The sequence below is a fragment of the Sinanaerobacter chloroacetimidivorans genome (assembly GCF_018128545.1).
GTDB classification, from domain to species: domain Bacteria; phylum Bacillota; class Clostridia; order Peptostreptococcales; family Anaerovoracaceae; genus Sinanaerobacter; species Sinanaerobacter chloroacetimidivorans.
The window spans coordinates 1-56110 of the sequence record NZ_JAGSND010000020.1 but is presented as its reverse complement, the minus strand read 5'-3'; the positions used below and the strand labels follow the sequence as shown (position 1 = coordinate 56110).

Here is a 56110-nt window from a genome sequence, read left to right as displayed (position 1 = left end):
AGTCTGCTGTCAGTCCTGTGTGAATTCTGGAAGCTACTCTTGGTGCAAGGTCTCTTCCGATGGAAGTTGCTCCGAAGAGAACAATCTCAGGATCACATTCCTTGATTACTGCAGCCAGTGCTTTTGCATATGGCTCAGTAACATATTCTGCAAGCATTGGATCTTCAACGTATACAACTTCATCTGCACCGTATTCGATCAGGCTCTGTGTTTTTTCTTTGATTTTATCTCCCAGCAGGACACCAACGACCTTCTGGCCTAAATCAGCAGCAAGCTTTGTGGCTTCGCCAATCAGTTCCAAACCAACTTTAGCGACAAGGCCATCTCTTTGCTCAACTACTACATAAATATCTTTACTCATTTAAGGTTTCCTCCTAATATATTTTTATTAGCTTAGAAAAATTTGTTCACAGCTAGGCGCCCGACGAAGTGAGAGCGGAACGTACTTAATAGTACGTGAGCATCGATCGCATGAGGCGCAACAACGCTGTAGGCAAATTTAGCAAGCTTAGATGATATGTCTTTCTTCCATCTTATCAATAATAACTTTAACTGCTTCATCAACACTTAAATCTGCGTGAAGAGTTCCCTGACCTTTCGCCTGCTTTGTAAAGGATTTGAATACATTTGTTGGAGATCCTTTCAATCCGATATGTTCAGGATTTAAAGAATCTTTTAAATCATCAAAACCAAATACTTTGATTTCCTTTTCATAAGCATCAACAATTCCTCCGGCATGCATATATCTAGGTGCAGCCAGTTCCTGAAGAGCGGTCAGAAGACAAGGAGTCTTAACTTCAATGATGTGATATCTATCTTCATATTGTCTCTTAACGATAACTTTGTCGCCTTCAATATTTATTTCCTCCGCATAGGATATCTGTGGAACATGAAGGTTTTCTGCGATCTGCGGTCCAACCTGAGCAGTATCTCCATCGATTGCCTGACGGCCGGTGATAACCAGGTCATATCCAATTTTTTCAAGTGCAGCAGCAATAATAACTGCAGTAGCATAAGTATCGGATCCGCCGAATTCTCTTGCTGAAATCAGAAATGCTTCATCGCAACCCATAGCAAGAGCTTCCCTTAGTGCAACATCTGCCTGTGGAGGTCCCATACATACTACGGTTACTGTTCCGCCTACTTTTTCTTTCAGCTGAAGTGCTGCTTCAATTCCTGATTTGTCATCATGATTGATGATGCTTGGCACTCCTTCTCTGATCAGTGTATTTGTAACCGGATCGAGCTTAACTTCATTGGTATCAGGTACTTGTTTTATACATACAACGATTTTCATCTTATTTCTCCTTTCAATTTCACTGATTAGCTAATTTTCATAGAACCGGCAATAACCATCTTCATCGCTTCGGAAGTACCTTCATAGATTTCGGTAATCTTTGCGTCTCTCATCATTCTTTCTACCGGATATTCTCTGGAATAGCCATATCCACCCATGAGCTGTACGCAAGCTCTGGTTACATCATTACATATTTCAGATGCATACAATTTAGCCATAGCAGCCAAAGGTCCAAAGTTCTCGTGATTATCCTTAGATACTGCAGCTCGGTAGGTCATAAGTCTTGCAGCATCAATCTTAGTCTGCAGTTCTGCAATCTTGAACTGAGTATTCTGGAAGGAGGAAATTCTCTTTCCAAACTGCTTTCTTTCTTTTACATATTTCATTGCTTCATTCAATGCGCCCTGTGCAATTCCTGTTGCCTGTGCTGCAATTCCGATTCTTCCGCCGTCAAGAGCCTTCATAGCGATTTTGAATCCGTCTCCTTCTTTTCCGAGACGTTGGGATACAGGAATACGTACGTTTTCATATGCTACTTCACAGTTGGATGCTGCTCTGATACCCATTCTGTGAATGTTCTTTCCTACTGTAAGACCTGGGGTGTTTCTGTCCATTACAAATGCGGAAATACCCTTTGTGCCTTTGGATTTATCAGTCATTGCAAATACTACAAAAGTATCGGCAAAACCGGAGTTTGTGGTAAAGATCTTAGCTCCGTTGATGACATATTCATCACCGTCCAGAACTGCCTTTGTCTGCTGACCGGCTGCATCTGTTCCGGCATTTGGTTCGGTTAAACCAAAGCATCCAACTTTTGATCCGTCAACCATTGGTCTCAGCCATTTTTGTTTTTGCTCTTCTGTTCCAAAACCGTCAACACAAGAACAAGCAAGGGAAGTGTGTACAGAAATTGTGATACCTGTGCTGGCATCAATCTTTGAAATTTCTTCCATGCAAAGAGCATAGCCCAGATAATCTCCGCCTACTCCGCCGTAATCTCTTGAATATGGAATTCCCATCAATCCATATCTCAGGAGTTTTTTTACGAGATCCATATTGAATACTTCTGTTTCATCCATCTCTTCTGCAATCGGCTTTATTTCAGTTTCCGCAAATCTACGGAATAATTCCTGCTGAAGCAAATGTGTTTTTGATAGTTTGAAATCCATTTTAACCCTCCTCTAATTATGAAAATCGAATAAAAAGAGGATGCCTACATCAACTAAGCACCCTCCTAATGAATTTAGCTAGTTTCTTGGGGACTTTACGACTGCCGTAAAAGTACCACTGATGCAAAGAAGTGGCTCGTCCAAAACCTTATAACACTCTTCTGTATCTTTCGCTCTATCCCAATGATCAGCATGATAAGACACCAGCTTGTAAATAGCGATTCCGTTAAATCTCGACCTTGAGCCTTCCTGAATCGGCCAGCTGATGACTTCCAGAGTCTCGCCACCAAAAATACTCTGATGAAAATTAACATTGATGTTTGCCAGTTTGCTGCTGTCGTTGTCTCTTCTCAAGCTTAAGTCTGTAGCCATATCAGCAACAAACTTCATCAAGTCGGACCCTGCAAGCATATTTCTTGCATAACGTGCATCATTTGCAGCTACCTTACATCTGAAACGTGTTTCTTTAACATCGATACCTTTTGGGTTTTCAACAACGAACTTTTCCAGTCCTTCCGGTAAATTATCATAATTAGCCATAATAAATTTTCCTCCTTTAAAAATCTTTGTTAATATTTCAACCAAGTACGTACTATGGATATTGAAATCACTTTCCTTGCAAATTGTCGCAAGTAAGCAATTGTGATTTTTTTATTCTGTCCCTCTGGGCAATTATCACCAAAACGAATAATCCAATCCCGATAAAGCTATACAGGATATTAGGATGTATGCACATAAACGCTATAAAATAGCAAAGAATTGTTTCATAGAATTTATTATAATCTATGATATATCGGTACAAGGCACAGCTCAAAACAAGAACGCCGAATACACAAAAAGCGACGATTAATAGCAATTTCAATGTAAACGGTTGCTGTCCAACCAGCAATATCGGGTTGTACACGATGAAGAACGGAACGATGTAGGTAGGACAAGCCAGCTTCATCGCATTCAATCCTGTCTTCCAGAAATTAGCCTGCGCGATTCCCGCGCCTGCTAAGACCCCCAATGCAACTGGCGGCGTCAGGTCGGAAATGATTCCGTAGTAGAAGCAGAACAGATGCGCTGCCATAGCGGGTACACCCATCTGCAACACTGCCGGAACCGTGATCATGGACATCATGACATAATTTGCAGTCGTAGGTACGCCCATACCTAATATGATACAGCAGATGCCTGTCATTATCAGCGTCGGCAATAGATATCCGCCACCAATCGTTACGACGAGTGTCGCAAGCTTTACGCCAAGACCTGTCATGGTAAACGCACTGACAATGAAACCGACTGTAGCACAGGCAATCAGCACTTCAAGCGCATTAATAACGGCATTCACACTCGATTGAACAAGACGTTTCGGAGTCAGCCAAGATTCTCTTCTTATAAAACTGAGAGCCACACATGATAACGTAGCTGTAAACCCCGACATAGCAGGGGAAAAGCCTCCAAGAAGCATGCCTACGATAATGAAAAGCGGAAGTATTAGATAGCCTCTGGTTTTTAATACATGGCCAGCTTTCGGCAGTTGTTCTTTAGGAAGGCCTGATATGTTCTCCCTTACAGCTTCCTGATGTACGGCAAAATAAATTGATGTAAAATATAGAATTGCCGGCAAGGCTGCCGCAGCGCAGACCTTCAAATACGAAACTCCAAGATTTTCAGCTATAATAAACGCTGCAGCCCCCATTACAGGCGGCATTATTTGTCCGCCACAGGATGCCGTCGCTTCAATCGAACCAGCGAAATGCGGTTTATATCCAACTTTCTTCATCAGCGGAATAGTAAATGTACCTACCGTGACGATGTTGGCTACCGTTGAACCGCTGATCATGCCAAACAGCGCACTTGCTAATATTGCCGCCTTAGCTGGTCCGCCCTTATATTTGCCAAATACCGCCAGGGAAATATCCATTAGAAATTCCCCTGTACCCATAACGGTCATTAATGATCCCATCAGGATAAACAAGAAGATAAAATTGCATGAGACTCCCAATATGGTTCCATACACACCTTCAGTAGTAGTATACATATACCTGACCATACTCTCCAGCGAAGCTCCTCTATAAGCCATTGGGCCAGGAAAATAATTGCCAAACAGGACATAAATTATGAAAAATAATGCGATCGAAGTCAATACTTTTCCGACAACACGCCTTGCTGATTCCAACAAAAGCACGATAAGAATTATTCCCATAACTAGGTCTGTCGTCGTCATTGTGCCAGCTCTGATTGCAAGGTCTTCATTAAAAATCACCAAATACCCGTTCGCAGCCAAAGAAAGAATGACAAACAGCCAGTCGTAGATAGGTATCTTCACTTGCTTCGCTAGCTTTGCACTTACAGGGTACATCATAAATACGGCCGTCATGCCAAATCCGAGATGAATCGCTCTGGCCATAATTGCCAGTAAATCGCCGAAGCTTGCAATATATAGTTGATATAACACCATAGAGACACATACGAATTGGAGTATACGGTTTAATAGTCCGTTGAATTTACGCTTTGCATCCCGCAAGGATGCAATTTTTTCTAAATCACCGACTTCGATACGTTCAACATTCAACGCTTCCATTGCAACGTTGTTTGTTTCCTCAGTTTCAGTCTTTATCTGTGCTTTTATTTCTTTTTTCTCTTTATTTCCTACCATTACTGCCTCCTTTTTGATTGCACAGTAATATTACGGTCTGATAACAAGCAAATGGTTACATTTCGGCATAACCATCTGCCTCGTTACTTATACGTCTTTATTTGATAAGGCCTATTTCTTTATAATACTTTTCAGCGCCCGGATGCATTGGGAAATCCCCCATGGATTCAATTGAATATTCCGCAGAAAGTGATTCGAGAGCCGGATGTACAGTCTTTAAATAATCGGCGTCATCATACATCGCCTTTGTAATAGCATATACAACATTTTCATCAAGGTCTGCTGAGCAAAAGAGCAGAGTACCCATTCCTACAGTTTCAACATCTCCGGAAAGAAAATCATATGCGTCTGCGGGTATTTTCGTTGCATAATAACTTGAATACTGTTTTAAAATATTATCTCTTTCTTCGCCTGCAATTGGAATTAAAGCCACATCTGCTTGGGCTGCCGCATCAAGAATGCCAGATGTCGGAGGTGTTGTAATGATAAATATTGCATCGAGTTGTCTATCTTTGAATGCTGTAACCTGTTCTGTGAAAGAAATGAACTTTGCGTCACAATCATCATATGACATTCCGTTTGCAGTTAAGAATTCTCTTACGCATACTTCCTCTCCGCTCCCAGGCGCGCCAACGCCGACTTTTTTACCCTTTAAATCTTTAATGCAAGTAATCCCGGAATCAGCCCTTACAAGGAACTGAGCGGCCATAGGCATCATTACTGCAATTCCTCTAATATTGTCAAGCTTCTCCCCTTTAAAGGCCTCCTCACCTTTCAATGCATAATTGCCAAGGCTGTATAATGCCATACCAAGATCTCTTTCACCGTTTGCAACAGTTCTTATGTTTTCGACGCCGCCGGCAGAAGCCTGAACATTGACATTAATCCCACTGACCTTATTCATTGAAGAACAAATCGCACCGCCAACGGGGTACCATGTGCCTGATGTTCCGCCAGTACCCATAAGAAGTTGCACATTATTGAAGCTAGTGTTTTCATCATCACCCGCTTTGGTTTTTGAAGTGTCTCCACACGCAACAACTGAAAATGCAAGCAGCAAGACCAAAAGAACGCTAAGAATTTTTTTCAATCTCATGTTTTTCATAAACAATCCTCCTTAATAAAATCTTTAAAATATAGGTTTTAAAATATATCATATAAATAGATATTAAAGTATATTATATCAAGCCTATTTTCTTTGCTTCCTCGGTAAGTTCATCTCTAAACTTCGGATGTGCGATGCTGATTAGATTTTCAACCCTCTGGGGTAAAGTCTGTCCTAAAAGTTGAGCTATCCCGAACTCAGTAACAACATATTCCACATCATTCCTCGTGGTTGTTATGGGTGTCAGACGGTTTTCATAACACGGAACAATCTTCGAGTATTTGCCATTTTTAGTAGTTGAGGCAATTGCCATAATTGATTTGCCATCTGGAACAGAGCATGCAGCTTTTGCAAAATCACCCTGCCCTCCTATGCCTGAATATTGTTTTCCCTTAATAAATTCCCCATTTATCTGTCCCTGTAAATCGATCTGAGATGCAGTATTAATTGCAGTAAACTTGCTGTTTGCAGTCATCACGCTCATCTTCAAGACATACTCGCAAGGCATGAATCTGACCGCTCTGTTTTCATGAACAAATTCATAAAATTTTTTACTACCGGAACCCATTGTTGCTACGCTGAATCCTTTATTAATGGACTTGCGGGAATTATTTACAACACCCTTCTTCATAAGCTCCATCAATACATCTCCGAAATATTCAGTATGGATGCCCAGATCTTTTACACCTTCCATATTTAAAATGGCGTTGCCGTTCATTCCCCCAACTCCCAACTCAATTGTTGCGCCATCTTCGACCAACTCTGAGAGATATCCTCCCATTTGCTTGGCTTGTTCATCTTTCCAGTATTCCCCGACCTCATCTCTGATTAGGAAATTCCAGTTAGTTTTGCTTTCGACAATGCTGGTGAACCGGGAAACATGCATCACCGGACATCCATATGTAATTGGGACATTTTCGTTGACCTCTCCAATCACTACATCTGCTGTGTCCAATAGGGAAACAACATGTTCCGGATATGTGGACAATGTAACATACCCATTTTTGTCAGGAGGAGTTATCGTTAAGAGCAGTACATTACAATTTGTTACACTTTTGTTTATTTTAGCCCACGAAGAAAAGCTTGCAGGCATAAAATCGACCTTGCCGGCATCCTTTGCTTTTTGTAAATTCGGATGCGGATCAATAAATGGGGTAACCGCCCTGATGTCAGATTTTGTTTCATTCGCCACTTCACCAATCATTCCCTGGAGAGATTGTGCACAGAACAACATGACATTTTTCAAATCGTCCCGATTCTTTAATGCTCTTAACAACTCAACCGGTTCCATCATACCCGTTACTATAAAATCACCTGATTTTATATCTTTAACTGCTGTTTCAGCATCTTTTAACAAATCTCCATACTTACTATGCCAATCAAACACTTCAATTAATCCTCACTTTCATTTTCGCTATAGATATTATTGCAATGATTCCTTGTTATGAGCTAAGTCTTCTGCTTAGTTATCAAGGAGTTTAACCGATTATAACCCCGCTTTTCCTACTGACGAAGAAGTTTCAAGTCGATGGTTACCTTTCCAAATCGGATAAGGTACCATCATGGTCAACTGCCAGTCGATAGGAATTATTTGATATTTTTATTCTATAATAAATTTCAATTCAGTGAAGTTATGATTAGGCGCAATATTCTGTGATTTTATGTCGCGTTTTTTTTTTCAATTAAATATGCAGCGGAATCGTCATGCGTTAATAGCTTAATTGTCATGCCGATTAATAAAAAAGCTCTTACAGTAACAACACTGCAAAAGCTTTAATTTCTGAAATGCTCTATCGCTTATCAACATTAATTTTTTTTCCATTCAGAAATGATAAACATTACTGCACCGTTTATCGGTATTTCATCAAGTAGCGACAGCTCCGTTTTTCCGTTTGAAATGCCATAACTCGTTTTTATATTACATGTTTCATTCAAAATATCTTTCTCTTTTTTTGTGAGATATCTGGCTATTCTGACATCCTCAAGACGGTCATACACACTTCCATAATTTCTGTCAAACAGCAGCTTTTTAATGATGTAATGATTATTTGAAAGCCCTATAATATTAATTTTTACTTCGATGGGCTTCTCATTTTCAAATATTACATACCTATTATGTATATTTAGGTTCAGCTCCTCCAATGAAATAGAATCCAAACTGTGGGAATGGTTCCATAATAATATCTGATAATTATCCCGATTCTTGGTAGCAATAAAGCCGTCCCCCTGGTATAAAATCTCCTCACCAAGCAGTGAGAGTAAATAATGTGCCCAATATAAAGGTTTTTTCAATCCGTTTGAAACCAGCCCAGTATCTCCCATAAAGTTATTTTCTGAGTCATCGAACAGTTTATTGAACCGATGCCTATTTCCGATAAATCTGTTCTTCAGTGCACCATCGATAAATAGCGGAGCGATATATGCCGTATCAAACAGATAATTGTTTTTTATCTCGGCCTCCTCTTCATATTCAATCTTCATTTTGAATTCCATCAGAGTAGAGATCAAAGCTTTCTGGCCTGTAAGTCTTTTTGGAACAATGCATCGCCAATCTTCAAGTGTGCCGTAAATATCGACGGCATTGTTAAGGAAAGCTTCCGTAATACGTTCCATCTCACCAGCCGAATATTTTTTCGTGTTAAATCTGATGCATGGTTTCAAATTTAACGCTTGAAGATAATCATGGATCTCAATAATATCCTGCATATTAAAATGAATTTGTCCACCAGCGCACTGTACTTCATCGCCATCAAACGGAAAATCGATTAAGGCATAATTAAATCCTATCATCTTCTGCACAGTCATGAGCCATTGCTGGAAGGAGCTTTTATGAAGGTTCGTAAAAGCTCCTACATTTAAGTATTCTGCCCACAACCGGGATAGCGGTTTTCCTGTTATACTACAGTCGATATCCAATTGCAATTGCTTCTTTACAGTCGAATATGAGTTAATCTTTTTCTTGCCAAGAATATATGCGTTTATTTTTGCATCAATGATATAATTGATTTCGTCCAATTTATCAGACTCTTTGATTTCTTTTTTCTGGCTTGATAATTCTCTTCGGTTGATTTCCCTATATTCTGACGGAAGGTGTTTGAAGTAGTTTTTAAAATGCTTGACCAAAAACTTGGGGTCTGAAAATCCGCAGTCATCCGATATTTTCGCAATGCTTGTATTTGTCGACACCAAAAGCCGGGCGGCATTTTCGGCACGGAAGAGATTCAGCCAGTATTCATAACCTTTTCCCGTTTCCTTTTTTATACTATGAGACAAGTAGGAATCACTCAAATGAACAAAGCTGGCGATGCTTGACAATGATACCTTTGCGCTATGATTGTCAAGCATATATCTCAAGGCCGTCCAAACTCTGTCAAAGTTTTCAGGGCTTCGATACAACTCGGGATTTTTTTCTATGTAATTGAAATCTTTAATCATCATTTCTAAAAGCTTTTGACCAATTTCAATGATATTCTTCTCGTGCATTTCGCCCTTTTTTTGATCTATAACGAGAATTCTTGCAATTAAGCTGCGTAACAGCGTAAGTTTTTCTTCCGGATGTAAGTTTGGATTCCTCACGAAAAAGACTCTTGTAGAATTTTCAACATATCTTTCAAAGAATTTTAAATCAAGATGGAGAACAATGAGAATAGCATCTTCCGTAATCCTCTCAATTTTATGCACCATCCACTTATTCACGAAGATCATTTCTTCTTCTTTGATTAAATATTCATCACCGACAATCTGAACCTTTATAATCCCCCTTAAGGCTACCACGATTTCAACTGTTTCTTCGTGCCAATGGGATATGCTTTTAAATTCATTCTTCAATATTTCTATGGCCATTTCATCTTCCAGAATAATTCGGTTAACCATCAGGATGCCCTTTCTTCTATTCTTCTATTTTTTTATTTATTATATACCTTAGCTGTGGTCAATTTAACTATTATTTGATATGCCGTGTTGAAACAAATAGCTTAATATTCAAGTGCGTTTTCGTTCGAATTATTACCATAAAGCTACGACATTGTATTATTTGAATCTATTATCTCTTTAAAGAAACTGCATCATTCTTAAAACGTTCATCTCGTCCAAGATGCCTCCGTTGCGAAAAATAAATTCTTAACAAAATCTTCTTTTACATTCATATATTGATAATACAATTCACTTAAATATTTCTGATCAATGTCGCCTCTTGTACGCATCAATGCAAATTCAATAAATCCTGCCATTGGTGGGGGCATTACAAATTGACGTACCTCGTTATAAAATGAATCCACAAGTAACGCCTTCTGGCAAGGATTCTCTAAAAAGGCTTCGGCTTTCCCTTCACTGATATTCCAGATTTTTACTGCTTTTTTGCAGTAAAAGGACGAACTGGCAATAAGGCGACCCAGTTGGCTTCAGTTTCTGTATATAGAATTTGCAAAATTTTATACAGGCTGTCTGATGGCGGAGCCCCTTGTGTAAACCAATTGATTCTTTCTTCTAAATTCTTAAGGCATCTTTACTTGTAATATATCCCATCGATTCACCTTCTAATAATAAGTTCATATTGAATCTAAACTCCATTTGAGTCCTTTAAATAAAAACCCGGATGAAAGATTAAACTTTTCCCATTAACCTTTGATAATCCTTCCATCGCATTTGTTATTTTTTCATTGACTGTACTTGCTTTTCATATTCATCTGCATTTAGATTGATATAATGTGATCCATGAGCCGACAGATAGAAATTATTGTCTAGCTTTGATTTTAATATTATATCCTTATTTTTATCTGTCACATTAACACTTCTTACAAAAAGAAGTTCTATTGCATCGAGCCCTATTGATTTTATATAGTCAATACCAGAAGCATAGTTTATATTCTTTGATCCACTGCCTATTGGTAACCCTGATATGCCAAATAATAGTTTATCCATATTTTTTCATTATCCACTCCAACTGTGTTACTTCACAGAGACATATTCATTGCCTTCTGCATAAAACCTCCAGGGATAATCTTTCGCTTCCTCAGCATAGTCAACTCCAACGCGTTTTGTTGCTATTATGCTAAATCTCTCGCTTTTGCCTTCCTCAAGATATACTTCATTACCGCACAAATCTATGCCATTGAAGCTTCTGTCTATTGATAATGCACCGCATAATTTTCCTGGTCCGCTGGTGAGACCCCTACGTTGGATCTTTGTCAGCTGCTCGTATGACTTTCCAAATCTCCTTTGTGCCATCCATTCGGTTCCTTCCACCGGCTCAGCTGCCCTTATTAAAACTGCTTGAGGATTCCCTTTTTCCCTTGTTACTATGTTAAAACAGCAGTACATCCCATAGATCGTAAAAATATAAGAAAACCCAGGATCCCCATACATAACCTCTACCCTGGGCGTCCTTTTTCCGCCGTAGGAATGCGCAGCCTTATCTTCGAAGCCCATATATGCCTCTGTCTCGATAATCCTAGCCGAAATTCTCTGTCCACCCATTTCGTGTACGAGAACCTTTCCCAGAAGCTCTTTGGCGACTATGATTGAATCCCGGTTATAGAATTCTCTATCAAGTTTTTTCATTTCACTGACCCTCCCGTCAAAATCTGCCTTCTAATTAAACGTGAGCTTTAATCATTTACGGCATAAACTCCCCGATCTTTTTTAACACGTCATCTTTTTTATATCCTCAAGGGTCTCACGGCTTATAGCTACTGCAAATATGCTTAAATTCCTTCATTTTCAACGCTTTATGCCTTTTTCAGCAAGCAACAGCATTCTGTATGCCTTGAACGGTCAAAAAAGATGCCGCTTGAAGTTGATACCCCCTTGGAGGAAGGGTATCCTCTTGAAAAAATCGCCCCTTGGATTCAATTTTTTCGGGCTAAGCGCAGCACTTTTTTCAGATTTCGCATGCCGGAGATTTTTGATCGGCATCAAATGAAGTGTACATAGCTTAACAATTTTAATCTCTTAAATCAAAAATTGTAAGCAATAAAACCCTCAAATGCTCTTTGCGCTTGAAGGCTTTATTCGTTACAATTTTCTTTATTATATGTTCTGGAAGAGGATCTGTCAATTTGGTTTGATCTTTACGGCATTTACTTTCGTGTCCTTTGAACTATAATAAAAATAATAAGGGGTTATTCAGAAGAGGCAATGGGATATTAACCATTGCCTCTTCTATTTTTTCACGTTCAAAAGAGCATAGACACACGTTGCTATTTCAGATTTGATTAGCGAGTTTACTCCATTTTCAGTTCAGGTTGATTAGGGTAACAAGCACTCAGTATATCCGATACTTTTTCAGGTATATTATCAAAGTCCACATGATGATCTCGTTCGAGTGTGATGGTATACCAGTAGTCATAGGGTATGTACGTCTTGTTTAAATACTGAGAGTCCGCTTTTGACATTTTCTCAGTGCCTTGGTCGATCACACCTCTTGGCGTTAAAAAGAATGTCCCCCAATGTTCACCGGAAGACTCCAGATCAAGAGTCACAACACCGAGTCCAATGTGGCCGGTATTACGTCCTTGTATAACAGCGGGAAGCTCAACAAACTCATAACCCCTATCAAGATAATCTGTGCCATAGACATCAACAAAAGATTCATGCATTTGTTTTAGAATATCTTTGGCGTAGCTATCATCAACTGAATTGCAGGACCTATCAAGTTTTGCAAAGTCCACAGTTAAAAGCAGTTTATTCAGACGTTCAATAAATGACGCTTGCAAATTCCTGTTATCCATATACGATACTCTCCTTAATGTTTTTAGTGATTCAGATTGTAGCTTCACATTCCTCCCATGGTCATACCCATACGCTCAGTTTCACTTCCTGCCATCACTTCATCAATTGAGATAAAGCCGTGATAGCTAATATAGCCTACGGGAGTAAACTGCCCTTGTTCGTTGCTTATCCTCCAGTTTCCATATTTTTTGAAATCATAGAACTCGTCCAGCTCACCGTCGTAGTTGAAATGACCGGACTCTATAATCGTGTGCCTACCGTATTCTTCCGGTGTGGAAACGCCGGGAACGAAATCGAATAGGTCAAGCTGTCTGATGAGGTTGATAGCTTCTGTTAGATTTGATGGGGACGCCATCTGAATAACAGCTCCTAGCTTCTGACGGCCAACATCATCCAGTATCTGATACTTAGCAGATAGGACATTTGATAGCACATTAAAATCTCGGAGCTGCTTTGTGTCAGCGGAGAGAAGCGTGTCAAGTTCGGCTGGTAAATCACTCGAATGAACCTGCAGCCGAATATCCTCGAACGTATTGATGCCGGCGCGAAGCATAGCCCGTTCGATGTAACATTCCTCCATCGGCAAATAAAGCCATGTGATTAAAGCAGAAGTATCTGGATCATTACGATCCGTTATAGCCACGGTCATTACGGATTGTCCACTGTAATCATAGTCAGGGAAAGTCTTTCTGTCATAGAGCTGCTCCATATACATGCAATTCTCATATACAACTCCATAGGGTGTAACTTTTCCAGACTCATTAAGTAAAAGGGAAAGTGCTGTTTTCTGAAAATCCACGTTCTTGAGTTCATCCTCAGTAATGCCTCCGTGGAGATCCATGTAGTGTTCACGGCCGATTTTTCCCAGGTCCGAGAAATCCCGAACGACCGTAGCTTCTTGACAACAAAAGGTCAGGTTGATAAGGTCGGTCATATCGGAATAACCATTGATGGCGGCAACACCTTGGAATTTGGCAAGCTCATTTCGGTCGAAGCTCTCTAGCCGCTTTGCGAGATAATCCAGCTCATCCACATTAATAGTAGTGTTTTCAAGTCTCTTGAGAATTGGATATCTGCCGTTTATTTCCGTAACGCAGCAATCACGTTCCAGGACACTTCCGATTCCGATAGCTTCCAGTTTCGTGTAGATTTCTTTATATGCTGAAATCGGAAAACAGACCTGTACGGGTGGCAGGTCTGCACGTTTGGGATTAGATAGAGTTGTTTGTATCATCTTTCATCTGCCTCCAGTTTTTAAAATAAAAAGACAGGAACGGATTTAACCATTCCTGCCAGTATGTTGGACATGTATTTTAGTTGCAGTAGGGTATTCTCTGCTTCATGACGATCCCGGATTTAAACTGAACTTCGAGTGTATCTTCGTTTATAACTTTGATGCCTTGCAGAAGTCTACGCACCAGATCATCATCAAAATCGTATACCGCACAGGATACTTTTTTCAGGCAGGTATCCATGTCACCGACCCTCTGCTGAAAATTTTCAGCCCGTTTTTGATCTCGGATGCTATCCAGTTTCTTTTGCTTGAGCTCCCTGATCTGCTCAGCAATCTTCTGATACTGTTCGTCAAAGTCCTCGGTGATTGAACCCAGCTTTGCGTTTTCCTCAATCAGAGTCAGCATTTCACCTTGCAGTTTGGTGATCTGTTCGTCATATTCAGTGGGCACATTCTTGGTGGAATAACTCCCGATTACCTGAATCACGTTTTCCCGGAAGGCGCCTACAAAATCTCCCCGGTTTTCAACGACGTTGTTAATCGCTGTCATGACCGCTTCATTCAGAACGTCCTCTTTCAGCGTAGGAGAGTGCTTGCAGTGCTTGGTCCCGTTCTTCAAACGGTTTTCACAACGCCATACGGCGCTTTTCTGTCCGTTTTTTGACCAGACCTGTCTGCGGTAGGGCTGTCCGCATTCCTTGCAGATCATGACGTCTGAAAGAGCGTACTTGGAGCTGTACTTGCTTTTCTCTTTTTTTGCCCTTCTAGTGGCTGCGGATTTGTTTAAACTCGTCCTCCTGGCCTTTTCCTCCTGCACCCGGTAGAAAAGCTCCTTCGGGATGATGGCTTCATGGTTGTCCTGTATGTAATACTGCGGAACAATGCCCTGATTTTTCACACGCTTTTTCGTGAGAAAATCCACGGTATAAGTCTTTTGGAGAAGAGCATCCCCCATGTACTTTTCGTTGCCGAGCATCTGGTCGATCACACTGGGGCACCATTCCTTCTTGCCGGTTACGGTCAGAATACCGTCATCCTCTAAAATCTTAGCAATCTGGACGTAGCTGCTTCCTTCGAGGTAGTGGCGAAAAACCCGTCTGACGATCTCTGCTTCCTCCGGTACGATGACCAGTTCGCCGTTCTCATCCTTTGTATATCCCATGAATTTATTGTGGTTTACCGAGATGATTCCGTTTTCAAAGCGTCTGACCAATCCCCAGCGGGTATTTTCACTCAGGTTCCGGCTTTCCTCCTGTGCCTGACTGCTTAAGATGGTGATCAGCAGTTCTCCGGAGCCCTCCAGAGTATTTACTCCTTCTTTTTCAAAGAAAATTGCGATATTCTTTTCTTTGAGTTTCCGGATATTCTGGAGGCAGTCTACCGTATTTCTGGCGAAGCGGCTGACGGATTTGGTGATAACCATATCGATCTTTCCTGCCAGGCAGTCCTCAATCATGGCGTTGAAATCGTCACGTTTTTTGGTGTTGGTCGCGGACTTTCCATCGTCGGCATAGATGCCGGCCAGCTTCCAGTTTGGATTGCTCTTTATTTTCTCGGTGTAGTAGGATATCTGTGCTTCATAACTGCCTTCCTGCTGTTCCAGCGTGGTGCTGACGCGGCAGTAGGCGGCAACCCGCAGGGCTTTATACTGGGCCTTGATGCTCCGGTCGTATTCTGGCTGAGAGGGGATAAACGAAATGTTTTTCTTTTTTGCTGCCGCAGTCTGCATTTTAGTTTTCTCCTTTCCTGAATTCTTCCTTCTTCATTTCTTCTGTTTTTATGCCTAGATATTCTTTCTGCGCTTCAGGGCTTAATTGTTCTATTCTTCCCACCCTCATATAAAAAACAACTTTTAAGGGTTTTCCGTTTTTTTGCGTATTCTTTGATTTAGCCATTTTTCGTTCCATCCTTTCTTCAGTGGTTTATAAAAATCAGTATTTGGCCTCCAGAGTCAACCCGTTGATAAACTCGAAGGTCAATTTCTCATCCTTGTGTACTGTGACCTGTCGGATGACTGTCTGAAACAGTTCCTCGTCGAATCCGTGGAGAGGTGGTCTGCCGGAAAATGCCTGCTTCATCTTTTCAGTGTTGTGGGCAGCATCATCGACGCGAGATGTTCTGTAAAGGGCTTTTGCCCGTTCAAAAACAAGAGCCGGAAGCTCTTTGGACGAATACCGTCCTTCTGCTTCCAGCTCTTTTATTTTTTTATCCAGCTTGATATATTCAAAGTTATTTACGGCGGGTTCCTTTTTTGGAATACGATCCAGACATTTCTGGTTTGTTATGATTCGATTGGCTATGGAAAGGAAGGCCGATCTGATCTGTTCATCTGTGAGAAAACTGTTACAACAGCAAACCTTGTTCCTGTGGATATATCTCTTGCATTTCCAGAAGGTCCGTTTTGTTGGCTTTCCGCAATGCTCTGCATATTTTCGGTAAACGTCGCCGCATTCCCCACAGCGTAGGATACCGGAAAAAACAGATTGACGGCTTGCGCTGTTAAGCTGCAGATTCCGTCCGAGCTTTTCGCATCGTTCACCTCGGCGGCGCTGAACCTTTTCAAACAATTCTTTGTCGATGAGCGGGGGATAAAACTCGTCGCCCTGATATTTTACATTATCCAGTATTTTGCTGACCGTTCCATGATACCATTGGGGCTGATTGTTGGCGTTCGGGAGTCCGGCCGCCGTCATCGCTTTGGCTATGTCCAGAAGGGAAGCCCCGGATGCATATTCCTGAAAAATCCGTTTTACGACATTTGCCTTGGAATCGTCCAGTTGAATTTTCCCGTCCACCAGCTTATAGCCGATGGGCATGTGCCGCTGTGCCATTCTGATCTTCCTCCTTCCCGATGGACTCTGTCAGCTCCAGATTGTTGATCAGCCTGAAAGTTATTTCGTCTTTTCGTATAATGACATTCTCAACCGCTTGGGAGAATAAGTCCTCGCTGTATGCTTCAAGGATGCCGGGGTTGTTTTTGATGAGCTCCAGCAGAAGCTCGGTTCCTGCGACCTCCTGCTCAAATCCGTTGTTGTCCAGAAGCTGGTTTCTTTTTTTCTTTGCCGCGGTGAGTTCTACAGTAAGGGCATTCTGGCGCTCTATAAAAACAGCAGGTTCCACATACCCCTTCGATATCAATCGACTTAGGATATGCCCCTGCTCTGTCAATTCCATAATTTTATTGTTACAGTCCTCAATTTCCTGCTCCTGTTGTTCGTCCATCCGAATCTTTTTCAGCGCCTCCAGCAGTGGGAGCAGGATGTCAGCATAATTGCTGGTCAGCTTGTTCCACATGAGGATAAAGGCGCATTGAAGGATATCTTCACGGACAGCCTTCTGTCCGCACTTGGTTTTATCCTCAATATGCTGGTGGCAGCACCATTGGATTTTTTCATAGGGTTTACCGATGTAGATCTTCTGCCGGCGGAAGGTACTTCCACACTCACCACAGAGGATTTTACTGCTGAAATCATAACGGTTTTGACATTTTTCAGAATCCACACCATGCTGTCTGCTTCGGTATTCCATGATCTCCCTGACCGCCTCCGCCTGTTCGGGTGTTATGAGTGGTTTGTGGTTGTCCTCAATAAAATACTGAGGTACTTGCCCTCTGTTATGCTTTCGCTTGAAGGGAAGTACCTCAGTCGTATAGGTTTTTTGTAAAAGTAGATTGCCGGAGTATACGGGGTTTAGAAGAAGCTCCCTGACCACTCCGTCGTTCCATTTTTCACCGGAACGGATCGTGGGACAGCCTTCTTCGGTCAGTTCCTTGGCAATCAGGTAGGTTCCTTTCCCGTGCAGGTAGTCTCGGAAAATCCGGCGTACAACCATAGCTTCTTCTTGCTGGATGATCAGTTCGCCATCGCCATCTCTGGTATAGCCGTAGGCAGGGCAGCTTATGGTGAATGTGCCATCCTGGAAACGCTTCAGTACCGCCCACTTGTTGTTGGTGGAGATGCTTTCGGCTTCTCCTTGTGCCAGTGAGCTTAAAATGGTCAGCATCTGTTCGCTTTTTTCCGACAGGCTGTTGATGTGTTCCTTTTCAAAGTAGACGCCAATTCCAAGCTCCTTCAGCCTGCGGATCGCTTGGATACTGTCCACCGTGTTTCTTGCGAAGCGGGTTACAGATTTGGTAATAACCATATCGATCTTCCCGCCCTCGCAGTCCTTTATCATCCTCAAAAAGTCATCTCTCTTTTGCAGTTTTGTACCGCTTCGTGCCTCGTCAGCGTAAATTCCGGCGAACTCCCAATCATCCTGACTCTCGATGAAAGTCTTATAATATTCCATCTGTACCGAGAAGGAATTGTGCTGTTCGCGGGAGTCGGTACTGACTCTGCAGTAGGCGCAGACCCGTTTTTTAGGCTGTAACTGCTGGATAACTTGTTGCTTAACAGGACGAATAATTTGTACATTTTTTGCCATGCGATCTTCTCCTTTCTTATATGTGTCCTCCTGTTAGCAACACACACTACCACACAATTTTCCCGAAAGCTAGTGTTATTGCGCATATACTTGAGATAGTTCTGGTGTGAAGGTTTGCCTGTTCAAATCGTCGATTTTTTTGTATTCATCGGAAGTAATAATGCCGTTGCGAAGCAGGATATTTAGGAATTTTATGGAGATTTTATACTGTACCTCATTGGATACCTGGTTTTTTGACATGACAGCCCCTCCTTCCTAACGCAGAAAGAAATCCAGGCCCTGCTGATCCAGACGGATTTCGCCCTCCAGCGGGGAATAAATCGCAATGCCTAATTGGTCCAGTCCCCGGAGAAATTCCAGCACTTGTGTCGTGTCCCGTCCAATACGGTCGAGCCTTTTCACAATCAGTACATCCATTTGATTTTCGCTTGCGGCCTTCTCGATCTCCAGAAGACCGGGACGGTCCAAATTCAGACCATTACCCAAATCTTCCGCGTCGCCGGCCACTATAAAGCCCATCTGCTCCGCATAATCATAGAGTTCTTCCTTCTGGCTTTTCAAGGTGCCATGAGTATCTTCCGGAGCATCAATCCGGCAATAGAGCCAAGCGCGTAATTGTTCTTTCATATGAAACCCTCCATTCTGTATTAATTAAAAGGCCGTAGCTACAACATCCGCAGCTCAGCTTCCGTTACTTGCCGATCTTCTTCGTATAAGAGCTTGGCAAATTCATCCTCGCTGGCAGACAGTATCTCAGATGGTTCTTTTTCCCGAAGCTGCATGGGTACCAGCTCTTTTAGGACTTCCTGCAGGAATGCCTGATCAGGGCAGCGGTTGATGAATTCCCCAAAGGTGTTCAGGATTAACCTGTCCAACTGATCCGTCAAAATGATTTTGTCTGCGTTTTCGCTATGGAGCATGATAAAATTTGCAATATTTGCCGGGGAGTTCTCAAAATAATAGACCTGACGCATCCCGTCATAGCCATAGACGTAGCCGACGACCAGGTCTTTTTCCAGCAATTCATTCAGTGATTTGTTGCTCATAAACCTTACCTCCTTATTGGTGCTTAATCTTACAAGGACGCGGCAGGACGGGAAAAGAGCAATAAAATCCTGCCGCGTAGTTTCTAAGATCAAACGATCTCTTGTTCTTCATTTGGCTGCTTCTATTCGACACTACTACCCGAAGCCAGGGCGGCAGCATAAACGGCTTGTGGTCAGCAAGCCTCATAGGAATTTCACCTCTCCGTGGTTCTCACCGAGCTGCCCCCATTGCTTGAGTCTGTGGCTGGGCAGAAGTAGCTTTAACACTGTCCGTTTCATGGCGAAACAGCCCACCGCGGACTGTTTAATGACCAGGCCTTGCCGCTCGTCGCCTTCGATGCCATCGGTTCGACGGATGTCTGTCACCCATCCGCAGGTAGTCTTGGCGCGCCCATCAATGTCGCTGCCGCTCATCACGGCCGGACAGATCATGTATTTATGCTGTCGGATATGAAATTTTCAAGGAGCGAAAGAGGGATAGAAAAAACCCCCTCACTTAATTAGCCGTTGAGTGAGGGGGGTGCACGGAATAATTTTTACTTTTTCATCAGTTTTTTTAGCTTGCCAAGGATTTTAACCTTTCTATCATGGATGGTCATATAAGGGATACCTGTTTCCAGCGACAATTGGCGCTCGCTCTTGTCCATAAAGAACAGTTCGGTGATCAATTCCTGCTCCTTTGAGGTAAGCTGTTTGATGCAATCCAGCATTTTTTCGATCATCACAGTCTTTACTGCTGTATCCTCCACGCTCTCGCTCTCGGCGGCAAACTGCCGGTTTCCTTCCAGTAGCCTTTCAAAGGAATCCTCCCGGCTCGGAATGTATGTAACCGTTCCTTTCTCGTAATCAATACTGCATCGTTCTGTTTTCAGATCATATTTACTGTACTTGATCTTCCTGTCAGATCGCTCTAGAACGTCATAAATTTCTTCTTTTACATTAGGGTATAGCTTCCTGTAATTAGTCTGTTTCCTGCCTTCTTCCATAAGGCTTGTCCTCCATTTCGTGATTTTTTAAATCTGGAAATGAAGAACAAGCGGCGGTGATCGGCAGTGTGGAATACGAACGCTATTTTGCCTGTTTGCATTTAAAGAAGAGAAAAAGTAGCATTCAGGTCGATAACGGCAGAATAATGTCGAATAAAAAAAGCCCGCAATTTGCCATATACAAATTGCGGACTTTGTTGTTCCGATTTTAGCTATAAGAGGGGGAAGAGAAAGAAATCCGCAGTCTTTATTTCAACCCTCAAAGAAGTTGCATATCTCTAATCATATCCTTGGTCCTTTCTTTCGCCATAAAGAAACCAAGCAAAAGCAAGGACACCTATGTCTCTAAAACAATAGGACAAAAGCTGTAAATAAACGCAGAAGCCTACCCATGGATGGGCAGGCTTCTGTTACAGCTTCCGGCAGCCAGGCTGTCTTAGCGCTTTTATCAGCACCTTAGATCCTGTGGCTTTGCGTCCCTGCCTTTAGGCAGGTTTGCTCTTGGCACTATTCAATTGTTTCTCTTGATAAGTCCTCGCAATAAAAAGAGGCTGAATTAATCTTATGTATCTCCACTGGTGCAGCTAAATCGGGAGCTTCATGAAAACACCACCTCTTTTCTGCATAATTGGCTCGTTTGAACTTTTATATGAAAAATGTGTATAATTTCCAATTCCATTATATTCTAATTTACAATAATGTTCAACAATAAAATTGTAAAAATCAGTAAAAGAGAGCCGCCGCTACGGATAATTCGGGCATAAAAAAACCACCTACCGTAGAAATCGGTAAGTGGCTGTCGTTATTTCTGTTGCAGTCGGTTAATATGGTTCAAAATGAGTAGCATGTCGCTGTCACTCAGCTTTTTCAGCCCCTCAACAGCCTTTTGAATTAATTCCGGATTGGCAAGCTTATCGTCAAAAAACTCCGCTGGAGTAATATCAAAATATTCGCAAATTGAAAAAAGCTCCGTTAACGGTGGAAGCGATTTCCCGGATGTAATATTATAAATATAGCCTCTACTGTGTCCCAGGTCATAACTTAATTTATATTCAGATATTCCTTTCTGCAATCTTAGTTGTGTAATGCGGTCGCGTACAAATTTCTCATATTCATGCGTTGACATTGTAATCACCTCCAAAAATATCATAAGTGATAATTTGAGGCGATTAGTCCACGCATATATGTTGTTATACTTGTATTAGTCGAATAAAATATGTTATAATCATACAATATATGAAAATTTACGCTATTTTTAACGGTTTAGTCGAATATCCTTGGATAACGACATATTTGCTTATTGTTCTGCCTTTAAATTCCATATTGAGGTCATGGACAAAACAGCGCAAAAAACCGCAACGGAATATGCCGTTGCAGACAATACAAACATCGAGAAAGGAGAGGACCATATGCTGGGTTATGATTTTCTTCAGGCATCTCCAGAAGAGCGGCTGATCACTATTCTGGTCCTGATTGGAGTTCTAGCCGTTGTCGGAATTGCTGCCTTGGTTTCCAAGAGAAGGAAGAAAAACTAGCGATGTAACTCTTGGTTAGATTAAGTCCACCGAGTCTTTGTCAGTTAAGGCACTGGCTGTGGCATAGACCACTCGTAAGTCATGGGGCGTACATAAATGCAGGAGACGTTCGAGCTTATCCAGCATCTCCTCATTTTTTGCATCTGCCGGAAAGAATGCCCCATCTACTGAGAAATTCAGCGTGACGGCAATATTGTGGAGAAGCTCTACTGACGGCATTCTGCTTCCTGATTCTAGCTGTTTGACGTGGACAGGCGTTACTTGCAGCATTTCTGCCAGTTTCTCTTGGGTTAACTTGTTTTCCAAACGGGCATTGCGTATGGCGGCCCCAAATTCTTTTCGATTCAACATAATATACTTTAAGCCTCCTTTATAGTAATCTTAAAGAATACACTTTAACTTGAAAATTAACGGAAAGTATATTAAAATGTATTCTTATAGAATACCTCGAAGTTGGCAGAATTATACATTACAGATTAACTCCTACGAAAGGAGGCGAAAAAGCTATGAAAATTGAAGTGAAAAATACTTCCCCTCTCTGTGTTTTAATTTTGTCAGACCGACTGTTGGATTATGCCCAAACGTTAGCCAATTATCTTGCTTTAACCGGGATTCAGGTCGTTGCTCTCACGACATCCAAAGAGCAGGCATTGATGTTCTGCGACGAGCGGATTGATTTTCTCATTATTGCGGGATACTTAAAGGACCGGAAGAATTATGGAGTCATCGAAGAGTGCAGGAGCCGGAGTCTCCCAGCCATCGCGGTGCAGTGGGCGATGCTGGATTCTCTGATCTCTGACTACTGCAGAACGTATAGGATTCATTTACGATTTGAACGTACTTTGCCAATGGATGAATTCGTACTGTTCTTGCTGCAGCACCGTCCTTCACATTTGGCCCTTTCATATGAGGAAAAACCAGCAATTCAGCAGGACTCAAAACCCGCTGACAAACACAAAGAGGTTTTTATTTCAAGGATCAGGACGTTTTTGCAGCACTGTTTATTTCCTTGAAGTCAGAATTTTATGAAAGGAATCGAAAAGTATGAAATTTGATAATTTAACGCAAGCAGTGGCATCCGTAGGGATGCTACAAAAATATTATCCTGTTATTCGTATATGGGATGCCAGCCATAAGCAAATGCTTTATGAAAGTGAGAAAACCGACAACCCCAAGAAGACTTCCATCTCATTCGAGGGATTTCTTGAAGCAGCATTTGCTATCAGGGAAAATGGAAGCATGCTCGAAATCGTCACCAGCGTACCGATTACTATCAACGGTCAGACCTGCTTGCTGGAACTCATTCATCTTGGTGATAGGAGAACCGGCTCGGCCTCGCTTGAGCATATGCAGAGACTAGCAATCACAGACTCTCTGACTGATTTATATAACCGCAGGTATATTGACGAACAACTGCCAATCGATTTAGAACGTACTTTCCGTAACAGTGATCCTGTTTCATTTATATATACGGATATCGATTATTTCAAAAAGATCAATGACCAGTATGGACATATTGCCGGTGATCACATCTTGAAAGAAATCGCGTGTGTATTTCTTCGGCATATCCGGAGAAAGGACGGATGGGTGGCTCGTTATGGCGGTGATGAATTCCTGATTTGCCTGCCCGAAGTCAGCCGAAATACTGCCGTTCAAATAGCCAACCGGCTCCGTCATGCGGTTGAAAGTAAAACTTTTTATATTAATGACATCCAGCTAAAGGTTACCTGCAGCTTTGGCGTACAGACCGTATATAAGACAAGCGGTATCCATTCTGTCAACCAGGTCGTTGAAACAATGGACAAAAAACTCTATCAAGCAAAAAAGAAAGGCAGAAACAAGGTCGTTATATGAATTGTATCCAGAGAACAGCCGCAAAAAATATGCCCCAAGGCAAATAAAATCTCAGGCAAGCTTCTGGCGAAGGCTTCCTGAGATTTTTGCTGTATTACCGGGTGCGATTCCTCAAAGAATTTTTCAGGGCGATAATCGTATCCGCGATGACCCGAATTTCCTGTTCGCTGCAATCTTGAACTGTCCTTGCGATTTCATTCTCAAAAACGGTCTTTGCCTTTTGAATGCTGTCGCACACAATCTCATCCAAGGACACATTCAATGCGTTTGCGATCTGTACCAATGCCGGAAGGCTGACCTTTGTGTTACCGGTTTCGATGTGGCTCATATGCGTCATCGAAAGTCCTGCCAGCTCTGCCAGCCGTTCCTGGTTCATTCCGATCCTTGCTCTGGTGTCTTTGATTCTCTGCCCGATGGCCTTATAGTCCAGTACCATAAACTCACCGTCCTTATTTAAACTGGATACCTGTATTGTATGCACAGTTGGAATATAATAAAATACCCTACATGCACATTTTGACTACATAATTAAAGTGGGAGTGAAATAATGAAACCGTTAGCTTGCGCATTTGCAGGGCATTATCTAATGCGTTTCCCTTTCGGGTACGATGAGGAAGACGGTCTGTGCCTTAAAATCAGAGAAACCATGCTGATGCAAATCCTGGCTCTACACCAAAACGGAGTCACTGCGTTTTACTCGAACTGTGAGCCGGGAGCCCCTATGTGGGGTGCGGAGCTGGTGCTGGCACTTCAGAGCCGGGTTCTCAATATTCAGCTTCATTGCGTGCTTCCTTATGAGGAACAGGCCACGAAGTGGACGCCACAGCTCAGAGAGCGGTATTTCTCGATTGTGGAGAGAAGCAGCACCGAATACCTGATCTGTACCCGGTATGAAAATAACTGCTATCTGTTGTGCAATAAATATCTTGTTAACCACTCCAATTTCGTACTCGCAGTCTATGATGATGATCCGCTCGTGTGCCGGATGGAGCCTGTAAGCCACCTCATTGCTTATGCCAAAAATAAAAACAGAGGGATCATCACCATACATCCAGACACCGCCTTACTTACGCCCATTACAATAACCCAAGACCTGAAATAGTCCGTCCTTCTTGTTCTTTTTCTGTTGTTGAACACTCTTAGAGTGAGAGGTTCGCCTTCATGGTTCACCATGAACCTGTTCCGCAGAATTGAGCGCCGCCCCAGCAAACCATTTAGTTTTATGTTCATCCGGCAGATGGGCAAGGAGCATCTGGAACAGCGTCCGGCCCTTGTCACCGCTGGGCGCCAGCAGATCCTGAGCTTGAACACCGACACGATGCCTTGTGGATACAATCCAGATGTACTTAACAAGCGTGACAATGATATCCTCGGAACCGATTTGAGCTCCGCTACCATCTCCGGCAGGGGCATACACACCAGAAGACTTGAACCGCCTTGCCACACTGCCGACAAGTAAGCGGAGATATCTCATGCTTTGAGCCAAGTGCTCACCACGCGGATGCAAGGGCATTCACCACTAATAGTACCGGTGTTATCGACGAGCGGGAATATACTCTCACATTAATATGTATTGTGATTATCGCGATGAGTCAGCAAAGCACAGCATATAGGACAGGTCAAGTTGTAGAATGTGGCTATAGCAAAGAAAAAGGAGCTTTCTACAATGGCCAATCAAGAGAAAATAAGTTTTGCTGACTTCCAGAAACGCTTTAACAGCGAGGATGCTTGCAGGGAATACCTGTATAAACTTCGCTGGCCGAACAGATTTATCTGCCCCAAGTGTGGCGGCGTCGACTGTTATCACATCATTAGACGCAATAAATATCAATGCGCGCAGTGCCGGTATCAGGCATCTGTCACTTCAGGAACCGTCATGCACAAAAGCAAACTTTCTCTGCAAACATGGTTCTGGGCGATATACCTTGTCTCAAGGGACAAGCGCGGTTACTCCGCCACTCAACTTGAAGCAGAGCTCAACATTGCCTACAGTTCGGCTTGGTATCTACTCCACAGGATCCGCAGCGCAATGGCAGAAAGGGATTCAGAATACATGCTTTCTGCCATTGTTGAACTGGACGATACCTACTTTGGGGCACCTACCGAAGGAGGCAAGCGTGGTCGTGGTACAGAGAAAACCAAAGTGATGGTTGCAGTTTCTAAAACTAAGAACGGCAAACCTGACTATCTCAAAATGAAGATAATAGATAACCTTAGAGGTGAAACTGTAGGGGATTTCGCTAAAGCGTTTATTGTTAAAGGCTCCACTGTACAGAGTGATACATACCGCAGCTACCAGAAGCCGCTAGCTGATGATTTTGAGCATCAGTTTGAGGTGTTTGATTCAAACTCCGACACGTTGAAATGGCTGCACACGCTTGTTGGTAACGCCAAAGCTTTCGTAAACGGGACTTTCCATGGCCTTGGTGATAAGCATTTGCAGAGTTATCTGGATGAATTCTGTTACCGGTTCAATCGTAGAGACTTCAGAAACCAGATTTTCCCCAGGTTACTCTGCGCTGTAGTTAATTCCAATATCTTGGGGTATGCTGACTTAACGCGATAGTCTTAATATTTATTTATCTTTATATAAAGTTTTATCCTGCTTATAAGGTATACCGAGATTTAAGGCCGTTTCCGCTTTAGCAAGTTCCCTACCAAGATAGGCGGCATGGTCAAGACGGGAGAGTAACCCACGTTTTATAACTGTATTTGTGATATCTTCGGCGCTTGTTCCTTTAATTACTTCGTTAACAACACCTTCTTCTATATAGTGCTCGCAAATAATAATTTTAGAGTCCCTGTCTAAAAGTATCAGGAAAAAACCTTCCGGGTCGTGAGTCCATTCCCGATTACTACGAGGTGCCGCCTCAACCACTTTTGGCATTTGCACTTTCGGCGGAAGTATTGGAATAGCCCCTTTAGGTTTACTCATATATGCTTTAACGACTTTGGCAATCCTTGAAATATCCCGAGTCCCTATTTCGTTTATCACGGTTATATGCTTGCGGAACGCTTCCATTTCATCAAAGGTAATATTTTTAAGCACCGGCCGGGGGCCTATCGCACCTAAAATCTGATTGTCTTGATCCACTCCGTTATCTTTGAAGGATAAAATAGCCTGACCTGCTCTGTGTCCGCGCGACTCTTTTCCACAGAGGATAAGGTACCGGATATTAGGATTAGCCGCTAAATTTCGTATCACGCGCTCAACGCCTAAGTTTTCAGTAGAGAGTGTACCAATAATGGCTGCATCTTCTAATAAGCCCGCTTCCTTTAGTTCATTCGGAAGGTCTGTGTCTGCCAATGTACAGATAGCCATCGAAGCTTCAGTATTTCCTACAATATATTCACCTTCAACGATAGGCCATTTCTTTATTGTCTCAGGCTGTAGAATGGATGGCTTGCACGCACACTCACAGCCGCAGGAGTTTGTTTCTATTGCTTCTGCATGAAGAGGCTTAGCTGTACCATCACCCTTTAGGCGCGCACTAAATCGGTTATACGGACTTATGGGAAGGCATTCTTCGCATCCATAACAGGCGTGACGTTCCTTGTTTCCTGCTGATAACCAACGCTTCATATCCTCCTGCGCTGCCTTAGAATCTTGTGTATCAATTTTTTCAAGATCTCCTTTTACCCCTTCAATTACGTCTAGGAAACATTCACATGCGGTACATTTTTTTACCCGCCTTACATTATCTAATTCTTGATGAATCTCTTTAATCATTTCATTAAAATCTTCCATTTGCATAAGCTCCTTTCATAAGCTAAGGATAGAGCGGGTATGCATTGCTAAATATCAAATGTTCCTACCCGCATTTTATCTTTAACTTTGTTTTACCTTTAATAGACGCACTCCGTTTGCTATGATAACAAGAGCACTTGCCTCATTGATTATTAGTCCTGTAGTTAGTGGCATCCAGCCAAATAATGCAGTAATGACTAAGAATGCTACTAATGCTAATGAGAATGCAATGTTTTGTTTTATTACAGAAACTGTCTTTCTACTAATTTTAACCATGTATACAAGCTGGTCTAGGTCATCTGCCATTAATGCGATATCGGCTGTTTCTAATGCTACATCGGTACCTGCAACTCCCATTGATACACCTACATCTGCCTGAGCAAGTGCTGGTGCGTCATTTACTCCATCGCCAACCATGGCAACAGTACTATGACCTTGTTGCAATGCTTTAATCGCACTAATCTTATCCTCTGGTAGAAGTTCTGCTCTTACTTCATCAACACCTAGTCTACGGCCTATAGCCTTTCCTGTAACCTTATTGTCGCCGGTAAGCATAACAATCTTTTTTATACCAAGTTCTTTTAACTTAGAAATTGCCTTTCTTGCATTTCCCTTAGGCTGGTCAGATACCGCAATCATACCAAGAATCTGCTTTGAATTGCCTACTAAAATTACAGTTTTACCTTCGTCTTGCAGGCTTTCAATTTGTTTTATATGACCCTCTACCGAAACACCAATTTCCTTAAATAGACGAGGATTGCCAATATAGTATTGTTCTCCGTCTATCATTCCTTTAGCTCCGCGGCCTGTAATTGACATAAACTCGTCAATTGTTTCAAGCTCCAATCCTTTTTCCGATATTAATTTAAGGATTGCATCAGCCAAAGGATGCTCAGAACGTACTTCCAAAGTTCCAGCTATCTTTAAAAGCTTTTCATCAGAAATACTTCCTAAAGCTACTAAATCAGTTACAGTAGGCTTTCCTGTAGTTAAAGTACCAGTCTTATCAAAAGCAACTACTTGAACCTTCCCAGCAGTTTCCATGTGAATACCGCCCTTAACTAAAACTCCATTCTTTGCAGCATTACCAACCCCTGCTACAATGGCAATTGGTACTGAAAGAACCAGAGAGCATGAACATGAAACAACCAATACCACTAAAGCTCTATATAACCATGCATCAAAAGGCTGCCCGAAGAACACCGGTGGTACTATAGCCATTATTATTGCAAGTACAAACATAAATGGTGTATAAATTGCGCCAAATCTCTCGCTAAAATTCTGTGCGGCACCTTTCTTCATCTGTGCATTTTCTACAAGTTCTACAATTTTTGAAAGAGTTGAATCCTCTGCAAGCTTTGTCACTTTTATTTCAAGTGCCCCTCTGCCATTTAAGGTTGATGCATAAACTCCATCACCTGCATGCTTCTCAATAGGAATTGACTCACCTGTAATAGAAGACTGGTCAATAGCTGATGTTCCGGAAACTACAACTCCATCGACTGAGACTTTTTCACCGGGTTTTACTAAAACTATTTCATCAATATTGACCTGTTCTATAGGGACACGTAGTTCCTTGCCATTTCGAAGAACTGTAGCTTCCTGTGGGGCTAATGAGATCAATGCTTGAATAGAGCCACGCGCCTTATCTACTGCATAAGACTCAAGCACTTCCCCTAGTGAAAATATAACTACAAGCAGAGAAGCTTCTTCCCAAAGTCCTAAATAAATTGCACCAATTGCACCAACAACCAGTAAAGTATTAATTGTTAAGCGGCCATGCTTGAGAGACGATAAGCCTTTTTTTGCCGGGAAAATACCACCAATTATAACTGCTGTACCATAAAGCACCTTTGCCCAAGTTTCAGATAATCCTATGTGTGTCCATTCAGCAATTAAAGTTAAAACTGTAATCACAGCAGAAATTGCAAGTAAAACGTTTTTAGTCTCCTTCCACCACGGAGTTATTAAAGGAGCTACTTTTGCATTCTTTGCATACTCTGAAGGAGCCTCTACATTTTTTGAAGGAGCTGCCTTTGCATTCTCTACATTCTCTGTTTTCACTGATGTTACTGGATGACCAATCTTACTTAAAATATTGCTAATCTGCTCTAATGATGTCTCGTTGCTATTATAAACAACCTTCAACTTTTGAGCATTGAAATTAACTTCTGTACTTTGTACACCTGGCATAGATGATACTGCCTTTTTAACATCCTTAGCAGAATCAGGACAACACAATTCACTAACTTTTAATGTGCTGGTTATGATTGGTGAACTGTTGGTTTTATTAGATTCTCTGTTTTCGCTTAATACTGTTGCGGTATGTCCAATCTTACTTAAGACCTTACTAATCTGTTCTACAGATACCTCGTTGTTGTAAACAACCTTCAACTTTTGGGCACCGAAATTAACTTCTGCACTTTGTACACCAGGCATAGATGAAACTGCCTTTTGAACATCCTTAGCACAGTCCGGACAATCCAATCCACTAACTTTTAATGTGCTGATTATCATTGGCGAACTGTTAATTGCCTTGCTCATAATATCCCTCCTAGAATATTTATTGATTTTATGACTTTGTATATCAACTTTTTTTGATATTGAATGCAAAAAAGCTAACTCATTAATTTTTCAATTTTCTCCAAAATATTTTTATCTATTAAACAATAGTGTCTCCAGTTTGCGATTACTTCTCTATTAATCAATCCAGCATCGAGCAATATTTTAAGGTGATATGAAACCTTCGATTGGCTTAAATCCAATAACTCTTGAAACTCGCAGGTACAAATATCCTCATGCTGTTTTAAAAGATAAAGAATTTGGAGCCGGATAGGGTCGCTTAAAGCATTGGCTAAACTTGACATCTTATTTAATTTATCAGAATCTAAAAGGTCAACATCTTTTTTAAATATTCTTGGCTGTTCTGAAATACATTTACATTCTGCCATTTTCTTTCCTCCTAACCTATATCAATTTTTTTTGATATAGTCTAAGAGTATTATAAAACTACTGATTTCCTTTGTCAATACGTACATCAATTTTTTTTGATATTGATTGGGATTGGGATCATTCTATGATACTGATTTCTTTTGTCAATATTATTTGCTTTACTATACCATCTATCTGTAAACCAAAACAAAAGCCCGACGACGACAAATCGCCCAGGCTTTTGTTAGAATATACGGTTTACTGATTACTTAATTTCCCATTTCGCACTTCAAAAAGTATCTCGGCCTTTTTCGCCAGTTCGTTGTTGTGAGTAACTATTACGATAGTTTTTCCCGTTTTATGAATTTTAAAAATATGGTTTAATACTTCTTCCTCAGACTCCGAGTCTAAATTTCCAGTTGGCTCATCCATAAGGAGGATATCCGGGTCATTGGCAAGTGCTCTGGCAATAGAAACTCTTTGCTGCTGGCCTCCTGAGAGTTCAGAAGGTTTTGCGTTTGCTTTTTCAGAAAGTCCTACCAATGCCAAAAGTTCTTCCGCTTTGGCCCTCTGAACTTTTTGCGAAGCCTTTTTAAACATCATCGCTACCTCAATATTTTCTAAAGCCGTAAGGTTTTGAAGCAAGTTAAAAAACTGGAATACAAAACCTATCTTTTGAGCTCGAAGTTCTGCAAGCTTACTGTTACTAAGTTCCGTAATATTTATCCCGTCAATAAAGACGCTGCCATCGGTTGGCTTATCAAGCCCGCCGATTAAGTGCAGTAAGGTACTTTTGCCATGACCGGACGGGCCGATGATACATGAAAACGACCCTTCCGGTATTTCTAAGTTTACTCCTTTTAATGCGTGTGTTTTTACCTTGCTGTTACTGTATATCTTCACCAAATTTTCTGTTTTTACGATTGTCTTATTCATAACTTATCGCCTCCACAGGTGTAAGTCGTGCCGCTCTCCACGCAGGGTAAAGCCCCGATACGAGGGAGATACCAAGTGAGAAAAGCAACGACCCGACAATAAGTTTCAAATCAAGGTTTATTGGCAGGTTTGAACCTTTCATAAAGGCAGTAAACTCATTTTGGGATATATAGGGAGCAGCTATAGAAGAAAACACAAGTCCCAAAACCAACCCGATTGCTCCCCCAAGTAAACCATATAACCCTGATTCAAGCAGAAACACCGTAAAGATTGTACTTTTTTTACTACCAATTGCTTGAAGTATACCTATTTCACGCCTTCTTTCAGAGATTGCTGTCATCATGGTGTTTATTATGCCGAATGCTGCTGATATAATAGCCACTATAGCAATAAGCTGAAGGGTCAAGTTGACAGTACCGACAATGGACAGCACCGATTTAAGCAATTGTTTATCGGATGATACAGCGACATTAGCTGTGTCCTGAATCTTTATAATATAGCTGTCTATCTTTGCAATATCGTCAACTTTTACCGCTATAAAGGAAACATTATCCTTTACACCGTAAAGTTTTTGAGCGATTGTAAGAGGGACAAATACGGTAGTATCATCCTTGCTTCCCGTCTCCTTAAGAATTCCCTTTATAGGAAACTTCTCACCCCTTATTGTTAATATATCATTCAGGCTTAACTTAAACTGTTGTGCTATGCCAGAGCCGACAACTACAGCCTTTTCATCTTGTGAAGCAAAATAGTTTCCATTTTCTATCCCCCATCCTTTAAAAGTCTTCATCTCTTCTGGAAGAATACCAATAACGGAGACAGGATTATTTTGAATAGCCGTCTTTTCGGAAAGGTATGGGACGGCTGTAAGCCCCTTTATGGCGGAAACCTTGTTCACCACGTCAAAAGGTATTGATTCAGGAAGCTGCTCTCCTGTTAAAACTGAAATCTGCTCGTAGGCACACCAGCCTTTAGGTGTTATAACAAGGTTTGCGCCAAGCTCGCTGGCCTGTTTTTTCACCTCGTTTTGTAAACTACCACCCAATGATAATAGGGTTACAAACGATGCTATCCCGATAATTATCCCAAGGAGTGTGAATATAAACCGTCCCCTACTGCGTGTGATGTTTTTTATGACAAGTTTAGGTATATTCATTTACTGTCCTCCTTTGGGAAGGATGTTGCCTAAAATCTTGAATGTTGTCGCTTTAAATACAAGATCGTTGCCACTTCCGACAAAGCTTCCAGTTACATTTATCTCGTCTCCCACTTGTGGTAACTTTCCATCATATTTCGTAGGGAGGATGAATGTCCCACATCCTACAGATTCACAGGCTTTAACCTCTGCTGTATCAACTAGTCCAAAAAGCTTCGAGTCAGTTTGGGAAACCCCAGCCATAACACCGTTAATTGTGATAGTACCCGTAAATGAGGAAGGGTCTGCTTGAATGTCATTCACGTTTAATATTTTACTCGAATTTGTAAGAGAACTGTTTGTATCCTGCTGCTTATGATTATAAATAAAAGTTAAAACAGCAAGACCTACCATAATAATAGCGATTACGGGAATTATATATTTTTTCATGAAATAACCTCCTAAAAAAGTATAAGAAATACACCTATAGATACAAAGGCAGATTTATCCCGTACCTAAAGCGTGTCAAAACGTTTTATTCTTAGAACTTCTTAGGAGGCTTAAAAACATAGTGTAATAGAGTTTCGATATTGAAATGTTCTACAAGATTAATAATATTTACTTTATCTAAAATGATAGGGTAAGTATTTGGCTGTGGCGCAAAAACAGGAATGCAAAATAAAACTGGGCAACAGGGCAACGAGCATTGTTCTGAGGAAATAGGGATACTCTCTTTTTCTGCCCTGTTACTTTCAGTAGAACAGCATTTATTGCACGGGTCGGTTCCTTTTGAAAAAGAAGCGGCTGCAACGGATAACAAAGGGGAGGAAAGTGTAAAAATCAACACAAATAAAACTGTAGTTGCAACAGTTCTACGTACATTCATTATAAACATTTTCTTTGCCCCCCTTTCTTAAACAGCTATACACCGCAAATTAAAATTACTGATACCAATTAAAATTATAAATCTAATAAAAATATATGACAAGCATTGAGAGACAATGTTTTTGAAATGTTTACAAATTCGCGTTGACAAAAAAAGAGCCACCTAAAATGCAACATTAGGCTTTCGGCACCGCAGCATTTGTGACTCTTAAATTACACTTAACACACATGACTGTCGTATCCGCTGTAATCATTATCTCGTCAACCACACAGATTTTTTAATCGCCGTTTACGACAATGCTCTGGTTCCACAGTTAGAACCTGCCGCTCAGCTTATTACATACGCCAGAAAGAAAAAACGGGGGATCATCACCATCCATCCAGATACCGCGGCAGTTACCCCCATTACGATAAAAGCAGAGATATAACGGTCATTCTTTTGTTGTTCTTTTTCTGCTGTTAGAATTTCTTAGAGTGAGAGGTTTGTCTTCATGGTTCACCATGAACCCTTCCATGGTCCACGAAATGGGTAGACTTTTCCCTTGGTGTAAATATATATTTTTCCCCTATCTGCTAGTATCTGACTTTCTCAGATAGAACATGTTGCTGCTCTTTCCGCCGTTTTCCCGCCAACGCTGTTCCTTACGGAGATATCCGCTCTTTTCCAAGTCGTCAAGCGCGCGCTTGACGGTGCTCCTGGACAGCTTCAACTCTCTGGCGATGGTACCAATCGCCGGATAGCATTTACCTTCCTTGTCGGAGCGGTCGGAAAGATACATATAGACGGCTCTTGCACGGTGTGGCAGTTCGGAGGAATAAAGCGAGGTAAAGTACCCCATAGCGTCACCCCCTTGTGGATTCCTGTTTTTGAATAAAAGGGTCAAGATTGATCGTTGGTCCCGGCGTGTGAAGCATTCCGCCTGATGCAGATTCAGGCGCTTTAGGTTCCTCCGGCACTTCCTCACAGGCGGCATGGCGCCGGATGATTTCTTCTTCCAGGGTGAATCGGTCGGCGTACTCCACTCTTCTGGCGGACTGCTCTGCGATTTTGTAGGGCTTGCCGAAAACGATGCCCCATTCGAGAAATAGCTTCAGCCGTGTCCGCATCGGATACGCTCCGGTCTTTGTCACAATAAAATGTCCCTTGGACATGGATTTTAATTCGTCGGGGGTCAGCAGTGGCCGTTCGATCATCTGCAGCGATTGGCTGGGATCGTTCTTTCCACGGCTGACGGAGCCACTCATGACCGTTTTGCTGCCGAGGGCCTTTGACAATATCTGCGCCGATTCGCTGTTGGGTGCGAAGCCGCCGAACACCGTATCCTGGCAGTTGTCGATGATAATGGCGGAACCCTCCCGCCCATAGTTTTTTTCCAATTGAGCGAAGGATTGTATTATCGCTACAATGGACACCCGGCGCGAGCGCGAGGCGCTGAACATCATCTCTGCAGATTCAATTTTGGGTATGGTGCCTATCTCATCCAGGAACATCATTACCCGATTAGGAAGCTTGCCGCCGTGTTCGTCGGCCACAGAGAGGATTTCCCGGTAGAGCTGCTGTACAATCAAGCTGATGATGAAATATTTCGTATTATCTTCTTCCGGCATGACAAGGAAGATTGCGCTTTTCTCGGTACAGAACCGTTCAGCGTCGATGGCCGTATCAAAGCACAGCACCTGCTCAAGTTCGGAGTCCAGGAAGGCGTTGAGCCTAGAAAGGGCAGTAGAGAGGACGCTCTGCATGGCCTGTTCCGCGGAATTGAGAGCCGCGCCTGCAAACCATTTGGTTTTGTGTTCGTCCGGCAGGTGAGCCAGAAGGAGCTGGAACAGAGTGCGGCCCTTGACGCCGCTGGGCGCCAGCAGATCCTGAATCAGTTTGAACACTGACACAATGTGTCGTTGCTTTGGTTCGCAGTATTCAGCAATGAGCAGGATCACAGAGGTCAACAGTCCCTCTGCCGCGTCGTAGAAGAAAGCGTTCTGACCTGCGGATGCCACTTCAAAGCCTCCAGAGTTGATAATGGTTTTAGCGGTGATCTTGGCGTATTTTTCAGCTCTGGCCTTGTATGCCAGATTCTGAGGATTGACAAGGTATAAATCCATGTATCGGTTGACGAGATGTAGCAGGTTGTTGCCGTCCGACCTGGTGGGGTTTCTCAGATCAATGACCGCCACATGGTAGCCGTAGTGCTCTTTGGCGATGCTGCCGTAATTGCGGTAGAGGTCGCCTTTTGTATCCGTCGTGATAAAGCTCATGCCGCAGGCGCAGGCATATTCCAGGTTGGGATAGAGAAAATTGGCAGTCTTGCCGACACCCGCCGCGCCAATCATCAGGCAATGGATGTCATCGTCATCCACCAGAGCATAGCCATGGGGCGCCGTGTGGTCGAACAGCGAGGCCCTTCGCCAGCCGACAACCAACCCCTGGACAGTAGGGAGATTCTCTCCCTTACGCCATTTTTCCGGTTCGAACCGGACTTCTGTATAGGCGGTTTTGATCTCCCGCTTGGATGCCCAGCGAGCTGTTCCATGTTGCCCGTCGCCCACTATCTTGGACTTGATGCCGTTGAGTGTGTAATAATGGGCCAGCAAGGATAAAAAGCCGATCACGCCGAACATGGTCAGCGCCACGGCAATCAGTGTAATGATTTGCGATGCCTGCACTGTGATCCCTCCTTTACATTGTCATTGTAAAATTTTCGGTTTGTTCTTGTTTCGATAGCATAACCTGTGGTTCCAGTTCAAGGAACACCCTCGCCTTAACACAGTCCAAAGCCAGGCGAAGATAGGAACTGCCAAGGCGCAATTGATCTTCCACTCTGCGGATGCCGGGTATATGTGTCAAACGCTCTATATCCGCCAGATCCCGCCGTATATCCTCCGTCCGGGTACGCAGCCAGCCTCTATCCTCATGGGGGCGGTAGTTGGTCTGCAGTTTTCGAACGAGCTGTTCTGTGGTCACGGGACGCTCCATCTGCCGGCACAGCTCCTTGGCCAAAAACAGCGAACCTGCCGCCATGCACTCCAGACACTCTCTGACAGCGTCAGCATTCTCCGGTGCGACTTTTCCGGAATTCACAAGAGGCTCTAGAGCATGAAAGCAATCTGTCAAAAATGTGCGGATATCCCTGTGCGTTCCAAGGGCCGCGCACAAGCCGGGCAAAACAGCGCATACCTGCGGAAGGAGTATCAGCTTCGGATGTTCCTCAGAGGGAATCGGTTCCATGCCGTGTTTGGCTTTCAAGTCCTCGTTCCAGTCCTTGTAGGTTGATTGCATGACTGCTGTGTTTGTGTATCCGCCCTCCGCAAGTATGTCCTTAAGCCTTCCGTTAGCTTCTATCCCTGCCTCATCATGGTCCAGGCAAAGAATAACTTCCTGTAAGTGGGGATTTTGTCGGACCTGCTGGAGCAGGGCGTGTTCCGACACCCCGTCCAGCGTGACATAACTGTGTTCTTTCCAGTCCGACCGGTGAAGCGTTATGAAAGACAGCATATCTACGGGAGCCTCAAAAACATACAGTTTACTGCTCTTTCCGATCCAGTGAAAGCTGTATCTCGGATCGCTGCCCTCCACGTTGCCTTTGTATGGTTCGCCCTGGGTATAAGTGCCGCGCTTATGGGCATGCCGGGCGATTCCTTTTTCGTCCAGTCCAACAAACACGGCGTTATGATATTCCTTGTCCTCGTAGATGAGCTTCTCATGGGCGAAGTGCGAAAGCACATCCCGGTCAATGAACCGCTGTTTGATAAGATAGGCGAATACCCGGCGCATATCGGAATTGACCTCCGGCAGTGCAAAGTCTTTTTTAGGCGCCGGTGCGTTTTTAGAGGTCTGGTTCCACTCCACGCCAGCTTCACCACCAAGCAGCCAATGCACTGCTTCGGGAAAGCTCATGTTATAAAACTCCTGAACAAAATCAATAGCGTGGCCGCCCTCCTTGCGGCTGTGCCGGAACCACTCGTTCCCTCGGACAGTAACGCTGTCATGTCGTTTCCAGCGCCACTCCGGGCCGGATCGGGTGAGCTTCTCTCCCTGGCGCTCAAGAAAGTCCACCAGGTCGACGGAGTTGGCGCGCTGTTTTTCTTCATCAGTAAAGTAAACATATGCCATCCCTTGGCACCCCCTTATCAATGCCTGCGCTTTCCGCAGCGGCGAAAAAAAGCCACCCGCTGTCTGGCAGGTGGTGTAAATGTGAAACGGTTGGGTTTTGCATCAGGCAACACTTTTTTCTCCTGCCTGATAGGGTATTTTTTCTTCATAGGAGCACTCCTTTGCTTTAATAAGTGTTAAACCTCTGCTCGTGATCGTCCGGGGCATGGCCCTGGGCAATCTTTTTCTCCCTGATCTTTCGCCGCAGCTTACTCTCAATCTGTATGCTTGGTCCGCCTGGAAGCCGTCGTTCTTCTTCATGGAATATCCGGCTCAAATGATGCAGAAGCCTTGTTGCAGCAAGAAAGATAGAAGGATCACGAAAGGAGTCCAGATGGTCTAAGAAGAATTGCGCATAGACATTTCCTTGCTCAACAGATGCGGTAAGCCAGCGGACCGCAGCTTCCCGGTCACGGGGAACATCCTTGCCCAGCAGGTAGAGCTTACCAAGCTGATATTGGGCATACTGGTTATTCTGCCCCGCGGAAGCTGCCAGCCATTTGACGGCAGCCTCCACATTTTTCGGTACAACCTCGCCCAGCAGGTAGAGCTTGCCGAGCTGGTATTGTGCGTATTGATTGTCTTGTTTCGCAGAGGCGGTAAACCATTTGACAGCGGCCTTCGCATCCTTTGGGATATGTTCACCCTTTAGGTAGAGCCGGCCCAGCTGATATTGTGCGTACTGGTTTCCAAGCTCCCCCGATTTCAGGAACAGCTTCAGTGCTTTTTGGATGTCTCTTGCCACATCCTCACCGACAAGGTACAGCTTCGCCAACGTATATTGAGCGAACTGGTTTCCAAGCTCCGAGGACAGCGCCAGCCATTTCACTGCGGCGTCGATGTCTTTGGGAACTTCGACTCCGGTAAGATACAGCTTACCAAGGGCAAATGCCGCATAGGAATTATCCTGTTCGGCCGAAAGGGTAAACAGAGAGATGGCTTTCTGTATATCCTTCTCCACATGGTTTCCATCTCGGTACAATTTAGCGAGAGCGTATTGGGCCAGACCATTGCCATTATCCGCGGCTTTTGTCAGCCACAGGATAGCCTGCTCAACGTTTTCATGGCCGCTGTCCGCATCCAGATAAATCTTTCCGAGCATGTACTGTGCATGAACATTGCCCAGCCGGGCCGATTTTTCAAAATAGCCAATGGCAGCTTCCATATCCTTCTCTGTGCCAGTGCCGGTGTACAGCATCTGTCCCAGGCGGTATTGGAGCTTATCGTCGTGGTTCTGTTCTTCCAGCTTCGTAAATCCGTAAAAGGCTTCCTCAAAATGTAGTTCCGCTTCCTCGGCATTCCTTTCGGTGCCAACCCCGTCTCGGTACATTTTCGCCAGTTCATAATCGGCATAGGGTACCCGCTGCCTTGCGGCTCGGCGGTACAGCTCGAAGGCGGTCTGGTAATCCTGCTCAACACCCTGCCCCCGGTAGTACAGGCCGGCAAGCGAATACTGCGCGTACTTGTGATTTTTTGAAACTGCCGTATCAAACCAGCCAGCCGCTTCCTCATAGTCCTGTGCCGTGCCGAGTCCTGCCGCATGCATTTTGCCGATGCGGTACTCTATGTACCGGTTTTCTTTTTCTGTTTCGATATCCATAAACGCCGAGAGAGCTTTTTCATACCAGCAAGAGGCTGCATCTGTATCCATCTCCACACCCAACCCGTCCGCATACATCCGGCCGAGGTCGTGCATGACGAGAGCGTTGCCGTCCTCGGCTTCCTCCAAAAACAGCTGAAGGGCCTGCTCGAAGTTCGGCTCTGTATCATCGCTGCCATAGAGAAAGGTTCGGGCTTCTTTATATCGGTCGTTCCATGCAATATGCGGTTTGCCGGGTTCTCTGTCACCAGAATCCGATGAAGGTGCATGGCTTTGGGCATCAGAAAGGTTGTAATCCTGATCTTCCACCACCTCATGCAGCACAGCCTCCGGCTCTGCCATGGGCTGCTCCGGCTCGGCATCCCCGGCAGCGGTTTCTTCCTCGTAGGTTGGTTCAGCGTTTTCATCGCCTTCAAAGGTGAGATGGTTATTGCCGAGGTCTATCGCTTCGGCAATCACAATGTTTTTGATTTGCTTGAACTCCTTCTGCTGTGAGAGCGGGAGCGGTTCAGACAACTTGTCCTTGTAGGTGCGAAGGACTTCATTGCGCAGCTCATACCACTTGGCATAGGCTGCCGCGACGCGCGCGTCCTTTGCCAGCTCATCCACAATCTGATTGACCAGTTCCTTCAGCGGGACTTGCAGGTAGCCATATTGCTTTTTCCCTGTGGTATGCTTCAGTTTCTCCGCCAGCCTGGACATCAGATCTTCAATCACCATGTCCTCACAGGTTCCTGTACGCAACTGTTCCAAAAGCTCCCGCAGGGTATTCCGGCTCTGTTCCGTCAGAGTGTTGCGTTGGATCGTCTGCTCAGAGTAGATTTGTAGTAAGTCCTGCTGAAAGATTTCCCGTGCCAGACTGCTCCGCATGTTTTCAATCGCGGGCTTTGTGACGTAGCCCTTGCGGGGATCGACCGAGTAAATGATCATATGGCAGTGCGGGTGATGGCTCTCGTCGTGAAAAGCCGCATACCAGCGCAGGTTTTCCGGCGCGATTTTCATCTGCTCGGCAAATATATTGCGTTGTTGACGGAGGAGGGCTATCCATGCGGAGGCGTTATCGTATCCCAGCCGAGCCGCGTCCTCTCGCCTCATGGAAATGATGGGCGTCCAGATATTTCCGGTATGCTCCGCCACTTTTTCGGCTACCTGAGACAGCACCAGCGGCTCATCCTCATCTGTAAACAGGCCGTGGCTGCCCAGCTTTTCTGCACGGGGACGGGTGGCAATGTAGTTGACATAGACCTCCTGATGTGTCAACTGCTCCAGGTTGTGGTCAATGGCTGCAGTAATAAATGCCGATGCATTTTCGAGAGTCGGCTTGTTCTGGTAGTCCTCGTACTCAAATAAGCGGATAGAGTCTGGAAACTGGGTGAGAATGTCCCCGATGCGCTCTATCTGCTTTGGGGTAGCGGGTTGGTTCCGTCTGTACTGTGGGAGCTTTTCCACGCCTTCTCGCGTCCCCACATACTCAATCAGGTTCTTTACATGCTCCGGATCATTTTTAATATAACCGCATTTGAAGATAATCCTTGGCATAATTAATCACCCTTCTGAAATTTTACGACATCCTCGAAAGTCACGGAGCCAACCGATTTTTTCACGTCATTCACGCATTTGCCCCGCAGCCGGCGCAGGGTGTTTTCATCCACATCGGCGGTAGTGGCAAGAATATTCATCATCATGGACATTTCGACCGACAGCTTGAACATCAGCCGGGCCATGCGGTTTTCCGATGTGCTGACAATGCCCGACATTGCAGAGGTGATGGCGGTCGGCAGATACTTCATACCGTCCTCCGCGGAAATATATCCGCTGTAAAAACGGATCGCTTTTTCAATAAATTCACTGCGGCTTTTGCAGTTATCCTTTTCCAGAATCGCATCCATACCCTCTATGGTACTGGGATAGAGCCAGAGCGGGATGCGGGTTTTGATTTCTTCAGTCATAGCAGACCCTCCTTGTCTAAAAGCTCCGGAACCACCTGACAGGTGCACCCCGGAAAAGCCTTTGTTTTCTAGGTTAAACGGCAGATTTGAGAGGGTTCAAACCACCCAAGAGGTGACCAACGCCCCATTTAGGTGCACCCGCTGTAACGTCCCCGACCCGCGTTGCGGGGCGGTGTTTGTCGGCAGGTGGGCGCAAAGCGACCACCTGCCTTTAACCTGCATGGAAATCAACCCCTCGGTTCACCCCCAAATCGGAGGTTAATGAGGCTCTGCCAGGAGGAGGGTTATCCTCTCCAAGCTCCGCCACAAAGCCTCCGCAAGGGGCGTTATCCTGTCCGCAGGGGTTACGATGCCACCCCCGCCGTTAAAAGCCGACACAGGGGCACACAGGCGGCAGCATGCCCGTGTGCAGGTTGTTATTCCTCGCTGTCCGCTGGACTGCTTTGTCCTGCAGGAACTGCCGGATATATGCTGCGCTTAGGGGCGTCCATTACGCTTGTATCCCGGCTTTCGATGTACTCCCGGAGAGGAGCGGGAACGTGCTTCTCATACAGTGTTTGCAGCAAAGTACCCAGTTCGGCCTGAAGTTGTGTTTCATCCTTCATGTACTGTTGGATAGCACAAAGCTTTTCAGCTTCAAAGTTAATCTGTACAGTGGTTTTTTTCATGCAGCTTTACTCCTTTCATTCGCAAAAATTTAATGAAAATATAGCGGAGGCATCCTCAACCTGTTCCTGGGTGAAGGCTTCCGGCTTTTGAAATCGATCACTGTACTGCCGGATTTTATCCTCAGTCAGCGACACAAAATCCCCATCATCATTGCTGCCAGCTACAAAAAATGTACCGGCAATGATGTCGTTTCCAAGAGAACGGTTGCCGGGAAGCCCGAGCAGCTTTCCCTCTTCATTGCAGACCAGCACAGCACAATCCTCCAGACATACCGTTTCAATATATCCTCCAACCGCCTTCTGCAATCCTTCCAAGGTGTTTTCAACTTCAGTAGGATACGGCTCTTTCATCGGTTCCACCATTATCACCTTTATCGTTTTCTCCATGTTCGCCTCCTAAATACTTATTGTCATGCTCCGGGTTTCCTCCGGATCTTCTGGTTGCTCCTGATGCACAGGTGTTGTTTGCAGAAAAGTGAGCCATGATGGTGTACTTTTCAGCCATCTGGTATAAGGGCGGCAGGAAAGTGAGCCAACATGGTTACAATTCCTCCAGGGCATGTATAAGACTGCCGGGAAGATCGGACAGCTGAACACTGGCATCCGTTTCCTCCGGCAGTGTGGTTTGCTGCTGCAGTTTGACATTTTGCAGCTCATCCCTGACCGCTTTCCGTACAATCTGCTCCAGAATTTCAGACTGATGTGCCGTCAGGATGCTATTGACCACGTACTCGGTGCGCTGCCTGCTGGCCTGCTGTGCAAAGAGCGCCTCGGCCTCCCGATGCCTTGAGTTGTCCATATCGAAGGATAAATAATATCGTTTTCGCTCGGACATAAGCTCACCCCATCAGGAGCTTGTAGCCGTCCGCGTTGGCGAACCGGTTCAGCACCGCCACCGTATTGAGGCTGTTTTCGTACAGCCTGGGTTCCAGCAGCTCTGCACCGCCCCCCGCGAACACCATAGGCAGCCGCAGATCCAGACCTCGCTCACGGAGCGCATTGAACAGCTCCTTGCAATAGGCGGTCACGGTCTGCTCCACAACAGCTCCAATCAACTTGCTTTCGGTATGCTGGATCTCCCCGCGGATAGCATCCGTGACGAGTCCATCAGACAGGAGAATGTCACTGCGCTGGAGCGCATCCTGAATCCGGCTGTACAGGGTGATGGTACCCATGCGGAGACTGGCACAGCTTGATCTGTCAAGCCGGAAATCATGAAGTGTGAGAATATCCACCGTGTACCCGCCGATGTCCACCAGCGTGATGCTTCGGTAATCCTTTAGCTGCGAATAATACCTGCACACCGCCGCATGCCCCTGTGCGAACACCTTGCATTCGGCAATACGGCAGCGATAGAATGCCCCCTCGAACCGGAACGAGATGTTGTCACGCAGGAAATATCGCCTGAAGGCTTCCTTCTGTGTGCCATAGCTGTCAATGGGCAGCCCCACGCCAAGAGCGATTTCTGCATTGGTTATCCCTGCTTTTTTCATGGCTTCCGCAATTGCCGGGAGCGTCAGAATAAACGTATCCGGCTCCCTGGTCTTGTCCTGCTGAAAACGCAGACGACGCTCACCGATGGCGTAATACTTGCCCTCGAAAAAGAGCTGCATCTCCGGCATAATGAATTCTTTGTCACTTGCGGCATACCCGGAGGCATAAATCATCCCCTCCGAGGATTTGGTGTTGTAGTTTCCGTTGTCCACACCAAGCTTTATCATAATCATCACCTTCTTTCTTTTCTGCAGTTTACATGCTCATGGTCATGCCCTGCGCTTCTTCCTCGGCAGGGGCTTCAGCCTCTGACTGAGCCTCCGGAGCGGAAGGCGCTTCGGTCGCCGCCTGCTCACGCTGACGGCGGGATTGACGAGGCTGCCGTTCTCTCGGAGCGGGAGTCTGATTCTCTCCTGAAGCGGAAGTCTGCTGCGACTCTGCAGCCTGTTCCTGAGCCGTTTCCAGCTCCAAACGGCTCTCAACATATTCACGGACATTGAGAGGAACCAGCCGTTCATAGGTCTTGTTGAGGTAATCCTTCAGCTCCTGTTCGATGGTTTGATCCTTCTTCTCCATGAAAAAACGGAGGGCGTTTAGCCGCTCCGAGGGGAAAGGGACCTTTAATTCGGTTGTACTCATTTTCGTTTTCCTCCTTATAAATTCATTTGCATATCGGGTGAGAGCTTTTCTTTTTCATCAAGGTTCGGGCAGTAATCCAGATAAAACACCATGTCGAAGCCGTCCTCCATGGGTTCAAGCTCCGCCATCTCCGGCCTTGCTTCAAGGATATTTTTAAGCATGGAGCCGATGCCGTTGTTCTCCGAAACGGGAACATGATAACGTTCCTGTATCTCGTCGAAATAAATCGACCACGTTCCGTTGGAAGTGCTTTGCGTACTCTCACGGATGATTTGGTCGGCCAGCTGGTTCAGGCGCGCGGTCACAAATTCACGCGCCCCTGGTATAAAGCTGGAGTATCTGGCGTAGTTGTATCCCTCCGCTTCGATCAGGACGCCGTCCGAACAGCCTTCTCCCAGCACCAGCAGGCAGTGGTATATGCCGTTTGGGTCCCGGTACATGAGGTCGGTGCTCTCGGCAATGAATGGCATATCACGGAGGGGAGCCGTTTTGAAATGCTCGTATTCGGCTTCGGGAAGCTCGACGATTTTTTCGATTACGCAGTCCCATGTAGGGTAATCGCTGGCCTTTCGTTCAAGGATTGCTCTTAAATTCAACATGATTTTCACTCTCCTGTATTGTAGTTGATATAGGGAATTTCGAGCCACGCCGACCATGAACGGTCGATGAGATTGGTTTTGACAACACCGTACTTGGTGCCCATGGCTTCGATTACCTTGCCGTTTCCGACATAGATTCCGATGTGACCTGACTTCCAAACAGCGATGCCGGGGATGTCGGGCATGGTATCCATCGGACCGGAAATCTCCGCGCTGTTATACATGCTGTCGGCGCCGATATCCGGCATGCCGTTGGTTCCATATTCGATTTCCAAGGTTTCAGGATCAAGCCAGCCGTAACCTTTTATCAGTCCGACACAGTCCGTTGTCCTGCCGCCGAGCCAGTTGCTTCGGATGAATTCCTCGTAGTTGCCGATGCCGTCAGGGTATTGCTCCAGCTTGGAACTGAACAGCGAATCCGTGAGGATGTCGCCGTATGTACCCCAGACATAACCCCAGCCGGCTTCAAAGGCTTGTTCGGCATAGGCGGCTAGATCCAGATTGTTCTTGGTCGCCGGGTCTGTGAATGCGGAGATATCCAGTACGGTACTCCCTGTACCGCCGCGTTCAATCTCGCCGGTGAACAGCCCCGCGCCGCCGAATGCAATTCTTTCATAAATTTTCTGAGCGTTGGCTTTGACCTCGGAGGTCACCGCGAATCCCAGCCGGAACAACCTTTGATATGCGGTTTCCAGGCTGGCGGGAACAGCAGAGCCATCCTCGGCGGTAACGAAGCAATCGACAAAGTTGCGGGCTTTGGCTGCGGATAAGGACAGATTTTCAGCGCCGAAATTCAGAGAATAAAAAATGGACTTGATGCGGATATTGTCCAAAGCGCCGCCCTCCATCCGGGCTTCAGCCTCGGATATGGCTTTGTCCAGAACAGTGAAGCATCCGTTCATTTCACTGATGTGCAAGGCGTATTCGGCAGGCATGGCCGCAGGAATATTGCCGCCGTTAAAAGACAGATCGATAGCGGCTTTGTTGTGGTCGGAGCCTGCCGAGAGGATGCTTGCGATCATTATGACGATCAGGATGATGGGCATCAGGATGGAAGTTATGACCACGCCGATTGTTTTCCACGTCCGCTTGTCGGTGGCGAGTGCAACGGCGGCTTTGACCGCCATGGCTATGGTTGCGGGATCTGCCATTGCTGATCACCACCATTTCATGTCGAACAGCGTGCCCTGATCCGGCTCCCGTTCCTGCTGCTCTTTCGCCAGACGGATGGACTTCTCCACGGCCTGCTCCAGAAATTCCGTGTCAAAGCCTGCCGCCTTATACCCCTCCATGATGGTGTCGAGGTAATAATCCGAAGGTGAACCGAAGGGATGCCCGTCGTTCATGATGTAGACCATGGCGGGGATCATCTTGCCCTTCAGCTCTACGGGCAGTATTTCCTTGCGGTAAAAGGACGGAAATCCCTCATAGCGGTCGAGAGCCTGCAGGTCGCGCTCCTTCAGCTTCCACAGGAGAACAGGGACGCTGGAGCCTTTAAGCGGTTCCACAGTTGCGACTGAGCTTTTCCGTCCGCCCCTGAACAGCAGCTCATAATCCTTGATTTCGCTGGCGCCGACCACCTTGGCGGTCGGGCAGCGGAACGCCATCTGCGGCAGATTCAGGTTGCTGCCGTAGGCGATATACAGGGTTTCGGGTTTCATATTTCTTCATTCCTCCTTGCTACATTGACATGGAAAGGCCGGGGCTTTCGTCTGCCACCCCGGCCTGTTCCTGTTCGTTTTCAGTTGTCTGCTCCTGCTGTTCCGCCGCTTGAGCCGCTTCCGCCAGCTCTTTTTCTTTTTTCTGCCTTAATCGTTCCTTTTGCTGGAGCGCCTGCGCCGGGTCCTTCCAGGCAATGCATCCGTCGAGATGCTCCAGCAGATGAAGCCGGGCGGTCTTGAATTCATCGCCGATAAGTCCCAGCCGCAGGAGCCAGGTGCGGAAGGTATATTTCTCGTTGGTGCTGTGTGTTTTCTGGCGGCTGGCGCACCGCTGGTTCAGAGCCTGGGCTGAGATGGCGAGGCAGAGCTGGATGTACGCCTTGATTTTTCCTGCGTGAGTGGTGGAATTAAAGAGCCGGAACTCAACAGTACCCTTCTGGAACACGCTGTGAAGGTTCAGGCAGTGATACCGGCTGTTGTGGTAATGCTCCCGGCGTCCGTCGTTGCCGTGATACCAGATCCGGCTGACCTCGTCCAGCGTCCGGGGCTTTTTCCGGTTCAATTCCTCCAGAAAGCTCTGCTCCACCTTTTTGCAATACTGCCGCTCTCTCGCCACCTCCACCTGCATTGCCTTGTAGATCAGATCCTCCTTGGAGGCCATGATGTTTGTGATGTTCCGCAGGGTATTGGCATTGTGGGGCGAGGCATCCATGTGAATATGGATGCCGCAGGATTTGTTTACCCGCATTCCGGCCTCACGCAGCTTACGCACAAGCTCCTGTATGACCTCAATGTCCTCATAGCGGCATATGGGACTGACCAGCTCCACGCTGTAGGTATTATCTGCCGCCACGATGCGCCGCCCTTCTTTTCTTTCTGTGGTTATGCTGCCGTCACTCATGACCTTCCAGCGGCGGCTCTGGCTGTCCAGCACGGAATATTCTCCGTAATAGCCGCCGTCAAAATTGGTAGGCCGCCCGAAATATTCAGACAGAACCTGTGCGGCATGCTGACGGGTCAAGCCCGTCATTTCAATCTCAATGCCAAAGCGCTGCTCCTTCATGTCCATGATTAATCACCCCCTTCCTCATCGGCCACCTGCCTTTCCAAAGAGCGCAGCCTTATGCTCCGGAGCCTGAACCACAAGGTTATACCGCTCGTTTCCGCACTTATACAGGCATACGCCCCGCTGGGGATACCGGATAAGGTTATATTCCGATTCCTCCAGCTGCAGGGAATCCATATAGAAATGCTTGTCGATGTTGCCGGCGTTGAACAGAAAGGCGTGAGCCGGAATGGAGAACAGCGGCTTGGTATACTCCCTGATGCCCTCCAGATTGAAGTCCTCCAGATTCTGCGAGGAGAGGATCACGGCGCTGTCTTTCTTCCTGACACGTTTCATAAAATTCCGGACATATTCCACGGCGGTCAGGTTGGAGAGGAACAGATAGAACTCGTCGATGCTGGCGGCGGTATTGCCGGTGGTTAGAAGCTCGTTGCTCATGTAGGACAGCACATTGAACAGCAGGGCGTTTCTCAGATTTTTGCTGGCCTGCAGAAGCCCCTTGACGCCAAAGGTCACGAACTCGCTGTTCTTTATATTGGTGTACCCGTTAAAGAATTTTGACTCCGCACCTTTGCACAGAGAATGGAGCCCAAGGCAGATTTCCCGCAGGGTATCCGCCGTATAAAGCTGGCGGCGGCTTTCGTCAAAGGTCTTGTATTCTTCCTCAATCAGCCCGTACAGGTCGGACAGGATGGGGTAATCGTCAGGCTTCAGGCGGTCGAAATTGCTGTAATCGGTAATGCTCCATTTTTCATAGAGCTTGCCCAGCATGATCTCAATGGTGTCGATCTGGCGGTCATCAAAGTCTTTGTAGGTTCTGAAAAAATCCTTTAGAAAGCTAATGTGCTGACTGAGCTTGGATGTCTGCCGGAACGCCTGGGGCGCTTCAGTATCCCTTGGGTCACCGGCCTCGTCCCAGGTCTTTGGCTCCAGGACATTGATGATGTACTCTCCGGTCATCAGGTCGATAAAGCATCCGCCCAGGTTGTTGGTGAGATCCTCAAACTCCATTTCGGGGTCAAGGCAGATGATTCTCATGCCGGATTCCCTGAGATTGCAGAGAATGAGCTTTAGCAAATAGCTCTTGCCCTGACCGGAGTTGCCAAGGATGAGTATGTTGGCGTTGGTCTTGTCATCAGCTCTCCGGTTAAAATCCACGAGGATATTGCTGCCGAATTTGTCCCTGCCGAGGCAGAAGCCGTTGGGGTCTGTCTTGCCGCTGTAGTTGAAGGGATAAAGGTTGGCGACCGAGCTTGCGGGCAGCACCCGTTCAAACTGATCGCCGAACACGTTCCAGCCGGAGGGCATGACAGAAATAAAGCCCTGCTGCTGACGGAGGAGGAGCCTATCCACGTTGAGCTTGCTCCGCACCAACTCGGTCAGCACCTCGGTCTGCAGGAGCTTCAGTTGGTCGGCATCGTGAGCAGACAGCTCGATGTAAACAGCCGCGTGAAGGAGCGGCTCCTTGCTCCGATGCATCTGTGCGACGATGGTCGCCACGTCCTGCAGATTGCTTTCCGCCGTAACCGTCTGCTGTAAATCCTGAGTGCTGCTTCTCTGCATCCGGTTCTTATTGGCAGCGTTTGAAATGATTTTTCGTTCTTCAACAGGACTCACATGCCGGGTGTAGATGTGCAGGGTTACGCCGTCCTTTTCACCAAGGTGGCGTAAGATGGCCTGTTCCTCGGTGGCGGTCGGGTACTCCCGCAGCGCCCATACCGAACGGTAGGTGTTGCCGCAGATGAAATGGTCAGTGTTGAATTTGATGATGGATGGGGCAATCATGTCGAGGAATTCCTGAACACGAGCATCCTCTACCGCACTGATTTTCTGCTTGGTAATCATTCTGATTCCCTTCTTTCTAATTTCATTCTTTCTGATTTCATATTGACAAAATTTGATTTGACGCATAAACTGATAACATATCAAATATTCTTGATATGAGGTGATGTTTTGGCAACGATCTATGAGGAACACGCGAAGGTGTTCAAGGCGTTCTGCGACGAAAAACGCTTGAGGATACTTGAGTTGCTGCGCGGCGGCGAAAAATGTGCCTGCGTTTTATTGGAACAATTGGACCTTGGGCAGTCAGGACTTTCCTATCATATGAAGATCTTGGTTGAATCGGGCGTTGTGGAGAGCCGACAGGAAGGCAAATGGACGCACTACAAAATCAGTGAAAAGGGCAGCGCCTATACCGGGGATTTACTGGAGGAACTGACAACACCGAACGCAGTTACGGAAGAAGAAACCTGCTGCAAAGCGTAAAAGCCATCAAAGAGATGGCTTTTTACGGGCGGAATACATCAATTTTTTTTGATATGATTGTCCTTTATTCGAGAGTGAGGTTTTATATGGTATGCAAATATTAAAAGCAATTTGGGACTTTTTTCAGGGTCAAATACTTGGAATGAAATGGCTGGACGATCTGATCGGCGGTAGCTTGTCGGTAATGGGACTTGATTTGAACAGCCGCTGGATTGGGAGCATCCAGTTTTTTCTCTACGATGTGATAAAAATCACGGTGCTGTTGTGCTTCCTAATCTTTCTGATCAGCTACATCCAAAGCTACTTTCCGCCGGAACGCAGTAAAAGAATACTTGGACGCTTTCATGGCATATGGGCCAACTGTGTCGCGGCGCTCCTGGGTACGGTGACGCCGTTTTGTTCCTGTTCTTCCATTCCGCTGTTCATCGGTTTCACATCCGCGGGCCTGCCAGTCGGAGTCACTTTTTCTTTTCTAATTTCCTCCCCAATGGTGGATCTCGGTTCTCTGCTCCTGCTGATGAGCATCTTCGGCGCAAAGGTGGCTATCATCTACGTTGTCGTCGGGCTGATCGTCGCGGTCGTTGGCGGTACGATCATTGAAAAGCTACATATGGAAAAATACGTTGAAAGCTTCATAATGACCGCAAGCGGTGTGGATATTGAATCGCCCGACCTGACAAAAAAAGACCGCCTGATTTACGCCAAAGAACAGATGCTTTCCACTTTTAAGAAAGTGTTTCCGTATATTCTGATTGGCGTGGGTATCGGCGCGGTAATCCACAACTGGATTCCTGAAGAATGGGTAGCTACGGTTCTCGGCGGCAAAAATCCGTTCGGTGTCGTTTTGGCAACGCTCGTCGGCGTCCCGATGTATGCAGACATCTTTGGCACGATCCCGATTGCGGAGGCTTTGTTGTATAAAGGCGCGCAGCTTGGCTCCATCCTGTCCTTTATGATGGCGGTTACCACGCTGTCTCTACCGTCCATGATTATGCTCCGCAAGGCGGTAAAGCCAAAGCTGCTGGCACTCTTCATCGCCATATGCACTGTTGGTATCATCATCGTAGGTTACTTTTTCAATGCTATTCAAGGATTAATAATATAGGAGGAAAACTTATGGCAAAAACTTGGTATCCCGTTATAGACTATTTGACCTGCGCGGAATGCGGCACCTGTATCGCAAATTGCCCTCACGGTGTCTATGATTCCGCAAAGGCACCATCACCCGTTGTAACAAATCCGGAAGCCTGCATCGATCATTGTCATGGGTGCGGTAATCGTTGTCCGGTAGGGGCAATTACTTATGTTGGCGATGATACCGGCTGGATGCCGCTAAACGGCGAGAAAGGGCCGGAGACACCCTGCTGTTCCTGCGGCTGCGATGATGTCTCCGATAAAAAGGTTGTTGTTGAATACTTATATCTTGATTTACAGACCTGTGACCGTTGTATCGGGACGGATAATGTTCTTGACGAAGTCATGACAATTCTTATCCCTTCCCTGCAACTTGCCGGTTACGGGGTTGAGTACAACAAAATCAAGATGGAAACCTTGGAGCTTGCCGAAAGGTATCGATTCCTTTCCTCACCGACGATCCGGGTAAACGGATGGGATATTTGCACGTCCGTTAAAGAGAATAGCTGTGGCTGCTGCAGCGAAATCAGCGGAACCGATGTGGATTGCCGAGTGTTTGAGTATAACGGCAAAACCTACGAGGTGCCACCAAAAGAAATGCTTGCCGAAGCCATCCTTCGGGCCGTGTTTGTCCAGTCCGAAAATGAATGTTCCTGTGACGCGTATGAACTGTCGGACAATTTGAAGACCTTCTTCAAGGGAAAGAAAAACAAGTCCGGATGTTCCTGCGGAGGTAACTGCTGCTAACTAATAAAAATATTTGAGTAAAGGAGAATACGGATATGTCACTATTTAACTTAGGTAAGAAAAAGGAAGAAAGCTCAAGCTGTTGCTGTGGCGGTAACTGCGATGCTGAAAGTATGGCAAAGGCGGAAACCGCAAAAATCGAAGGCGCAAGCGTCAAGGTACTTGGAAGCGGCTGCGCGAAATGTAATCAGCTTGAAGCGGCTACAAAATCAGCGCTTCAGCAACTCGGTATGGATACAACAATCGACCATGTAACCGACTTTTCACAGATTGCCGCATATGGTGTGATGACAACACCTGCCCTCGTCGTAGACGGTAAGGTAGTGTCTTACGGCAAAGTCCTTAATACCGAGGAAGTCGTCAAGATTCTGCAAAAGGTCAGATGATATTGGGGGTAATCATATGGAAAAAAGCAAAAACACAGGCATTGGTTTTTTTGAGAAATACCTGACGCTGTGGGTCATTCTGTGCATGGCCGTGGGTGTGCTGATCGGCAAATTTCTTCCGGGCATTCCGGCGTTCCTGGGGCGCTTCGAGTATGCGAATGTGTCGATCCCCATTGCCATACTGATTTGGCTCATGATTTATCCCATGATGCTCAAGGTTGATTTCCAAAGTATTAAGAACGTAGGCAAAAATCCAAAGGGCTTGTTTGTCACATGGGTGACCAACTGGCTTATTAAGCCTTTTACTATGTTCGGCATCGCGTGGCTGTTTTTCTTTGTTTTCTTTAAGGCACTGATCCCGGCGGATCTCGCCAAAGACTATCTGGCCGGAGCTATTTTGCTGGGCGCAGCGCCGTGTACGGCCATGGTATTCGTCTGGAGCCATCTGACAAAGGGAAATGCCGCCTACACAGTGGTTCAGGTGGCTACGAACGATCTGATTATCCTAATAGCCTTTACACCTATTGTCGCGTTTCTTCTTGGCGTAGGCGGCGTGACGATTCCGTGGGCCACCCTGATTCTCTCGGTAGTTTTGTTTGTTGTCATTCCTCTGGCGGGCGGGGCAATCACGCGCAATTACATCACAAAAAAGCACGGGCTAGATTGTTTTGAAAAGAGCTTTATCCCGAAGTTCGGGAACATTACCATTACGGGCTTATTGCTTACCCTTGTCATCATTTTCTCATTTCAGGGTGATGTAATCCTTAATAACCCGCTGCACATCGTGTTGATCGCGATCCCGCTGATTATCCAGACGTTCCTGATTTTCTTCATTGCTTATCTTGCAGGCAAGGCATTAAAGCTGCCCTATGACATAGCTGCTCCTGCCGGGATGATCGGCGCGTCGAACTTCTTTGAACTGGCAGTTGCGGTTGCAATATCCCTTTTCGGTACGACATCACCCGCCGCGCTTGCCACAATAGTCGGAGTTCTTACTGAGGTGCCTGTTATGCTGATCCTTGTCAGGATTGCGAACAATACGAAAGGATGGTTTAAGTATGAGTAAACCGAAGGTTGCCTTTATCTGCGTTCATAACTCCTGCCGCAGTCAGATCGCCGAGGCATTAGGGAAACATTTTGCCGCAGATGCGTTTGAAAGCTATTCTGCTGGCACAGAACTAAAGGATCGCATCAATCCCGACGCGGTTCGCCTCATGAAGCAACTTTATGGGATTGATATGGAGCAAGCCCAGCGCCCGAAGCTGCTTGAGGAACTTCCGCCCGTTGATGTGGTTGTAACGATGGGCTGCAATGTAGAATGTCCATATCTACCCTGCAAACGCCGTGAGGATTGGGGGCTGCCTGACCCGACCAGCAAAAATGATGCGGAGTATATATCAGTAATCCAGACAATAGAAGCAAAAATTGAGGGACTGGCAAAATCTTTAAAATAAAGGCAAAATCTTTCAGGCCAACAGTTTTCAAGGAGCTGTTGGCCTTTTGTTTAAATTAAAAAATCTTTGGCACATAGTAGATAAAGAAGGGTTTCTCATTCACCTAATACAATCCAGCGCTCTCCGTCGAAGTCCTCAAAGCGCTCCGTCGTGACGTTTTGCTCAAAGTAAATCGCCAGCATGCGTTTGACGTCCTCCCGTTCCGCACGCTTGGAGGAGAAGCCCTGCTCCCGCAGGGTTTTTTCGATACGGTTCAGATAGGGAAACACCTCGGATTCCTTTTCGCCCTTCAGCCGGATGACTACGAGGAATTCTCTGGCCGTCGCCATCTGCACCTGTATCCGGTCAAGGTGGTGGAGGTCATGCTCCAATAGCCTGCGGACGGCGGGATTGTTCTCCTGCTCCATTCGCTTTTTCAGGAACTGCTTGTTGTCCTCGAAGTTTTCACGGCTGTTCAGGCACAGGAATTCCAGCTCCGCCATCCCCTTGAGGACAGTCATCAAGGCATAGATTCGCGCCGATACGCTTTCCTCTGACAGGACGGAGATGTTGGTGGGCTTGACGATAAAGTACACCAACTCATCGCCGCTGGCGGTCAAAAGGCTGTAATCGGTAATGCCCTTGGTGTTGATGAGCTGCCGGGTGCATTGCCTTTGCTTTGCCGTCTTTTTTTCTTTTCTGCTCATTGTTTTCCGTACCCCCATTCGTAGGTCTGCTGCTTTGTTATGAAGAAAGCGCAGGCGTATTTTATAAAGTCGAGGATGCTGGTATCCTCAAACCGGATTGTCAGAAAGGCATAGAGGGCTGTGATGACGATGGGCGGCAGGAATTTAAGCTGCGCGAGTGCAAACACAGAAAGCAAAAGACCGACGCCGATGACGCCGATATCTCTGAGCTGCCACAGCCACAGCACCGCCTTGGATTTCAGGTTATCGGGGTAGATGTACATTCAGATTCCTCCTGTTCTTTGTTGAATTTTCGTATAAAAAAAGCGATTCCCCGGAGAACATTCTCCACACAGGGAATCGCCACACTGTTGCCAAGGGCTTTATACCGTGAGCTGTCCGAGGCGCCGGGGATGCCTGTCCAGTAATCGGGGAAGCCCTGGAGCCTTTCGCATTCCAGAGGCGTGAGCCGCCTAATGAGCTTTCCGATGCGGACGGGATGCACGTTGTTCAGCGAATATCCGCCATCCGTTTTGGACTGGAGCGTTCCGCTTAAATCGCCGTTTTCCGCACCGTTCCGGCAGTCAAGTCCGGCGACGTCCATCTCACACACGAGGTCGGTTGAGTCTTTATATTGCCTTGCGCTCTGCGTGCTGACCACATCGTTGGAGACATATTCGTCACTCCGCTGCTGGGAGAAGACGCAATGCCGGTCTGCGGTATTGAGCGTATAGCTGATGTCCGGCTGGAAGCCCATGCCGTTGCCGCCGTTGTGATCCTGACGGTCGATGATGTTTCCGGTGATGCAATAGGTTTCTGAATGTGGCATATCGCCACATTCATCCTCGGAATGAACAGCATCTTGTGAGACAAGCGGCACGTTGTTTCCGCCTGTTCCGTACCGTGCGGACATGGTCGGAGCCACTGCATGGGGACCGGTATATCTGGAATCGATGCCGTGGTTTTCAAACAGAACCGGCTGGTTGTTTCCGCTGGTTCCCGCCGCCGACGTGATGGTCGGACACAGGTTTTCACAGATTTCCGCGCCGCCCTGCTGGCTGCCCAGCACGAGCGGAGGGTGTCCATCCATCTGAGCGCGCAATGTTGCCGTTATATTTTCCGTCACGTCCATGCGGTTGCCGCCTTGATCGTTCAGGCACAGAATACTTGGCACCATGTTGGAGCAGCTCTCGAACGCTTCAGTTTCATTGGGCAGTTGGGCGATGAAGGTTTGCTGCTTCATGCCCGGCTGCGCCTGGATTGCTCCGGACACATCGTGTAGATTCCGCACCTCATCACGCTGGTTACAAGCAAAGGCAACAGGACAGGTATTCGTTATTCTGCCTGACGAACTCCCGCTTGGATCTCCAGCGCCTGCTTCAGAACAGGAGGCAGTTCCTTGCCCCGCTTCTTCGCCCGGCGCAGAATCCCCAAACAGGCTGTCTTGCTTAAATAATATTTGTGGTGCGGTGTGGCCTCCAAAATCTGCGACAAGATAGATTCTTTTGCGCCTTTGTGGGACGGACCAGTATTGAGCGTCGTATACCCTCCAAGCAAGTGAGAATTGATCTCCCAATATGGCCCCAGCAGACTTCCATGCCCCTCCCGGAGGTCGAGGTACAGAAACGGAACTGTCAACAATTCTGCAGGTTTCCTCAAGCACCGCGCGGAAGTCCTCTCCGCCCGCGGAGGAGAAAGCTCCGGGGACATTTTCCCAGACCATATATCTGGGTCTAAGTCGAACAGGGTCAACTGTCCGCTTTCTTCTTGCGTCATGCTCTCTCAACTCCTTTATGACACGAATCTGCTCCATGAACAGGCCGGAGCGCTCGCCCTGAAGTCCGGCGCGTTTTCCAGCAACCGATAAATCCTGGTTATCCCGATATCGGGATAACCAGGATAATACCGAAGAAATAGTTATCCCGAAGAGTGGATTATTATAGTAGAAAAAAGATAGATAACACCTCACTT

Annotated in this window: 64 protein-coding genes, 1 pseudogene and 1 riboswitch (1 of these 66 cut by a window edge); of the genes and pseudogenes, 13 read left to right on the top strand and 52 right to left on the bottom strand. The window is 45.6% G+C overall.

Going from position 1 to position 56110, the window contains the following annotated elements; translation table 11 throughout:
• From KCX82_RS19785 to KCX82_RS19680, 22 genes are all read right to left on the bottom strand, one after another.
• On the bottom strand, nucleotides 1-361 hold the beginning of the coding sequence (locus KCX82_RS19785; RefSeq protein WP_227020211.1) for an electron transfer flavoprotein subunit alpha/FixB family protein. 665 nt of this gene lie to the left of the window's left edge; the window shows 361 of its 1026 coding nt (coding positions 1-361); its start codon is at nucleotides 359-361; its stop codon lies beyond the left edge, outside the window.
• Nucleotides 362-508: 147 nt separating this feature from the next.
• On the bottom strand, nucleotides 509-1297 hold the full coding sequence (locus KCX82_RS19780; protein ID WP_227020210.1) for an electron transfer flavoprotein subunit beta/FixA family protein: 789 nt from the start codon (nucleotides 1295-1297) through the stop codon (nucleotides 509-511).
• A 26-nt stretch (nucleotides 1298-1323) separates the two neighbouring features.
• A complete protein-coding gene (locus KCX82_RS19775) occupies nucleotides 1324-2466 on the bottom strand; it encodes an acyl-CoA dehydrogenase (RefSeq protein WP_227020209.1) in 1143 nt (380 codons plus the stop codon).
• 78 nt (nucleotides 2467-2544) lie between these two features.
• Nucleotides 2545-3006: a hypothetical protein gene (locus KCX82_RS19770; protein WP_227020208.1), complete on the bottom strand. Its 462-nt coding sequence runs from the start codon at nucleotides 3004-3006 to the stop codon at nucleotides 2545-2547.
• Nucleotides 3007-3073: 67 nt separating this feature from the next.
• Entirely contained in the window at nucleotides 3074-5110 is a 2037-nt protein-coding gene (locus tag KCX82_RS19765; protein WP_227020207.1) for a TRAP transporter permease, read from the bottom strand.
• Between the two features lie 97 nt (nucleotides 5111-5207).
• On the bottom strand, nucleotides 5208-6215 hold the full coding sequence (locus tag KCX82_RS19760) for a TAXI family TRAP transporter solute-binding subunit (RefSeq protein WP_227020206.1): 1008 nt from the start codon (nucleotides 6213-6215) through the stop codon (nucleotides 5208-5210).
• Nucleotides 6216-6288: 73 nt separating this feature from the next.
• Nucleotides 6289-7602 carry an acetyl-CoA hydrolase/transferase family protein gene (locus KCX82_RS19755; protein WP_227020205.1) on the bottom strand — a complete coding sequence of 438 codons (1314 nt, stop codon included), beginning with the start codon at nucleotides 7600-7602 and terminating at the stop codon, nucleotides 6289-6291.
• Nucleotides 7603-8021: 419 nt separating this feature from the next.
• Nucleotides 8022-10088, bottom strand: coding sequence for a helix-turn-helix domain-containing protein (locus tag KCX82_RS19750; protein ID WP_227020204.1), 2067 nt, complete (start codon nucleotides 10086-10088; stop codon nucleotides 8022-8024).
• A gap of 206 nt (nucleotides 10089-10294) precedes the next feature.
• Nucleotides 10295-10492, bottom strand: coding sequence for a hypothetical protein (locus KCX82_RS23455; protein ID WP_465250689.1), 198 nt, complete (start codon nucleotides 10490-10492; stop codon nucleotides 10295-10297).
• A 370-nt stretch (nucleotides 10493-10862) separates the two neighbouring features.
• Nucleotides 10863-11135 (bottom strand): hypothetical protein, encoded by a 273-nt coding sequence (locus KCX82_RS19740; protein WP_465250688.1) that lies wholly within the window; start codon nucleotides 11133-11135, stop codon nucleotides 10863-10865.
• Nucleotides 11136-11162: 27 nt separating this feature from the next.
• Nucleotides 11163-11774, bottom strand: coding sequence for a DNA-3-methyladenine glycosylase (locus tag KCX82_RS19735; protein WP_227020203.1), 612 nt, complete (start codon nucleotides 11772-11774; stop codon nucleotides 11163-11165).
• Between the two features lie 662 nt (nucleotides 11775-12436).
• A complete protein-coding gene (locus KCX82_RS19730) occupies nucleotides 12437-12943 on the bottom strand; it encodes a hypothetical protein (RefSeq protein ID WP_227020202.1) in 507 nt (168 codons plus the stop codon).
• Nucleotides 12944-12987: 44 nt separating this feature from the next.
• Nucleotides 12988-14178 (bottom strand): hypothetical protein, encoded by a 1191-nt coding sequence (locus KCX82_RS19725; protein WP_227020201.1) that lies wholly within the window; start codon nucleotides 14176-14178, stop codon nucleotides 12988-12990.
• A 79-nt stretch (nucleotides 14179-14257) separates the two neighbouring features.
• Entirely contained in the window at nucleotides 14258-15907 is a 1650-nt protein-coding gene (locus KCX82_RS19720; RefSeq protein WP_227020200.1) for a recombinase family protein, read from the bottom strand.
• A 1-nt stretch (nucleotide 15908) separates the two neighbouring features.
• Nucleotides 15909-16073: a hypothetical protein gene (locus KCX82_RS19715; RefSeq protein WP_227020199.1), complete on the bottom strand. Its 165-nt coding sequence runs from the start codon at nucleotides 16071-16073 to the stop codon at nucleotides 15909-15911.
• 36 nt (nucleotides 16074-16109) lie between these two features.
• Nucleotides 16110-17009, bottom strand: coding sequence for a recombinase family protein (locus KCX82_RS19710; protein WP_227020198.1), 900 nt, complete (start codon nucleotides 17007-17009; stop codon nucleotides 16110-16112).
• A complete protein-coding gene (locus tag KCX82_RS19705; protein ID WP_227020197.1) occupies nucleotides 16978-18603 on the bottom strand; it encodes a recombinase family protein in 1626 nt (541 codons plus the stop codon). Before KCX82_RS19705 ends, KCX82_RS19710 begins: the two co-directional genes overlap by 32 nt.
• 75 nt (nucleotides 18604-18678) lie before the next feature.
• On the bottom strand, nucleotides 18679-18843 hold the full coding sequence (locus KCX82_RS19700) for an SHOCT domain-containing protein (protein ID WP_227020196.1): 165 nt from the start codon (nucleotides 18841-18843) through the stop codon (nucleotides 18679-18681).
• A 15-nt stretch (nucleotides 18844-18858) separates the two neighbouring features.
• Nucleotides 18859-19230, bottom strand: a complete 372-nt coding sequence (locus KCX82_RS19695; protein ID WP_227020195.1) for a recombinase family protein — start codon at nucleotides 19228-19230, stop codon at nucleotides 18859-18861.
• A 38-nt stretch (nucleotides 19231-19268) separates the two neighbouring features.
• On the bottom strand, nucleotides 19269-19649 hold the full coding sequence (locus KCX82_RS19690; RefSeq protein WP_227020194.1) for a resolvase: 381 nt from the start codon (nucleotides 19647-19649) through the stop codon (nucleotides 19269-19271).
• A gap of 536 nt (nucleotides 19650-20185) precedes the next feature.
• On the bottom strand, nucleotides 20186-20635 hold the full coding sequence (locus KCX82_RS19685; RefSeq protein WP_227020193.1) for a sigma-70 RNA polymerase sigma factor region 4 domain-containing protein: 450 nt from the start codon (nucleotides 20633-20635) through the stop codon (nucleotides 20186-20188).
• 418 nt (nucleotides 20636-21053) lie between these two features.
• A riboswitch (cyclic di-GMP riboswitch) is annotated at nucleotides 21054-21145 on the bottom strand.
• A gap of 292 nt (nucleotides 21146-21437) precedes the next feature.
• Nucleotides 21438-21761: a helix-turn-helix domain-containing protein gene (locus tag KCX82_RS19680; RefSeq protein ID WP_227020192.1), complete on the bottom strand. Its 324-nt coding sequence runs from the start codon at nucleotides 21759-21761 to the stop codon at nucleotides 21438-21440.
• 151 nt (nucleotides 21762-21912) lie between these two features.
• Between KCX82_RS19680 and KCX82_RS19675 the strand changes: the two genes are divergently transcribed.
• A complete protein-coding gene (locus KCX82_RS19675) occupies nucleotides 21913-22170 on the top strand; it encodes an LPXTG cell wall anchor domain-containing protein (protein ID WP_227020191.1) in 258 nt (85 codons plus the stop codon).
• 15 nt (nucleotides 22171-22185) lie between these two features.
• Here the strand turns inward: KCX82_RS19675 and KCX82_RS19670 are convergent, their stop codons facing one another.
• On the bottom strand, nucleotides 22186-22521 hold the full coding sequence (locus tag KCX82_RS19670) for a helix-turn-helix domain-containing protein (protein ID WP_227020190.1): 336 nt from the start codon (nucleotides 22519-22521) through the stop codon (nucleotides 22186-22188).
• Between the two features lie 155 nt (nucleotides 22522-22676).
• Between KCX82_RS19670 and KCX82_RS19665 the strand changes: the two genes are divergently transcribed.
• Complete coding sequence (locus KCX82_RS19665; RefSeq protein ID WP_227020189.1) at nucleotides 22677-23183, top strand: hypothetical protein; 507 nt, start codon at nucleotides 22677-22679, stop codon at nucleotides 23181-23183.
• Between the two features lie 31 nt (nucleotides 23184-23214).
• Nucleotides 23215-24024 carry a GGDEF domain-containing protein gene (locus tag KCX82_RS19660; protein WP_227020188.1) on the top strand — a complete coding sequence of 270 codons (810 nt, stop codon included), beginning with the start codon at nucleotides 23215-23217 and terminating at the stop codon, nucleotides 24022-24024.
• A 94-nt stretch (nucleotides 24025-24118) separates the two neighbouring features.
• Here KCX82_RS19660 and KCX82_RS19655 read toward each other — a convergent pair whose 3' ends face one another.
• Nucleotides 24119-24460: a helix-turn-helix domain-containing protein gene (locus KCX82_RS19655; protein WP_227020187.1), complete on the bottom strand. Its 342-nt coding sequence runs from the start codon at nucleotides 24458-24460 to the stop codon at nucleotides 24119-24121.
• A 111-nt stretch (nucleotides 24461-24571) separates the two neighbouring features.
• Here KCX82_RS19655 and KCX82_RS19650 point away from each other — a divergent pair, with 111 nt between their 5' ends.
• On the top strand, nucleotides 24572-25126 hold the full coding sequence (locus KCX82_RS19650; RefSeq protein ID WP_227020186.1) for an SLOG family protein: 555 nt from the start codon (nucleotides 24572-24574) through the stop codon (nucleotides 25124-25126).
• Between the two features lie 57 nt (nucleotides 25127-25183).
• On the opposite strand, the gene KCX82_RS19645 is transcribed toward KCX82_RS19650, so the two are convergent.
• Entirely contained in the window at nucleotides 25184-25468 is a 285-nt protein-coding gene (locus KCX82_RS19645; RefSeq protein ID WP_227020223.1) for a hypothetical protein, read from the bottom strand.
• A gap of 222 nt (nucleotides 25469-25690) precedes the next feature.
• On the opposite strand from KCX82_RS19645, the gene KCX82_RS19640 reads away from it, so the two are divergent.
• Nucleotides 25691-26590, top strand: coding sequence for an IS1595 family transposase (locus KCX82_RS19640; RefSeq protein ID WP_227020185.1), 900 nt, complete (start codon nucleotides 25691-25693; stop codon nucleotides 26588-26590).
• A 9-nt stretch (nucleotides 26591-26599) separates the two neighbouring features.
• Here KCX82_RS19640 and KCX82_RS19635 read toward each other — a convergent pair whose 3' ends face one another.
• From KCX82_RS19635 to KCX82_RS19610, 6 genes are all read right to left on the bottom strand, one after another.
• Nucleotides 26600-27772 carry a DUF4346 domain-containing protein gene (locus KCX82_RS19635; RefSeq protein ID WP_227020184.1) on the bottom strand — a complete coding sequence of 391 codons (1173 nt, stop codon included), beginning with the start codon at nucleotides 27770-27772 and terminating at the stop codon, nucleotides 26600-26602.
• An 81-nt stretch (nucleotides 27773-27853) separates the two neighbouring features.
• Nucleotides 27854-30316 (bottom strand): heavy metal translocating P-type ATPase, encoded by a 2463-nt coding sequence (locus KCX82_RS19630; protein WP_227020183.1) that lies wholly within the window; start codon nucleotides 30314-30316, stop codon nucleotides 27854-27856.
• 74 nt (nucleotides 30317-30390) lie between these two features.
• Nucleotides 30391-30723 (bottom strand): ArsR/SmtB family transcription factor, encoded by a 333-nt coding sequence (locus tag KCX82_RS19625; protein WP_227020182.1) that lies wholly within the window; start codon nucleotides 30721-30723, stop codon nucleotides 30391-30393.
• A gap of 238 nt (nucleotides 30724-30961) precedes the next feature.
• Entirely contained in the window at nucleotides 30962-31639 is a 678-nt protein-coding gene (locus KCX82_RS19620) for an ABC transporter ATP-binding protein (protein WP_227020181.1), read from the bottom strand.
• Nucleotides 31632-32795 (bottom strand): ABC transporter permease, encoded by a 1164-nt coding sequence (locus tag KCX82_RS19615; protein WP_227020180.1) that lies wholly within the window; start codon nucleotides 32793-32795, stop codon nucleotides 31632-31634. Before KCX82_RS19615 ends, KCX82_RS19620 begins: the two co-directional genes overlap by 8 nt.
• Nucleotides 32796-33224 carry a hypothetical protein gene (locus tag KCX82_RS19610; RefSeq protein WP_227020179.1) on the bottom strand — a complete coding sequence of 143 codons (429 nt, stop codon included), beginning with the start codon at nucleotides 33222-33224 and terminating at the stop codon, nucleotides 32796-32798. It abuts the gene before it with no gap.
• A 221-nt stretch (nucleotides 33225-33445) separates the two neighbouring features.
• Between KCX82_RS19610 and KCX82_RS19605 the strand changes: the two genes are divergently transcribed.
• Nucleotides 33446-33691, top strand: a complete 246-nt coding sequence (locus KCX82_RS19605) for a hypothetical protein (protein ID WP_227020178.1) — start codon at nucleotides 33446-33448, stop codon at nucleotides 33689-33691.
• Between the two features lie 534 nt (nucleotides 33692-34225).
• Here KCX82_RS19605 and KCX82_RS19600 read toward each other — a convergent pair.
• The 17 genes from KCX82_RS19600 to KCX82_RS19525 form a co-directional block, all read right to left on the bottom strand.
• On the bottom strand, nucleotides 34226-34498 hold the full coding sequence (locus KCX82_RS19600; RefSeq protein ID WP_227020177.1) for a helix-turn-helix domain-containing protein: 273 nt from the start codon (nucleotides 34496-34498) through the stop codon (nucleotides 34226-34228).
• A 4-nt stretch (nucleotides 34499-34502) separates the two neighbouring features.
• Nucleotides 34503-36323: a VirD4-like conjugal transfer protein, CD1115 family gene (locus KCX82_RS19595; protein WP_227020176.1), complete on the bottom strand. Its 1821-nt coding sequence runs from the start codon at nucleotides 36321-36323 to the stop codon at nucleotides 34503-34505.
• 13 nt (nucleotides 36324-36336) lie between these two features.
• On the bottom strand, nucleotides 36337-37554 hold the full coding sequence (locus KCX82_RS19590; RefSeq protein WP_465250687.1) for a DUF3991 and toprim domain-containing protein: 1218 nt from the start codon (nucleotides 37552-37554) through the stop codon (nucleotides 36337-36339).
• A 233-nt stretch (nucleotides 37555-37787) separates the two neighbouring features.
• Nucleotides 37788-37919 carry a hypothetical protein gene (locus KCX82_RS23050; protein ID WP_264373337.1) on the bottom strand — a complete coding sequence of 44 codons (132 nt, stop codon included), beginning with the start codon at nucleotides 37917-37919 and terminating at the stop codon, nucleotides 37788-37790.
• A gap of 17 nt (nucleotides 37920-37936) precedes the next feature.
• Complete coding sequence (gene mobP3 / locus KCX82_RS19585) at nucleotides 37937-40948, bottom strand: MobP3 family relaxase (RefSeq protein ID WP_227020174.1); 3012 nt, start codon at nucleotides 40946-40948, stop codon at nucleotides 37937-37939.
• Between the two features lie 2 nt (nucleotides 40949-40950).
• Nucleotides 40951-41358 (bottom strand): hypothetical protein, encoded by a 408-nt coding sequence (locus KCX82_RS19580; protein ID WP_227020173.1) that lies wholly within the window; start codon nucleotides 41356-41358, stop codon nucleotides 40951-40953.
• A 416-nt stretch (nucleotides 41359-41774) separates the two neighbouring features.
• Nucleotides 41775-42026, bottom strand: a complete 252-nt coding sequence (locus KCX82_RS19575) for a DUF6103 family protein (protein WP_227020172.1) — start codon at nucleotides 42024-42026, stop codon at nucleotides 41775-41777.
• A gap of 15 nt (nucleotides 42027-42041) precedes the next feature.
• Nucleotides 42042-42413, bottom strand: a complete 372-nt coding sequence (locus KCX82_RS19570; protein ID WP_227020171.1) for a DUF3846 domain-containing protein — start codon at nucleotides 42411-42413, stop codon at nucleotides 42042-42044.
• The gene (locus tag KCX82_RS19565; RefSeq protein WP_227020170.1) at nucleotides 42355-42531 is read right to left on the bottom strand and encodes a hypothetical protein; all 177 of its coding nucleotides are present in this window, start codon (nucleotides 42529-42531) and stop codon (nucleotides 42355-42357) included. Before KCX82_RS19565 ends, KCX82_RS19570 begins: the two co-directional genes overlap by 59 nt.
• A gap of 36 nt (nucleotides 42532-42567) precedes the next feature.
• A complete protein-coding gene (locus tag KCX82_RS19560; protein WP_227020169.1) occupies nucleotides 42568-42861 on the bottom strand; it encodes a plasmid segregation centromere-binding protein ParR in 294 nt (97 codons plus the stop codon).
• 4 nt (nucleotides 42862-42865) lie between these two features.
• Nucleotides 42866-43747, bottom strand: coding sequence for a ParM/StbA family protein (locus KCX82_RS19555; protein WP_227020168.1), 882 nt, complete (start codon nucleotides 43745-43747; stop codon nucleotides 42866-42868).
• Nucleotides 43748-43775: 28 nt separating this feature from the next.
• Nucleotides 43776-44159, bottom strand: coding sequence for a DUF6103 family protein (locus KCX82_RS19550; protein ID WP_227020167.1), 384 nt, complete (start codon nucleotides 44157-44159; stop codon nucleotides 43776-43778).
• Between the two features lie 14 nt (nucleotides 44160-44173).
• Nucleotides 44174-44758 (bottom strand): DUF6329 domain-containing protein, encoded by a 585-nt coding sequence (locus tag KCX82_RS19545; RefSeq protein WP_227020166.1) that lies wholly within the window; start codon nucleotides 44756-44758, stop codon nucleotides 44174-44176.
• 5 nt (nucleotides 44759-44763) lie between these two features.
• Nucleotides 44764-45909, bottom strand: coding sequence for a hypothetical protein (locus tag KCX82_RS19540; protein ID WP_227020165.1), 1146 nt, complete (start codon nucleotides 45907-45909; stop codon nucleotides 44764-44766).
• A gap of 6 nt (nucleotides 45910-45915) precedes the next feature.
• Nucleotides 45916-46419: a gamma-glutamylcyclotransferase family protein gene (locus KCX82_RS19535; RefSeq protein ID WP_227020164.1), complete on the bottom strand. Its 504-nt coding sequence runs from the start codon at nucleotides 46417-46419 to the stop codon at nucleotides 45916-45918.
• Between the two features lie 19 nt (nucleotides 46420-46438).
• Complete coding sequence (locus tag KCX82_RS19530) at nucleotides 46439-47488, bottom strand: amidoligase family protein (RefSeq protein WP_227020163.1); 1050 nt, start codon at nucleotides 47486-47488, stop codon at nucleotides 46439-46441.
• Nucleotides 47489-47506: 18 nt separating this feature from the next.
• Nucleotides 47507-49414, bottom strand: coding sequence for a VirB4 family type IV secretion system protein (locus KCX82_RS19525; protein WP_465250686.1), 1908 nt, complete (start codon nucleotides 49412-49414; stop codon nucleotides 47507-47509).
• 24 nt (nucleotides 49415-49438) lie between these two features.
• On the opposite strand from KCX82_RS19525, the gene KCX82_RS19520 reads away from it, so the two are divergent.
• The 6 genes from KCX82_RS19520 to KCX82_RS19495 all read left to right on the top strand — a co-directional run bounded on the left by KCX82_RS19520 (nucleotide 49439) and on the right by KCX82_RS19495 (nucleotide 53474).
• Entirely contained in the window at nucleotides 49439-49753 is a 315-nt protein-coding gene (locus KCX82_RS19520) for an ArsR/SmtB family transcription factor (RefSeq protein WP_227020162.1), read from the top strand.
• A 142-nt stretch (nucleotides 49754-49895) separates the two neighbouring features.
• Nucleotides 49896-50858: a permease gene (locus tag KCX82_RS19515; protein ID WP_465250685.1), complete on the top strand. Its 963-nt coding sequence runs from the start codon at nucleotides 49896-49898 to the stop codon at nucleotides 50856-50858.
• Nucleotides 50859-50869: 11 nt separating this feature from the next.
• A complete protein-coding gene (locus KCX82_RS19510) occupies nucleotides 50870-51634 on the top strand; it encodes a DUF2703 domain-containing protein (protein ID WP_227020160.1) in 765 nt (254 codons plus the stop codon).
• Between the two features lie 35 nt (nucleotides 51635-51669).
• Entirely contained in the window at nucleotides 51670-52020 is a 351-nt protein-coding gene (locus KCX82_RS19505) for a thioredoxin family protein (RefSeq protein ID WP_227020159.1), read from the top strand.
• A 16-nt stretch (nucleotides 52021-52036) separates the two neighbouring features.
• A complete protein-coding gene (arsB, locus tag KCX82_RS19500; protein ID WP_227020158.1) occupies nucleotides 52037-53086 on the top strand; it encodes an ACR3 family arsenite efflux transporter in 1050 nt (349 codons plus the stop codon).
• Complete coding sequence (locus KCX82_RS19495) at nucleotides 53079-53474, top strand: arsenate reductase ArsC (protein ID WP_227020157.1); 396 nt, start codon at nucleotides 53079-53081, stop codon at nucleotides 53472-53474. Before arsB ends, KCX82_RS19495 begins: the two co-directional genes overlap by 8 nt.
• A gap of 95 nt (nucleotides 53475-53569) precedes the next feature.
• Here the strand turns inward: KCX82_RS19495 and KCX82_RS19490 are convergent, their stop codons facing one another.
• From KCX82_RS19490 to KCX82_RS23450, 3 genes are read right to left on the bottom strand one after another with little or no spacing between them, the layout of a single operon-like run.
• Entirely contained in the window at nucleotides 53570-54160 is a 591-nt protein-coding gene (locus KCX82_RS19490; RefSeq protein ID WP_227020156.1) for a hypothetical protein, read from the bottom strand.
• Nucleotides 54157-54423: a hypothetical protein gene (locus tag KCX82_RS19485; RefSeq protein ID WP_227020155.1), complete on the bottom strand. Its 267-nt coding sequence runs from the start codon at nucleotides 54421-54423 to the stop codon at nucleotides 54157-54159. The genes KCX82_RS19490 and KCX82_RS19485 overlap by 4 nt, the downstream gene beginning before the upstream one ends.
• Nucleotides 54399-55052 (bottom strand): DNA cytosine methyltransferase, encoded by a 654-nt coding sequence (locus KCX82_RS23450; RefSeq protein ID WP_465250690.1) that lies wholly within the window; start codon nucleotides 55050-55052, stop codon nucleotides 54399-54401. The genes KCX82_RS19485 and KCX82_RS23450 overlap by 25 nt, the downstream gene beginning before the upstream one ends.
• A gap of 15 nt (nucleotides 55053-55067) precedes the next feature.
• On the opposite strand from KCX82_RS23450, the gene KCX82_RS23445 reads away from it, so the two are divergent.
• The gene (locus KCX82_RS23445; RefSeq protein ID WP_465250691.1) at nucleotides 55068-55421 is read left to right on the top strand and encodes a hypothetical protein; all 354 of its coding nucleotides are present in this window, start codon (nucleotides 55068-55070) and stop codon (nucleotides 55419-55421) included.
• Nucleotides 55422-55850: 429 nt separating this feature from the next.
• Here the strand turns inward: KCX82_RS23445 and KCX82_RS23440 are convergent.
• A pseudogene (locus KCX82_RS23440) lies at nucleotides 55851-55952 on the bottom strand (hypothetical protein); the annotation flags it as partial.
• Between the last annotated feature and the right edge of the window lie 158 nt (nucleotides 55953-56110).

Bases quoted from the DNA above. Each gene is read 5' to 3' on its own strand.
- KCX82_RS19575 (WP_227020172.1), bottom strand. From the start codon at position 42,026: ATGAAAAAAACCACTGTACAGATTAACTTTGAAGCTGAAAAGCTTTGT.
- KCX82_RS23445 (WP_465250691.1), top strand. From the start codon at position 55,068: ATGGGGACCGGTATATCTGGAATCGATGCCGTGGTTTTCAAACAGAAC.
- KCX82_RS19535 (WP_227020164.1), bottom strand. From the start codon at position 46,419: ATGAAACCCGAAACCCTGTATATCGCCTACGGCAGCAACCTGAATCTG.
- KCX82_RS19580 (WP_227020173.1), bottom strand. From the start codon at position 41,358: ATGACTGAAGAAATCAAAACCCGCATCCCGCTCTGGCTCTATCCCAGT.
- KCX82_RS19615 (WP_227020180.1), bottom strand. From the start codon at position 32,795: ATGAATATACCTAAACTTGTCATAAAAAACATCACACGCAGTAGGGGA.
- arsB (WP_227020158.1), top strand. From the start codon at position 52,037: ATGGAAAAAAGCAAAAACACAGGCATTGGTTTTTTTGAGAAATACCTG.
- KCX82_RS19735 (WP_227020203.1), bottom strand. From the start codon at position 11,774: ATGAAAAAACTTGATAGAGAATTCTATAACCGGGATTCAATCATAGTC.
- KCX82_RS19590 (WP_465250687.1), bottom strand. From the start codon at position 37,554: ATGAGCTTTCCCGAAGCAGTGCATTGGCTGCTTGGTGGTGAAGCTGGC.
- KCX82_RS19710 (WP_227020198.1), bottom strand. From the start codon at position 17,009: ATGGCACAGCGGCACATGCCCATCGGCTATAAGCTGGTGGACGGGAAA.
- KCX82_RS19760 (WP_227020206.1), bottom strand. From the start codon at position 6,215: ATGAAAAACATGAGATTGAAAAAAATTCTTAGCGTTCTTTTGGTCTTG.
- KCX82_RS19540 (WP_227020165.1), bottom strand. From the start codon at position 45,909: ATGGCAGATCCCGCAACCATAGCCATGGCGGTCAAAGCCGCCGTTGCA.
- KCX82_RS19560 (WP_227020169.1), bottom strand. From the start codon at position 42,861: ATGTCCGAGCGAAAACGATATTATTTATCCTTCGATATGGACAACTCA.
- KCX82_RS23450 (WP_465250690.1), bottom strand. From the start codon at position 55,052: ATGTCCGCACGGTACGGAACAGGCGGAAACAACGTGCCGCTTGTCTCA.
- KCX82_RS23050 (WP_264373337.1), bottom strand. From the start codon at position 37,919: ATGAAGAAAAAATACCCTATCAGGCAGGAGAAAAAAGTGTTGCCTGAT.
- KCX82_RS19655 (WP_227020187.1), bottom strand. From the start codon at position 24,460: ATGGTACTGGACTATAAGGCCATCGGGCAGAGAATCAAAGACACCAGA.
- KCX82_RS19720 (WP_227020200.1), bottom strand. From the start codon at position 15,907: ATGCAGACTGCGGCAGCAAAAAAGAAAAACATTTCGTTTATCCCCTCT.
- KCX82_RS19600 (WP_227020177.1), bottom strand. From the start codon at position 34,498: ATGGGGTACTTTACCTCGCTTTATTCCTCCGAACTGCCACACCGTGCA.
- KCX82_RS19725 (WP_227020201.1), bottom strand. From the start codon at position 14,178: ATGATACAAACAACTCTATCTAATCCCAAACGTGCAGACCTGCCACCC.
- KCX82_RS19490 (WP_227020156.1), bottom strand. From the start codon at position 54,160: ATGAGCAGAAAAGAAAAAAAGACGGCAAAGCAAAGGCAATGCACCCGG.
- KCX82_RS19690 (WP_227020194.1), bottom strand. From the start codon at position 19,649: ATGAGCAACAAATCACTGAATGAATTGCTGGAAAAAGACCTGGTCGTC.
- KCX82_RS19715 (WP_227020199.1), bottom strand. From the start codon at position 16,073: ATGGCTAAATCAAAGAATACGCAAAAAAACGGAAAACCCTTAAAAGTT.
- KCX82_RS19750 (WP_227020204.1), bottom strand. From the start codon at position 10,088: ATGGTTAACCGAATTATTCTGGAAGATGAAATGGCCATAGAAATATTG.
- KCX82_RS19770 (WP_227020208.1), bottom strand. From the start codon at position 3,006: ATGGCTAATTATGATAATTTACCGGAAGGACTGGAAAAGTTCGTTGTT.
- KCX82_RS19610 (WP_227020179.1), bottom strand. From the start codon at position 33,224: ATGAAAAAATATATAATTCCCGTAATCGCTATTATTATGGTAGGTCTT.
- KCX82_RS19775 (WP_227020209.1), bottom strand. From the start codon at position 2,466: ATGGATTTCAAACTATCAAAAACACATTTGCTTCAGCAGGAATTATTC.
- KCX82_RS19685 (WP_227020193.1), bottom strand. From the start codon at position 20,635: ATGGAAGAAGGCAGGAAACAGACTAATTACAGGAAGCTATACCCTAAT.
- KCX82_RS19550 (WP_227020167.1), bottom strand. From the start codon at position 44,159: ATGAGTACAACCGAATTAAAGGTCCCTTTCCCCTCGGAGCGGCTAAAC.
- KCX82_RS19555 (WP_227020168.1), bottom strand. From the start codon at position 43,747: ATGATAAAGCTTGGTGTGGACAACGGAAACTACAACACCAAATCCTCG.
- KCX82_RS19545 (WP_227020166.1), bottom strand. From the start codon at position 44,758: ATGTTGAATTTAAGAGCAATCCTTGAACGAAAGGCCAGCGATTACCCT.
- KCX82_RS19670 (WP_227020190.1), bottom strand. From the start codon at position 22,521: ATGTTGAATCGAAAAGAATTTGGGGCCGCCATACGCAATGCCCGTTTG.
- KCX82_RS19680 (WP_227020192.1), bottom strand. From the start codon at position 21,761: ATGTCAACGCATGAATATGAGAAATTTGTACGCGACCGCATTACACAA.
- KCX82_RS19510 (WP_227020160.1), top strand. From the start codon at position 50,870: ATGGCAAAAACTTGGTATCCCGTTATAGACTATTTGACCTGCGCGGAA.
- KCX82_RS19660 (WP_227020188.1), top strand. From the start codon at position 23,215: ATGAAATTTGATAATTTAACGCAAGCAGTGGCATCCGTAGGGATGCTA.
- KCX82_RS19505 (WP_227020159.1), top strand. From the start codon at position 51,670: ATGTCACTATTTAACTTAGGTAAGAAAAAGGAAGAAAGCTCAAGCTGT.
- KCX82_RS19620 (WP_227020181.1), bottom strand. From the start codon at position 31,639: ATGAATAAGACAATCGTAAAAACAGAAAATTTGGTGAAGATATACAGT.
- KCX82_RS19665 (WP_227020189.1), top strand. From the start codon at position 22,677: ATGAAAATTGAAGTGAAAAATACTTCCCCTCTCTGTGTTTTAATTTTG.
- KCX82_RS19740 (WP_465250688.1), bottom strand. From the start codon at position 11,135: ATGGATAAACTATTATTTGGCATATCAGGGTTACCAATAGGCAGTGGA.
- KCX82_RS19625 (WP_227020182.1), bottom strand. From the start codon at position 30,723: ATGGCAGAATGTAAATGTATTTCAGAACAGCCAAGAATATTTAAAAAA.
- KCX82_RS19700 (WP_227020196.1), bottom strand. From the start codon at position 18,843: ATGTCAAAAAACCAGGTATCCAATGAGGTACAGTATAAAATCTCCATA.
- KCX82_RS19605 (WP_227020178.1), top strand. From the start codon at position 33,446: ATGCAAAATAAAACTGGGCAACAGGGCAACGAGCATTGTTCTGAGGAA.
- KCX82_RS19730 (WP_227020202.1), bottom strand. From the start codon at position 12,943: ATGGATAACAGGAATTTGCAAGCGTCATTTATTGAACGTCTGAATAAA.
- KCX82_RS19765 (WP_227020207.1), bottom strand. From the start codon at position 5,110: ATGGTAGGAAATAAAGAGAAAAAAGAAATAAAAGCACAGATAAAGACT.
- KCX82_RS19570 (WP_227020171.1), bottom strand. From the start codon at position 42,413: ATGGAGAAAACGATAAAGGTGATAATGGTGGAACCGATGAAAGAGCCG.
- KCX82_RS19530 (WP_227020163.1), bottom strand. From the start codon at position 47,488: ATGGACATGAAGGAGCAGCGCTTTGGCATTGAGATTGAAATGACGGGC.
- KCX82_RS19635 (WP_227020184.1), bottom strand. From the start codon at position 27,772: ATGGAAGATTTTAATGAAATGATTAAAGAGATTCATCAAGAATTAGAT.
- mobP3 (WP_227020174.1), bottom strand. From the start codon at position 40,948: ATGCCAAGGATTATCTTCAAATGCGGTTATATTAAAAATGATCCGGAG.
- KCX82_RS19650 (WP_227020186.1), top strand. From the start codon at position 24,572: ATGAAACCGTTAGCTTGCGCATTTGCAGGGCATTATCTAATGCGTTTC.
- KCX82_RS19485 (WP_227020155.1), bottom strand. From the start codon at position 54,423: ATGTACATCTACCCCGATAACCTGAAATCCAAGGCGGTGCTGTGGCTG.
- KCX82_RS19695 (WP_227020195.1), bottom strand. From the start codon at position 19,230: ATGAAAGAACAATTACGCGCTTGGCTCTATTGCCGGATTGATGCTCCG.
- KCX82_RS19565 (WP_227020170.1), bottom strand. From the start codon at position 42,531: ATGGCTGAAAAGTACACCATCATGGCTCACTTTTCTGCAAACAACACC.
- KCX82_RS19705 (WP_227020197.1), bottom strand. From the start codon at position 18,603: ATGGCAAAAAATGTACAAATTATTCGTCCTGTTAAGCAACAAGTTATC.
- KCX82_RS19515 (WP_465250685.1), top strand. From the start codon at position 49,896: ATGAAATGGCTGGACGATCTGATCGGCGGTAGCTTGTCGGTAATGGGA.
- KCX82_RS19630 (WP_227020183.1), bottom strand. From the start codon at position 30,316: ATGAGCAAGGCAATTAACAGTTCGCCAATGATAATCAGCACATTAAAA.
- KCX82_RS19495 (WP_227020157.1), top strand. From the start codon at position 53,079: ATGAGTAAACCGAAGGTTGCCTTTATCTGCGTTCATAACTCCTGCCGC.
- KCX82_RS19780 (WP_227020210.1), bottom strand. From the start codon at position 1,297: ATGAAAATCGTTGTATGTATAAAACAAGTACCTGATACCAATGAAGTT.
- KCX82_RS19640 (WP_227020185.1), top strand. From the start codon at position 25,691: ATGGCCAATCAAGAGAAAATAAGTTTTGCTGACTTCCAGAAACGCTTT.